Origin of the sequence: Prevotella sp. OH937_COT-195 (genome assembly GCF_003932845.1) — a bacterium.
Classification (GTDB): Bacteria; Bacteroidota; Bacteroidia; order Bacteroidales; family Bacteroidaceae; genus Prevotella.
The window spans coordinates 1-49,519 of the sequence record NZ_RQZH01000020.1; the positions used below are offsets into that span (position 1 = coordinate 1).

Annotated in this window: 47 protein-coding genes, 4 tRNA genes and 3 pseudogenes; 43 read left to right on the plus strand and 11 right to left on the minus strand. The window is 38.0% G+C overall.

The window, feature by feature from the left end:
* Positions 1-94 (plus strand): annotated as a pseudogene (locus EII32_RS08145) (IS982 family transposase); the annotation flags it as partial.
* 24 nt (positions 95-118) lie between these two features.
* Positions 119-517 (plus strand): annotated as a pseudogene (locus EII32_RS08150) (transposase); the annotation flags it as partial.
* A 211-nt stretch (positions 518-728) separates the two neighbouring features.
* Here EII32_RS08150 and EII32_RS08155 read toward each other — a convergent pair.
* Together EII32_RS08155 and EII32_RS08160 are read right to left on the minus strand one after the other, a co-directional pair.
* A complete protein-coding gene (locus EII32_RS08155) occupies positions 729-1,256 on the minus strand; it encodes an FHA domain-containing protein (RefSeq protein ID WP_125234940.1) in 528 nt (175 codons plus the stop codon).
* 14 nt (positions 1,257-1,270) lie between these two features.
* On the minus strand, positions 1,271-2,335 hold the full coding sequence (locus EII32_RS08160) for an SPOR domain-containing protein (RefSeq protein WP_158611154.1): 1,065 nt from the start codon (positions 2,333-2,335) through the stop codon (positions 1,271-1,273).
* A gap of 140 nt (positions 2,336-2,475) precedes the next feature.
* Here EII32_RS08160 and rfbC point away from each other — a divergent pair, with 140 nt between their 5' ends.
* The 8 genes and pseudogenes from rfbC to EII32_RS08200 form a co-directional block, all read left to right on the plus strand.
* Positions 2,476-3,024 carry a dTDP-4-dehydrorhamnose 3,5-epimerase gene (gene rfbC / locus EII32_RS08165; RefSeq protein ID WP_125234942.1) on the plus strand — a complete coding sequence of 183 codons (549 nt, stop codon included), beginning with the start codon at positions 2,476-2,478 and terminating at the stop codon, positions 3,022-3,024.
* Between the two features lie 116 nt (positions 3,025-3,140).
* A complete protein-coding gene (locus EII32_RS08170; RefSeq protein WP_158611155.1) occupies positions 3,141-3,851 on the plus strand; it encodes a DUF4738 domain-containing protein in 711 nt (236 codons plus the stop codon).
* A gap of 132 nt (positions 3,852-3,983) precedes the next feature.
* Positions 3,984-4,766 (plus strand): polysaccharide biosynthesis/export family protein, encoded by a 783-nt coding sequence (locus tag EII32_RS08175; protein WP_125234944.1) that lies wholly within the window; start codon positions 3,984-3,986, stop codon positions 4,764-4,766.
* Positions 4,767-4,902: 136 nt separating this feature from the next.
* Positions 4,903-6,441: a YifB family Mg chelatase-like AAA ATPase gene (locus tag EII32_RS08180; RefSeq protein ID WP_125234945.1), complete on the plus strand. Its 1,539-nt coding sequence runs from the start codon at positions 4,903-4,905 to the stop codon at positions 6,439-6,441.
* A gap of 51 nt (positions 6,442-6,492) precedes the next feature.
* Positions 6,493-7,626, plus strand: coding sequence for a hypothetical protein (locus EII32_RS08185; RefSeq protein ID WP_125234946.1), 1,134 nt, complete (start codon positions 6,493-6,495; stop codon positions 7,624-7,626).
* Between the two features lie 30 nt (positions 7,627-7,656).
* Positions 7,657-8,724 carry a hypothetical protein gene (locus EII32_RS08190; RefSeq protein WP_125234947.1) on the plus strand — a complete coding sequence of 356 codons (1,068 nt, stop codon included), beginning with the start codon at positions 7,657-7,659 and terminating at the stop codon, positions 8,722-8,724.
* 2 nt (positions 8,725-8,726) lie between these two features.
* Entirely contained in the window at positions 8,727-9,020 is a 294-nt protein-coding gene (locus EII32_RS08195) for a hypothetical protein (protein ID WP_125234948.1), read from the plus strand.
* A 36-nt stretch (positions 9,021-9,056) separates the two neighbouring features.
* Positions 9,057-9,482 (plus strand): annotated as a pseudogene (locus tag EII32_RS08200) (magnesium chelatase); the annotation flags it as partial.
* Between the two features lie 272 nt (positions 9,483-9,754).
* On the opposite strand, the gene EII32_RS08205 reads toward EII32_RS08200, so the two are convergent.
* Positions 9,755-10,114 carry a YraN family protein gene (locus EII32_RS08205; protein ID WP_125234950.1) on the minus strand — a complete coding sequence of 120 codons (360 nt, stop codon included), beginning with the start codon at positions 10,112-10,114 and terminating at the stop codon, positions 9,755-9,757.
* A gap of 67 nt (positions 10,115-10,181) precedes the next feature.
* A complete protein-coding gene (locus tag EII32_RS08210) occupies positions 10,182-11,093 on the minus strand; it encodes a TIGR01212 family radical SAM protein (RefSeq protein WP_125234951.1) in 912 nt (303 codons plus the stop codon).
* Between the two features lie 78 nt (positions 11,094-11,171).
* Between EII32_RS08210 and EII32_RS08215 the strand changes: the two genes are divergently transcribed.
* Entirely contained in the window at positions 11,172-13,376 is a 2,205-nt protein-coding gene (locus EII32_RS08215) for a S9 family peptidase (RefSeq protein WP_125234952.1), read from the plus strand.
* A 71-nt stretch (positions 13,377-13,447) separates the two neighbouring features.
* Here EII32_RS08215 and rlmH read toward each other — a convergent pair whose 3' ends face one another.
* Together rlmH and EII32_RS08225 are read right to left on the minus strand one after the other, a co-directional pair.
* Positions 13,448-13,918 carry a 23S rRNA (pseudouridine(1915)-N(3))-methyltransferase RlmH gene (gene rlmH, locus EII32_RS08220; protein ID WP_125234953.1) on the minus strand — a complete coding sequence of 157 codons (471 nt, stop codon included), beginning with the start codon at positions 13,916-13,918 and terminating at the stop codon, positions 13,448-13,450.
* A complete protein-coding gene (locus tag EII32_RS08225) occupies positions 13,915-14,271 on the minus strand; it encodes a DUF4491 family protein (protein WP_125234985.1) in 357 nt (118 codons plus the stop codon). Before EII32_RS08225 ends, rlmH begins: the two co-directional genes overlap by 4 nt.
* 185 nt (positions 14,272-14,456) lie before the next feature.
* Here EII32_RS08225 and EII32_RS08230 point away from each other — a divergent pair, with 185 nt between their 5' ends.
* Positions 14,457-16,205 (plus strand): phospho-sugar mutase, encoded by a 1,749-nt coding sequence (locus EII32_RS08230; protein ID WP_125234954.1) that lies wholly within the window; start codon positions 14,457-14,459, stop codon positions 16,203-16,205.
* Positions 16,206-16,489: 284 nt separating this feature from the next.
* On the opposite strand, the gene EII32_RS08235 is transcribed toward EII32_RS08230, so the two are convergent.
* From EII32_RS08235 to EII32_RS08245, 3 genes are read right to left on the minus strand one after another with little or no spacing between them, the layout of a single operon-like run.
* Positions 16,490-17,068 (minus strand): TlpA family protein disulfide reductase, encoded by a 579-nt coding sequence (locus EII32_RS08235; protein WP_125234955.1) that lies wholly within the window; start codon positions 17,066-17,068, stop codon positions 16,490-16,492.
* A 31-nt stretch (positions 17,069-17,099) separates the two neighbouring features.
* Entirely contained in the window at positions 17,100-18,038 is a 939-nt protein-coding gene (locus EII32_RS08240; protein ID WP_125234956.1) for a ribose-phosphate pyrophosphokinase, read from the minus strand.
* Between the two features lie 43 nt (positions 18,039-18,081).
* Positions 18,082-18,690, minus strand: coding sequence for a thiamine phosphate synthase (locus EII32_RS08245; protein ID WP_125234957.1), 609 nt, complete (start codon positions 18,688-18,690; stop codon positions 18,082-18,084).
* 200 nt (positions 18,691-18,890) lie between these two features.
* On the opposite strand from EII32_RS08245, the gene nspC reads away from it, so the two are divergent.
* The 26 genes from nspC (at position 18,891) to EII32_RS08375 (ending at position 38,932) form a co-directional block, all read left to right on the plus strand.
* Positions 18,891-20,039 (plus strand): carboxynorspermidine decarboxylase, encoded by a 1,149-nt coding sequence (gene nspC, locus EII32_RS08250; RefSeq protein WP_125234986.1) that lies wholly within the window; start codon positions 18,891-18,893, stop codon positions 20,037-20,039.
* Positions 20,040-20,430: 391 nt separating this feature from the next.
* Positions 20,431-20,506 (plus strand) — tRNA-Gly (locus EII32_RS08255).
* A gap of 26 nt (positions 20,507-20,532) precedes the next feature.
* A tRNA-Leu gene (locus tag EII32_RS08260) sits at positions 20,533-20,614 on the plus strand.
* 29 nt (positions 20,615-20,643) lie between these two features.
* A tRNA-Leu gene (locus tag EII32_RS08265) sits at positions 20,644-20,727 on the plus strand.
* A 16-nt stretch (positions 20,728-20,743) separates the two neighbouring features.
* A tRNA-Gly gene (locus EII32_RS08270) sits at positions 20,744-20,816 on the plus strand.
* 84 nt (positions 20,817-20,900) lie between these two features.
* Entirely contained in the window at positions 20,901-21,449 is a 549-nt protein-coding gene (locus EII32_RS08275) for a hypothetical protein (protein ID WP_125234958.1), read from the plus strand.
* A 35-nt stretch (positions 21,450-21,484) separates the two neighbouring features.
* Positions 21,485-21,883: a single-stranded DNA-binding protein gene (locus EII32_RS08280; protein ID WP_125234959.1), complete on the plus strand. Its 399-nt coding sequence runs from the start codon at positions 21,485-21,487 to the stop codon at positions 21,881-21,883.
* A 78-nt stretch (positions 21,884-21,961) separates the two neighbouring features.
* Positions 21,962-23,248: a gliding motility-associated protein GldE gene (gldE, locus tag EII32_RS08285; RefSeq protein ID WP_125234987.1), complete on the plus strand. Its 1,287-nt coding sequence runs from the start codon at positions 21,962-21,964 to the stop codon at positions 23,246-23,248.
* Between the two features lie 76 nt (positions 23,249-23,324).
* Complete coding sequence (locus tag EII32_RS08290) at positions 23,325-23,846, plus strand: 4'-phosphopantetheinyl transferase family protein (protein WP_158611156.1); 522 nt, start codon at positions 23,325-23,327, stop codon at positions 23,844-23,846.
* Positions 23,847-23,903: 57 nt separating this feature from the next.
* Positions 23,904-24,695 carry a 16S rRNA (adenine(1518)-N(6)/adenine(1519)-N(6))-dimethyltransferase RsmA gene (gene rsmA, locus EII32_RS08295; RefSeq protein WP_125234961.1) on the plus strand — a complete coding sequence of 264 codons (792 nt, stop codon included), beginning with the start codon at positions 23,904-23,906 and terminating at the stop codon, positions 24,693-24,695.
* 83 nt (positions 24,696-24,778) lie between these two features.
* On the plus strand, positions 24,779-25,339 hold the full coding sequence (gene frr / locus EII32_RS08300; protein WP_125234962.1) for a ribosome recycling factor: 561 nt from the start codon (positions 24,779-24,781) through the stop codon (positions 25,337-25,339).
* Positions 25,340-25,362: 23 nt separating this feature from the next.
* On the plus strand, positions 25,363-26,298 hold the full coding sequence (gene rsgA / locus EII32_RS08305) for a ribosome small subunit-dependent GTPase A (RefSeq protein ID WP_125234963.1): 936 nt from the start codon (positions 25,363-25,365) through the stop codon (positions 26,296-26,298).
* A gap of 37 nt (positions 26,299-26,335) precedes the next feature.
* Complete coding sequence (locus EII32_RS08310; protein WP_125234964.1) at positions 26,336-27,688, plus strand: TMEM43 family protein; 1,353 nt, start codon at positions 26,336-26,338, stop codon at positions 27,686-27,688.
* Between the two features lie 300 nt (positions 27,689-27,988).
* Positions 27,989-28,636: a gliding motility protein GldB gene (locus EII32_RS08315; RefSeq protein WP_317125330.1), complete on the plus strand. Its 648-nt coding sequence runs from the start codon at positions 27,989-27,991 to the stop codon at positions 28,634-28,636.
* Positions 28,637-28,806: 170 nt separating this feature from the next.
* Entirely contained in the window at positions 28,807-29,670 is an 864-nt protein-coding gene (locus EII32_RS08320) for an RNA polymerase sigma factor RpoD/SigA (RefSeq protein WP_125234966.1), read from the plus strand.
* 14 nt (positions 29,671-29,684) lie between these two features.
* Positions 29,685-30,110, plus strand: coding sequence for a hypothetical protein (locus EII32_RS08325; RefSeq protein ID WP_125234967.1), 426 nt, complete (start codon positions 29,685-29,687; stop codon positions 30,108-30,110).
* A 20-nt stretch (positions 30,111-30,130) separates the two neighbouring features.
* Positions 30,131-31,024 (plus strand): hypothetical protein, encoded by an 894-nt coding sequence (locus EII32_RS08330; protein ID WP_125234968.1) that lies wholly within the window; start codon positions 30,131-30,133, stop codon positions 31,022-31,024.
* Positions 31,000-31,503 carry a S24/S26 family peptidase gene (locus EII32_RS08335; protein WP_125234969.1) on the plus strand — a complete coding sequence of 168 codons (504 nt, stop codon included), beginning with the start codon at positions 31,000-31,002 and terminating at the stop codon, positions 31,501-31,503. The genes EII32_RS08330 and EII32_RS08335 overlap by 25 nt, the downstream gene beginning before the upstream one ends.
* Positions 31,504-31,545: 42 nt before the next feature.
* Entirely contained in the window at positions 31,546-31,818 is a 273-nt protein-coding gene (locus EII32_RS08340; RefSeq protein WP_125234970.1) for a PqqD family protein, read from the plus strand.
* 181 nt (positions 31,819-31,999) lie between these two features.
* Positions 32,000-32,467 (plus strand): helix-turn-helix domain-containing protein, encoded by a 468-nt coding sequence (locus EII32_RS08345; protein WP_125234971.1) that lies wholly within the window; start codon positions 32,000-32,002, stop codon positions 32,465-32,467.
* A 9-nt stretch (positions 32,468-32,476) separates the two neighbouring features.
* Positions 32,477-34,435: a dipeptidyl-peptidase 3 family protein gene (locus EII32_RS08350; protein ID WP_125234972.1), complete on the plus strand. Its 1,959-nt coding sequence runs from the start codon at positions 32,477-32,479 to the stop codon at positions 34,433-34,435.
* A 14-nt stretch (positions 34,436-34,449) separates the two neighbouring features.
* The gene (locus EII32_RS08355; RefSeq protein WP_125234973.1) at positions 34,450-35,061 is read left to right on the plus strand and encodes a DNA alkylation repair protein; all 612 of its coding nucleotides are present in this window, start codon (positions 34,450-34,452) and stop codon (positions 35,059-35,061) included.
* 144 nt (positions 35,062-35,205) lie between these two features.
* Positions 35,206-35,631 carry a Fur family transcriptional regulator gene (locus EII32_RS08360; RefSeq protein ID WP_233582351.1) on the plus strand — a complete coding sequence of 142 codons (426 nt, stop codon included), beginning with the start codon at positions 35,206-35,208 and terminating at the stop codon, positions 35,629-35,631.
* A gap of 22 nt (positions 35,632-35,653) precedes the next feature.
* Positions 35,654-36,928, plus strand: a complete 1,275-nt coding sequence (locus EII32_RS08365; protein ID WP_125234975.1) for an adenylosuccinate synthase — start codon at positions 35,654-35,656, stop codon at positions 36,926-36,928.
* A complete protein-coding gene (gene hisS / locus EII32_RS08370; protein ID WP_125234976.1) occupies positions 36,928-38,301 on the plus strand; it encodes a histidine--tRNA ligase in 1,374 nt (457 codons plus the stop codon). The genes EII32_RS08365 and hisS overlap by 1 nt, the downstream gene beginning before the upstream one ends.
* Before the next feature lie 76 nt (positions 38,302-38,377).
* Complete coding sequence (locus EII32_RS08375; RefSeq protein WP_125234977.1) at positions 38,378-38,932, plus strand: NADH peroxidase; 555 nt, start codon at positions 38,378-38,380, stop codon at positions 38,930-38,932.
* 208 nt (positions 38,933-39,140) lie between these two features.
* On the opposite strand, the gene uvrA is transcribed toward EII32_RS08375, so the two are convergent.
* Both uvrA and EII32_RS08385 read right to left on the minus strand, forming a co-directional pair.
* Complete coding sequence (gene uvrA / locus EII32_RS08380) at positions 39,141-42,008, minus strand: excinuclease ABC subunit UvrA (protein ID WP_125234978.1); 2,868 nt, start codon at positions 42,006-42,008, stop codon at positions 39,141-39,143.
* 8 nt (positions 42,009-42,016) lie between these two features.
* The gene (locus tag EII32_RS08385; RefSeq protein ID WP_125234979.1) at positions 42,017-42,736 is read right to left on the minus strand and encodes a gliding motility-associated C-terminal domain-containing protein; all 720 of its coding nucleotides are present in this window, start codon (positions 42,734-42,736) and stop codon (positions 42,017-42,019) included.
* A gap of 108 nt (positions 42,737-42,844) precedes the next feature.
* Between EII32_RS08385 and EII32_RS08390 the strand changes: the two genes are divergently transcribed.
* The 5 genes from EII32_RS08390 to EII32_RS08410 all read left to right on the plus strand — a co-directional run bounded on the left by EII32_RS08390 (position 42,845) and on the right by EII32_RS08410 (position 49,269).
* On the plus strand, positions 42,845-44,200 hold the full coding sequence (locus EII32_RS08390) for a LysM peptidoglycan-binding domain-containing protein (protein ID WP_125234980.1): 1,356 nt from the start codon (positions 42,845-42,847) through the stop codon (positions 44,198-44,200).
* 8 nt (positions 44,201-44,208) lie between these two features.
* Positions 44,209-44,961 carry a porin family protein gene (locus EII32_RS08395; RefSeq protein ID WP_125234981.1) on the plus strand — a complete coding sequence of 251 codons (753 nt, stop codon included), beginning with the start codon at positions 44,209-44,211 and terminating at the stop codon, positions 44,959-44,961.
* A 40-nt stretch (positions 44,962-45,001) separates the two neighbouring features.
* Complete coding sequence (locus EII32_RS08400) at positions 45,002-46,561, plus strand: peptide MFS transporter (RefSeq protein WP_125234982.1); 1,560 nt, start codon at positions 45,002-45,004, stop codon at positions 46,559-46,561.
* 224 nt (positions 46,562-46,785) lie between these two features.
* Positions 46,786-47,229 carry a hypothetical protein gene (locus EII32_RS08405; protein ID WP_125234983.1) on the plus strand — a complete coding sequence of 148 codons (444 nt, stop codon included), beginning with the start codon at positions 46,786-46,788 and terminating at the stop codon, positions 47,227-47,229.
* A gap of 105 nt (positions 47,230-47,334) precedes the next feature.
* Positions 47,335-49,269, plus strand: a complete 1,935-nt coding sequence (locus EII32_RS08410; RefSeq protein WP_125234984.1) for a leucine-rich repeat domain-containing protein — start codon at positions 47,335-47,337, stop codon at positions 49,267-49,269.
* Positions 49,270-49,519 lie beyond the last annotated feature (250 nt).

The window sequence follows — 49,519 nt, forward strand, 5'->3', positions numbered from 1 at the left end:
TGCAGCACTGGCGGCATACTGCTTCTTCGACAACAAGCCGAAAGCACTTGATGGATATTATATTGAGGACACCAAACAACTTATGATGTTTTGAGAAAGTTTATCCCGAACTGGGGTATACGATGGTCATACCATACAAAAGACGTTGGAACAAACCCAAAGGATGACCGGGAAACATATTAATAGTCCGGCGGCAGACAGAGGGTATAGAGGTGTGAGACAGATCGGGTATACAAAGATACTCATCCCGGACGTTCCTAAAGCAAAAGATACCTGCTACCAAAAGAGAAAGAAACACCAACTATTTTGCAAGCGTGCAGGAATAGAACCGACGATAGGACATCTTAAAAGTGATTACAGACTATCTCGCAACTTTTATAAAGGAGATGCTGTCAATGTCTTATTAGCTGCGGCGGCGTATAACTTCAAAAGAACTATGAGAGTTCTTTTGTGGTTTATAAAAAAAATCAGCGTGAACTTCGATTTTACAAACTTCACGCTGAAATATAGTTTTTAAGGGACGACTATGCTATATTTTTCTTTCATTTGTCTTTATGTCCGAATACGAACTTTGGGTGGAAAAAGGAACTTAACATCACGATTTCAGATTTTGAGACATACATTTAGTTCGTTCATTCAATTATGTCGTCTTTGAAAATACTTTGCACAGTATCATTTTATCTTCAGGAACAAACCTTTCAATCTAACCTAATCAGTAACTCGTTAAATTAAATTCTATTTTTTCCTCGTAAGAGAATACTTGTCGCACCAATGGTGAATAATGCGCCATCATCAATAACCCGTTTTTCCTTGTCTCCGAGCAATTCATTGTCAACAAACGTTCCGGTATTGCTCGGACCGTCCCTCAATACATATTTAAGTCTGCCTGATGTATCTCGGCTGACGTTTAATACACAATGATTGTTGTCAACACTTGGGTCGACAGTCTCTATGGGAGTATTTATTTTATTCCCTTTCTGATAACGCCCGATAACATTATCACCAAGTTTTAAAGGTATTATTTGTTTGTAATGGAATACGTTTTCAATTACTATAATAGCCCCATAATCTTCATTATCAACAAGTTCTTCGGGATTCTCTTCTTTCTGTCTGTTGCGGAGTTTACTTGTACCAATTTTTATACCGAATTGTTTGTTGCACTCCGGACAAACAAAAATCAGCGATTGTCCGTTTTCATAACGTGTCTCATCAAAAACAATAAAATTATCACATTTGGGGCATCTTACACGTTTCATATATAAAAACACAATTATTTTATTTCGTAAACCCAAGCCTGTGTAAAATATTTATTGGCGTGAAGTTTGTTCAATTCTTTATAGGCTTCTGTTTCCGATGCGAAATCTCCATATACTATTTTACGTTTATTGCCATCACCGATCATTTTTGCCGATACAAGTCCTTGTTTATGTACTACGGCAAGGAATGTATCTCCATTTGCTTTGGATACTTGACTTGCCATGACGATGCAATATTTTTTTTCGGAATTTACTTTATTGATATCTTGCTTATTATTTTTCTTTACCTTAAATGTTGTTTCTTCTTTTTCTGAAGGTTTTGTCATATAAGGTTTTTCTCTTTTCAAAACAATGGGAATTATATTTTCTCCTCCATCTGTAACCATTGCTTTAGGCATGATTTCATATAACATATCGGTATTGATTTTTCCCACACCCATTTCCAAATTACTTGTTGACAATGGAGAGGTGAACAAGAAAAAACCAACCAAGGCAATAATTATTGCTGCAAGATTTCTTATCGCGCTCAATTTTATGTTTATATAATCTCCTTTATGAGCATTGACCGGTAAATTGCAGTTTTCTCCAATGTTTACATCAATGATGTTTTCATTTTCATTAGATATTTTTGCCTTGCTGTTATTTTTTACTTTTACAAGTTGCAATTCGTACAGTTTCTTTATTTGAACCGTGTCAAAGGCATAAAGGTTTGGAGTTAACAGACCAGACTTTATTGGCACGAAATCAAAATTTCCATCCTTGTTAACCGACAAAGTTCCAATTCCGTTAAAAATGTAATCGCCATGATTTGTTAGGTAATTGTTTATTTTGCCAACTTCGTCTTCAATTTTTTGTACTGCCTCCGGAAAACTAATATCAAATGCTTCCATGTATGACTGTACGAGTAGATTGTCATTTGCTTTCAACTTGGGATTAAACCCCAAAGTGCGTAATGGCGGTAATATTTGACAATCATCTTCGCTGTATTTGGCACATTGATGATAAGCCATAAAGCCTCCTAATCCAGGCACCATGACACAATCATTACTTAATAGCAATATCTCAATATGCTTTTCCAAACGGTTCATGTTTGCAAAATTAATGACTTTTTTCGAGATTTCAAAAAAAAAAAGTAAGTAATGAGAAAAAATATCGAAATACTTTCGCCAATAGGAATTTTATTCTTAATTTTGCATCAATAAAAATCTCACTTGTAATAATGAACTATTTAAGAACGGACATTGATGGTGTTTTTATAATCGAACCAAGGGTTTTTGAAGACTCACGCGGTTATTTTTTCGAATCTTTCAAGCAGGAAGAATTTGATAAAAATATCGGCAGAGTAAATTTTATACAAGATAATGAGTCAAAGTCTTCGCGAGGAGTTCTTAGAGGGCTGCATTATCAGAAAGGTGATTTCTCACAAGCAAAACTTGTACGAGTAATAAAAGGAACTGTTATTGACGTTGCCGTAGATATAAGAAAAAGTTCACCCACATTCGGCAAGCATGTCATAGTTGAACTTAGTGAAGATAACAAGCGGCAGTTTTTTATACCTCGTGGATTTGCCCATGGTTTCCTTGTAATGAGCGATGAAGCGATATTCACATATAAAGTTGACAATGTATATTCGCCCAATTCGGAAGCGTCTATAAGATTTGATGATCCGGAACTCGGTATTGATTGGCCCATAAGTGCGAAAGATATTTTGTTAAGTCCCAAGGACGAAACCGGCAGAAAATTTTCCGAGGCAGAACTTTTTGATTGACAATTTTGACATAGATGACTCTCTATAAAAATATTCCTTTCATATTATTGTCACTTGCTTTTATTTTAGTATCTTGCAAATACGAAAATAAAGAAAAGGATTTTTGCAAAGAAGATTTGAAAGCAAAGAAGATGATGCAAGGTGTGTGGTATGACGAATTGGAAGATAACGTTGTTTTCAGTGTTAATGGGGACACTATTTTTTATCCGGACTCGATTAGTTTGCCTGTTGCATTTACTGTTATTAATGACTCTTTATGTCTTAATGGTGCCATAATGACAAAATATCCCATAAAGAATCTTACAGAGCATCTTCTAATATTCAAAAATCAAAATGGAGATGAAATAAAGCTTTTTAAGGATGAGAATGCAAGTTCAAAAAAGGTAGATTTAGTTAAATATAACAGACATGTTGCGATAAACCAACATCGGATTATAAAGAAAGATACTGTTGTTATGTTGGAAGGTGTGAAAAATCATATATATATACAAGTTAATCCTACTACATATAAAGTGTCGAAAAGCAATTATGACAATGAAGGGGTAAGGGTTGACAATATATATTATGACAATACCGTAAGTATTTGTATAGTAAAAAACAGTGTGAAAACTTTCATACACGACTTTCACAAGAAAGAATTTCTCGGAACAATCCCTTCCGGTATTATCCAACAATCAATACTTAATGATATAATTTATGAAGGTCACGACAGCGATGGCTTTCATTTCTATGCCACAATGGGCATTCCGGACACTCCAAGTAATTATATAGCAGAAATAATTGTATCATATAATAATAAACATACCATTTCAAAAATAATGAATTGATAATTTTGAAATGATGTGTTTAAGTGGATTTGTTTTTGCCAAAAATTTTAATAAACAATAATAAAACTTTGTCTTTTTGTTGCTATTTTAAATAAAAAAGATTAATTTTGCAAACAAATAAAATATAAGATTATGAAAAAGTTGATAATCCCTGTAATCGTGATTGCACTTATAGTTCTTTTCGGCAGTTGCGGAAGTACTAAAAAGATTGTTTATTTCCAAGGAGCAGACACCATTGATTTATCGCAATCACGTGGTTTGTACGATGCCCGTATAATGCCCAAAGATCTCATAAACATACATATAAGCACATCAGACCCGAATGCGGCCAAACCATTCAATAAGGATATTAATAACAACAATTATGGAATGTCAACGGAATCCAATATTTATGGATATTTGGTTGACAACAAAGGAAATATTAATTTTCCGATGGTTGGAACCATACATTTGGAAGGACTTACTACAAGAGAATGCGAGGCACTCATACTCAGTCTGATTAAACCATATATGGCAGAATCTGAAAAGCCTGTTGTTACAGTAAGGATGACAAGTTATCATGTAACAATAATCGGCGAAGCGGGATCGCGTATTATTCCTGTGACAAGAGAGAAAATGAGCATAGTTGAGGCAATTGCTTCTGCGGGTGACCTTACTATGTATGGTAAACGTGATAATATTTTGCTTGTAAGAGAGGATAAGAACGGACAAAAGAGTACTCACCGTCTTGACATCAGTAAAGCAGACATTTTCAATTCTCCTTATTATTATCTACAACAGAATGATATTATCTACATAGAACCAAACAGATCGAAAATTAATCGTCAGGTAATAAACGATAATAGCATTTGGCTTACTACTGCGACAGTTATTGTTTCTTTGGGTTCTGTAATTCTAACATTAATAAAAAAATAAGAGTTTTGAATTTGAGGTGGGTACTATAAATTTGTACGATGGAAAAATTTGAAAACCTATCATAAAATACAAAGCAACATTCGGGGGCATGTATATGTTTACATGTCCTTTTTTTTAATAATAAGATTGACATAATATGCTTGCAAAGACATTCTCTGCCGAATTAATGGGAATGGGGGTTGTAACGGTTACAATAGAGACAAATATCGTTCCCGGTGTTTTGTTACATGTTTCCGGACTTGCAGATGCCGCAGTGAAAGAGAGTTTCGACCGCATAAAGGCTGCCTTGTCAAATATAGGGTATAAGATGCCTGTAGCAGAAATTACCGTTAATCTTTCTCCTGCCGACATAAAGAAAGAGGGTAGTGGGTATGACCTTCCCATGGCAATTGGAATTTTGGCCGCCAATGGAAAAGTTAATACTGATATGCTTGGTAACTATATGATGATTGGCGAATTGGGGCTTGACGGTATTTTGCGTCCGGTAAGGGGAATATTGCCGTTAGCCATAAAAGCACGCGCTGAAAAATTCAAAGGACTTATAGTTCCGAGAGGGAATGTACGTGAAGCTGCCGTTGTCAATAATCTTGATGTTTTTGGCATGGAAACACTTGACGAAGTTATAAGTTTTTTAAATGGAAGACATTTTGAACCTTTTGTCGTAAATACACGCACAGAATTTTATGCCAATCAGTCTCGTTTCGACCTTGACTTCGCAGATGTACGCGGACAAGAGAATGTAAAGCGTGCTATAGAAGTTGCTGCAGCCGGTGGTCATAACCTTATAATGATAGGTCCTCCCGGCTCTGGAAAATCAATGATGGCAAAGCGTATTCCGTCTATATTGCCACCTTTGACATTGGCTGAAAGTTTAGAAACCACGCAAGTATATTCTGTTGCAGGAAAAATGCAAAATGATTCTTCGCTGATATGCCAACGTCCATTTCGCAGTCCTCACCATAGTATTTCACATGTTGCACTTGTCGGAGGTGGAACGACTCCCCAACCCGGTGAGATTTCGCTTGCGCATAACGGTGTATTATTTTGTGATGAACTTCCGGAATTTTCCAGAACGGTTCTTGAAGTGATGCGTCAGCCTCTCGAAGATAGGAGAATAAACATCAGCCGCGCAAAATACACGATCGAATTTCCATGCTCATTTATGTTTGTTGCATCAATGAATCCATGCCCATGTGGCTATTATGGAGATCCTACACATCATTGTGTCTGCACACCTGGGCAGATACAAAGATATATGAACAAGATTTCCGGTCCTTTGCTTGATCGTATAGACATACAATGCGAGATTGCCCCTCTTCCGTTTACCGATATAAGTCAGGTGTCGCCCGGTGAACCAAGTGAGGCTATACGAAATCGTGTTATGGCAGCACGTAGGATACAGGAAGAACGCTACAAAGAATACAAAGGTATACACTGCAACGCTCAGATGACAGAGAGACTTATGCATCGTTTTGCCGAACCCGACCAAACATCGCTTGACATACTGCGCATGGCGATGGAGCGTCTTAAACTTTCGGCACGTGCATATAGCCGTATATTGAAGGTGGCACGTACAATTGCCGACCTCGAAGGCAAAGAAAACATCGAGATGCATAACGTAGCAGAAGCCGTAGGCTACAGAAGTCTGGATAGAGGTGACTGGGCAGAAAGGTAACAGAGAGAACTAAGCAAGTGACTCATTAACAAATTTAACAACACTTATATAATGAGATATATAATAATTGTATTAATGGTAATATATACTCAGATTGCCGAAGCACAGCAATCAAGTATAGTAATGAGTATGCCAATTCGTGAACAGATAATCAAAGACAATGTTAAGACATATGAATCAACAGATGTGATACCATTTGATACTGTGCCACAGATGTATTATGACGATTATTTCTATGATGCGTACGATGAATTGTCCAATATGTTAGAAGGTAATATACAATATAACCTTAAACGAGCAGAATTTCTTGTAGAGTGGGCTTATTTCTCAGGCAACGTGGATTACAAAGCATTTTGTGACAGTATATCTCTTGCAGTTAATGTTATGAACAGATTCATTCGTCTAATGGATATTCAGCACTATAAGACTGCTGCAAATGCTGCACTTTTCAATTACTTTACAAAACCAGGTTGGATGAACGGGAACAAGGCTTTTTCTTATGACGTTGAAGATTGTGGTGGTGAGAAAGACATAACAAAACTTTTTGTATCAAAAGTAATTAAGACACATTCTGGTCAATGTTCGTCATTGCCTATTTACTACAAAATATTATGCAATGAGTTGGGAGGAAAAGCGTATTTAGCAACTGCTCCAAGACACATGTATATAAAACATATAGGAGAAGATGGCAGATGGGTTAACGTAGAACTGACCACCGGTAGCTTTGCCAGAGATGAATGGTACATACAATCAATGGGGGTATCAACAGAAGCCATCAAAAATGGCGTATTTCTCACTGCGATGTCTGATAATGAAGAAGTGGCTTATATGATATACATGTTAGGTATTGCTTACCAGAGGAAATACCGAGACAATGATTATTTCGCATTATTGTGTGCCAATCGGATATTAGACACGCTTCCACATAACTATCTTGCACTCCACCTGTTAATCGAGACTCTACACCAGTGTGGATACGACTATGTTCATACCATTGGCGAGGTGCCTTCCCATTATATCATAAACAACAATCAAAAATACCAGTCCGCTATAGCTATTTTAGAATCTATCGGATATACGGAACTTACAGAAAAAGAATATATCAAAAAAGTAGAGAAAGGCTATAATTATATTGGCAAAAATACGTCATCATCATGGGATGAATTCAAAAGTAGAAACAGATAAAACATAAATCACATAAAAATTTTAGTTATCATGAATTTAAGACATATTACGATTCTTCTTTTGGGACTGCTCTGTGTCGCTGTAAAAGCACAGAACACAAACAATAATACGAGTCCTTATACTTTTATAGGAGATCAGACAAAAATATTGGAAGCGACATATGATACAACAACATCTAAACACTTTGATGTAATTGGTGTACTAAGTAGTGGCAAGATGGTTAAAGCAAAGTTCAATTTTAGAAACCGAACTGTCTCGTTGGAGGATTACAATGGCAATATAATTTCCATAGATACTCTTTCTGTTGATAGCAAGGCATTTACAACAATAGACCCGCACGCAGAGAACTACTATCACTTGAGCCCATATAACTATTGTGGAGGAAGTCCTGTTAATGCAATAGATCCTAATGGAATGGACATATATATGCTTTTCTATACAACAGGAAATGGACGTGGTGATGAGATGTTCAAATCTGCAGCAGAAACAAGGAAATATGATATAGAACATAGTGATTTTTATGATGCCGCAAATGATATAGTTTTAATGTGTGGTATTCAAGATATCAGCATTATTGGATCATTGGTTAGCAGTGCTGTTGAGTCGTATGGGGATATTTTTGGCAAAACTGCAGAGTTTAGTATTTGGTCACATGCAGGTAAAGATGGACCAACAGGAACTATAAGAACAAGTCATAATGCTCTTGATGGTAAGCAAATGACATTAGAAGGTTGGGGCAATATTGATTTCAATTGGGCTTCTGGTGCCACTGCTAATTTTTATGGATGCAAGACAGGTGTTGGCGATTATAGCAATCCTTCATTTTCCACGAGAATATCATCTTTAAATAATTATAGAGATGTAAGTGTGCATGGTCAGACTTCATCTGCTTACCCCTCAAATTATACAAATATTAGACAAAATAATCAAGAAATGATAAACGGGGTATTTTCATACCCGACTTATATGGTTGGCGGGGCATCTCTTGGAATTGTTGGGCACTTTTTTCCTACTTCTACTCGGGCAAATCCCATGCGGACAAGCAGGAATGGAAAAGGAGTTGTAGATAGATATTATCAACCAGGCATACGTCGTTAGATATGAGAAAAAAAAATAAGAGTATTGTTTCTGTGGCAGTTATCTTTTCCGTTATTCTCATATGCATATTTACGGTAAGGAATAACGTTATAAGGGAGTATGATTGGAAGGTTATTAGTGGTGCTGAACTAAAAAATGATTTTATCTACTTCTCTGAAGGCTCTGTGTATAGTTATAGTTGTCCATTAATCAGAGAAAAGGGTAATATAATAGCCATTGCCTTATTCCAATTTGAAGGCAGACTAATCGTTTTTTCAACAGAAGATATGTCTTTTTCTTTCCTAATGAAAATATAAGGTAACGTGATATATACTCTATAAAGCAATGCAAAAGTTGGTAAAATCAGGAACCCTCTTTTCTTAGACAGAATCGACATACAGTGTGAAATTACTCCCGTACCATTCAAGGATATTTCAACAGCACATCAAGGAGAATCAAGTGAAAAAATACGTGAAAGGGTTATAGAAGCAAGAGCAGTGCAGGAAGCAAGATATAAAGATGTCAAAGGGGTGTATTGTAATGCACAGATGAACGAAAAAATGATCCATACCTATGCGAAGCCCGACACTGACGGACTAAACATGTTGAGATATGCAATGGAACGACTAAATCTGTCGGCACGTTCATATAGCAGAATACTCAAAGTCGCACGAACAATTGCCGATCTTGATGCTTCTGACAATATTACAACAACACACCTTGCGGAAGCCATTTCGTATTGTAACCTTGACCGTGGTGATTGGGCAGGACGAGGATGAACAAATCTTTATATCAATACAGGCATGAAATCATTTGTCAAATGATAGGTGAAATTTTTGAGTATTGCGAGTAATTTATTACAAATATTTATATGTGTAGGCACACAAAAGTTTTTTATCAAAAAATAATAAGAAATAATTTTGTCTGTTAAATTAAAATAATTACCTTTGCAAATGTTATCCTGAAAACAATCTTTTTACCTTAAAAAACTAATACCTATTGGAGATATAGAGCGATCAGCTGTGAAGCCAATCGCTTTTTATTTTAAATATTACATTATTGCCACATCCTTGACATGTACTATTTCCGGCTTTTTGCCAATGCTACCCACAACCGTTACTATGTCAAATCTTATGTCATTGTTTAATCTGCGATATTTTATATAATTGCTTATTGCATGTCGAAGGTTTTGCATTTTCAAATAACCAACTGCCTCAATTGGGTCTCCATACATCTTATTTTGACGCGTCTTTACTTCTACAAATACATATACGTCTTTTTCTATTGCAATGATGTCAATGTCTCTTTTTCCTGATTTCCAGTCACGTTCTATTATCACATAACCCTTATCTTGCAAATATCTGCTTGCAATTTCCTCGCCCCATTTCCCCAATTCGTTATGTTCAGCCATAAATTATTTATATTATTATTGTTGCAAAGTTATAAAATAAAGTTATAAAGAGATATATTTGGTTTTTTTATATTAATTGTCCTTGAAAGATATTATTTTTCATTAAATAACAATCCAATTTGTCTGTGAACTCATGACTCTTAATTCCCCATTTGGGTGCGACAATCATTTCGCCGGGCATTTGTGAAGCAAATCTGTCAAAAATAATATCCTTTCTGGAATGTTGAATAAATGATGCCACCAATTCGATATATTCATCTACATCATACAATTTAAAATTCTTTTTTGAATATTCTTCTGAAAGTCGAGTTCCTTTTACAATCTGAAGTTGATGTAGTTTGATTATGTCGAGTCTTGTTCCATTTAATATTTCTGCTTCTTTTATATTATCATCGAATGACTCTCCCGGCAGTCCGAGAATAACATGTCCGCCCACAAATATTCCTCTATCTTTGGTTCTTACTATTGTTTCTCGTGAACATTCAAATGAATGTCCCCTGTTTATATACTCTAATGTTTTATTATTTGTACTCTCAATACCATATTCAATAATCATGAACGTCTGTTTGTTAAGTTGTTCAAGGTAATAAAGTAAGTCATCTGGCACACAGTCCGGACGTGTTCCTATTACTATACCTACTACATTATCAATGTCAAGTACTTCTTCATACATTTGCTTAAGTCTTTCAAGAGATGCGTGAGTGTTGGTAAATGTTTGAAAATACGCCAAATAGCGCATGTCATTATATTTTCTTTTGAAGAAATTTATTCCATCCATCATTTGTGCTTTTATGCCCTTGTCACCTTTGCAATAAGCCGGTGAAAATGTTGTGTTATCACAAAAGATACATCCCCCCGTACCTTTTGTGCCATCACGGTTTGGGCATGACAATCCGGCATCAATGCTTATCTTTTGTACTTTGAAGCCAACTTTTTTCTTTATCCAACTGCCGAAGTCATTGTAATGCTTTTCTTTCATAAATGATTTTATGAGATAAACTTTGCAAATATAGCAAATAATTCTTAACTTTGCCACAAATTAATAATTAAATCTATAATGAAAAAACTTGTAATTTTATTTGCGGCGGCACTTTTTTTTTCCATAAGTACCAACGCACAGTCAAAACTTGAATTGAGGGACATTACTTCAAATAAGTTCTCTCCACAATACTTAAGCGCAATAACACCTATGCCTGATGGTGAGAGTTATGCACAAATAAGTGATGACATGAAGCAAATTATTCAATATTCTTTCAAAAATGGAAAAAAAATATCGGTGTTGTTCGATATAAACAATACGGACAACTTAAGCATAAAGAAATTCGATGGGTACCTACTAAGTCCGGACGGAAAAAAAATATTGATACAGACTAATACAAAACGAATATATCGCCATTCTTTTACAGCAGATTATTACATATATAACATATTGAACAAGAGACTGGAAAAATTATCAGAAAACGGTTCGCAACAATCGCCGATTTGGTCAAAAGACGGCACACAGGTTGCATTTGTAAGGAACAATAATATTTTTCTCGTTAAATTAATTTACGACAACTCGGAAAGTCAAGTTACAAAAGACGGAAAGTTCAATGAGGTCATAAACGGTATTCCGGACTGGGTGAATGAAGAGGAGTTTGGTTTCTCGACAGCAATGACATTCAATGCCGATGGTACGGTATTGTCATGGATAAGATACGATGAGAGCAAAGTTAAAACATACTCTCTACAGATGTTTAAAGGTACATTCCCGGAACACAAAGAAAATGGAACTTATCCCGGAAATTATTCCTATAAATATCCAAAGGCCGGAGAGACAAATTCAAGTGTCAGTGTTTTGAGTTACGACATAAAATCGCATAAAACAAGAACGCTTGACATACCGCTACCCAACGAAGGATATATACCGAGAATAAAATCTACGAACAATGCAAGCAGAATTATTGTATATACAATGAACCGTCATCAAGACGAACTTTCCTTGTATGCCGTTAATCCTTATTCTACTGTAAGTCGATTAATTGTAAAGGAAAAAGTGGAAAAATATGTGAAGGAAGATGCCATGAACAATATCCTTATCACAGATAACCACATTGTAATTCCGAGTGACAGAAGCGGCTACATGCAACTTTATCTATATACACAAAATGGAAATTTTGAGAGGCAATTAACTTCCGGCAACCATGATGTCACTAAGTTATACGGATATGATGATGATTCGGGTACTGTTTATTATCAATCTGCCGGTAATGATGCCATGAATCGCGAGATATATTCTTCCGACAAAAAAGGCCGTATAAACAAACTTGCATGCGACAGAGGCTGGAACGATGCCGTTTTCAGTAGTAATTTCAAATATTTCGTTAACACTTGGAGCGATTGCAATACACCTTATCGCTTTACAATTTGCACAAATGCCGGCAAGGTTATTTCTACATTGATAGACAATTCGAAACTCAGGAGTTTATTAAAGGAAATGCCACTTGGCAAAAAAGAGTTTTTCACATTTAAGACATCGGAAAATGTAGAACTTAACGGCATAATGATAAAACCGAGCAATTTTGACCCTTCAAGAAAATATCCGGTCATAATGTGGCAATATAGTGGTCCGGGCAGTCAGCAGGTCGTCAATTCATGGAGGATTGGTTCAATGGGACAGGGTGCACTATATGATCACTATTTGGCAGAATGTGGATTTATTCTCGTTTGTGTAGATGGTCGTGGTACCGGTGCAAAAGGGGCTGAGTTTGAGAAATGTACCTACTTGAGGTTGGGGTTATTTGAATCCAAGGATCAGGCGGAGACAGCCATCTACCTTAAGTCTCTACCTTATGTGGATGAAAACAACATAGGTATATGGGGCTGGAGTTTCGGAGGATTCAATACACTAATGAGCATGAGTGAGGGCAGAGGAGTTTTTGCATCCGGAGTGGCAGTTGCTCCTCCAACAGATTGGAGATTCTATGACACCGTATATACGGAGAGGTATATGCGTACACCTAAGGAAAATCCGTCAGGGTACGACATAAACCCGATGAACCGTGTTGACAACATGAGTGGCAAACTTCTAATTTGTCAAGGTCTTGCCGATGATAATGTTCATCCGCAGAATACATACGAATACACGGAAAGTCTTGTACAAGCAGACAAAGATTTCAAAATGAATGTATATACCAACCGTAACCACAGCATATATGGAGGAAACACTCGTAATCACTTATTACGACAGATTGCCAACCATTTCATTGAAACACTGAAATAAAACCCGATAGTAGATAGAAAATCTTGCTTGATAAAACAAGGTTTTCTATCTACTATTTTTTTACCAAGTGATTACTCGTGATGATAAGGTTCTCCTTTGATAATGGTACAAGCACGATAAACTTGCTCGACAAAAAACAACCTTACCATTTGATGTGAGAAAGTCATTTGCGATAGAGATAATTTCTCATTTGCATGTTCATAAACAATATTTGAAAAACCATACGGTCCTCCGATTACAAAAATAAGACGCTTGGCAGTTATCTGCTTATTTTGCAACCATTTTGCAAAATCAATGCTGCGTAACTCTTTTCCATGTTCGTCAAGCAGAACAATATAATCCGATGGTTGAGTATGTTGTAATATTAGTTTTCCCTCTGCCTCTTTCTGCTGTTCTTCAGTAAGTTTCTTTGTGTTTTTCAGGTTCGGTAACAGTACTATTTCAAATGGTATGTAATGTCCTATTCGTTCAACGTAGTCACTGATACATGCACTAATATGTTTATTGTCTGTTTTTCCGACAACAACTAAAACAGTTTTCATTCGGTGGTTTGTTTTGACTTATCTACACATGATTGACATTTGTCTTTTTCAAGATTATACTCATGTTTGCGTTTAGGATTAAGAGGGAACCAACCTTTTTCCACTCGTTTCTTTTGTGAGAACAATTCACCGATAGCCCAAAGCAGGGATGCTCCGGTAACACCGAGTATTGAAGAGACAATAATATTTTCCGTAAAAAGAGCAGCAAAGAGGAATGCAAGTCCTGCCAGAAGATAAGTCCACCAATATTTTGTACCCCAATAATATTCCATTTTGATTACCATGGGGTGGAATAGTCCGATAATTAGAAATGTGCAAACTGCAATAATAATTCCTGTATAGTTTATTTCTATCATATATTTTATGAAAATCAATATTTTCCGGCAAAGATAACATTTTATGTCCTTTTTACCAACTTTACAATAAGGAAATAACTGTAAAAGTTAAATATTAATCATACTACATCATTATATGAAAAAATATCATTATCTTTGTAGCATCAAAAAGAGTATTTAAACTATTATATTTATTAATGTATATGGAAAAAAACATGGAACTTATTGCTCAATGTGAAAATGAAGCAAAGAAATGGCTGTCTCCTTCTTTCGATGAGAAGACACGCAAAGAAGTTCAGGCAATGCTTGATAACACAGATAAAACAGAACTCATTGATAGTTTTTATCGTTCATTGGAATTTGGTACCGGCGGACTTCGAGGAATAATGGGCGCAGGAAGCAATCGTATGAACAAATATATAGTTGGTATGGCTACTCAGGGTTTTGCCAATTACATAATAAAGGCTTTCCCTAATCGCAAAGACTTATCGGTTGTTGTTGGACATGACAGTCGCAATAATGGTCGTCTTTTTGCGGAGACTGTGGCAAACATATTTTCTGCAAACGGGATAAAAGTTTTCCTTTTTGAAAGTCTTCGTCCCACACCTGAGATTTCATTTGCAATCAGGCACTTGGGAGCACAAGCAGGAGTAAATGTTACGGCATCTCACAATCCAAAAGAATATAACGGATACAAGGCTTATTGGGAGGATGGCTCACAAGTACTCTCACCACATGACAAAGGCATTATCGATGAGGTAAACAAGGTTGATATAGACGATGTCAAGTTTGAACCAAACAAAAAACTCATCGAAATAATAGGTGGAGAGATGGACTGGGATTATTTGCAGGCCGTCAAAGAAGCCATGGTAGATCAAGAGGTTATATTAAGAAATAAAGATCTGAAAATTGTTTATTCTCCAATGCATGGAGCCGGACGTGTCATAATACCCGAGGCTTTACGTTCGTGGGGATTCCAAAATATACATGTGGTACCGGAACAGATGGTCATAGACGGAAATTTCTCAACAGTTGTTTCTCCCAACCCCGAGAATCCCGAAGCCATGACTTTGGGAATGAAACTTGGTTCAGAGCTCAATGCCGACCTCGTAATAGCAAGCGATCCTGACGCAGACAGACTTGCCATAGTGTGCCGCAATGACAAAGGCGAATGGGAAATACTTAACGGCAACCAGACATGTATGATGTTTTTCTGGTATATTATTGCCAATAAGAAGAAAATGGGGCAACTGAAAGGAAACGAGTTCATGGTAAAGACCATCGTTACTACAGAAGTCATAAGGAGAATCGCTGACAAGAATGAAGTAGAATTAAAGGACTGCTACACCGGTTTCAAATGGATTGCCAACGAAATACGTACCAATGAAAGTTCGAAGAAATATATCGGAGGCGGAGAGGAAAGTTTCGGTTTCCTACCATTCGACAAGGTACGTGACAAGGATGCACCTGCAAGTATTTGTCTTATCTGTGAGATTGCAGCGTGGGCAAAAGATAACGGCATGACACTATACGACCTGCTGATGAAGATATACCTCGAATACGGCTTCTCGAAAGAAGTGACGATAAATGTGGTTAAGACAGGAAAGAGCGGTGCCGATGAGATTAAAGCTATGATGGAAAATTTCCGCAACAATCCACCCAAGCAGCTTGGTGGTTCCAATGTTCTCATAACAAAAGATTACAAATTGCTTGAGCAGACAAATGCCGATGGTTCCAAGTCGAAACTTGAGATGCCTGATTCGAGCAACGTCCTACAATGGTTCTGCGAAGATGGGACTAAGGTAAGTGTACGTCCCTCCGGTACAGAACCGAAAATAAAATTCTATACAGAGGTTACAGACAACAGCATGAAGTGTGCCGCTTGTTACGAACGTTGCTCAAAAGATGCTGATGTAAAGATTGAAGCACTTAAGAAAGACCTTGGTCTGTAGTTTCGATTTAGTACAAATGACGGCATGTCAATAACCGGCATGCTGTCATAAATAAAAACATTCGAATTATAAAATGTTTTCCATAACAAAACAAAGGCTGAACTTCTCTTTTTAGTTCAGCCTTTATTTTTGTTAATTTGCTTTTGTAATCCCCCCAATAGTCATTATTAAAAATAACGAACTTTCTTTCCGACTACTTTACTTGTGTATTGTTTTCTCTGTCACAAATTTTAAGATATTTATTGTGAGGCAATATCACCTCACAATAAATATTTCTTCCACAATCATTCGATATTTGTTGCCACAAACTCCTCCAATTCTGTTCCTCGGATATCTTCTGCAATAATGTTTCCTTTTTGGTCGATTACAAGAATGTAAGGTATTGACTGCACATTGTATTTTTGGGCAACCGGACTTTCCCAGCCTTTCAAATCAGATAATTGAGTCCATTTCAAACCTTTTGATTTTACCGTGCCTTTCCAATCCTGTTCGCTATCATCAAGTGACACACCTACGATTCCAAGTCCCTTATTTCCATATTTATCGTAGATATTTATCATATTTGGCATTTCTTCCATACAAGGTCTGCACCAACTTGCCCAAAAATCAAGAATGGTCAATTTGTTTTTTGACACTTCGCTCATTAAACTGACATTCTTGCCTTCAATGTCATTTAATTTAAAATCAATTGCAACCTTTTTATCTACTTCGTTATTATTGTCCTCTGTCAATACGGAATCCTCTTTACTGCCGGTTTGTGATTCTTTTTCCGACTTGTTGGTAGAAGTATTGCATGAACCTATTGCAAACACCAATGAGATGAATGCCATAAATATCAAAAGAGTCTTAGAATTTTTCATCATAAGTGTTTATATGATATTGAATACTAAAATGTTATATAATATATTGGTCACTTATACTCTTATTCTCGAGAACTCGACGTATTGTTTCTGCAAACATATCTGCCACGCACAACTGTTTAATCTTATTGCAATTTTGTGTGTATGGTATTGAATTCGTCATGACGATTTCTTCAATAGAACTATTTTGTACACGTTCGCTTGCCGGTCCGCTCATAACGCAGTGGCTTGCACATGCACGCACGCTCTTTGCTCCTGCCTCAATCATTACATCGGCGGCCTTTGTAATAGTACCGGCCGTATCAACCATGTCATCTACAAGAACCACGTTTTTGTCTTTTACGTCTCCAATAATCTGCATGGTATCAACAACATTAGCTTTGGATCTTGTTTTGTTGCAAAGTACTAACGGACAACTGAGATATTTTGCAAAAGTATTTGCACGCTTACTGCCACCAACATCCGGAGATGCAATTACAAGATTGTCGAGATTGAGATTTTGCAGATAGGGCAGAAGTACGCCTGAAGCATACAAGTGGTCAACAGGGACATCAAAGAAGCCTTGAATTTGGTCGGCATGGAGATCCATTGTTATGAGTCGGTCTATACCTGCGGCATTTAACAAGTCTGCCACAAGTTTTGCCCCGATACTAACACGCGGTTTGTCCTTCCTATCCTGACGTGCCCATCCGAAATACGGAATTACGGCATTGATGCTTTTTGCAGATGCCCTTTTTGCGGCATCAATCATAAGCAGTAACTCCATGAGGTTGTCCGAGGGTGGGAATGTACTCTGCACGAGAAAGACGTCGCGACCTCTTATCGATTGCTCGTAAGAAACGGCAAACTCACCATCAGAGAACTTTGTCATGACAAGGTTTCCCAGTTGGCAACCTAAACTTCTACAAATCTTTTCTGCCAGATATTTCGTGTTTGTACCAGAGAATATCATGAAAGAATTTTGGTCAATCATTGATTATTTATTTTGAAGTTAAGTAATGTATTATTATGTTTCTTTAATCCACTATTTTTCTTATCTTGCAAAAGTGATTTAGCAAATCCTTATAGTCTTGTTGCTGATGTATGTCGAAACGTCTCCATATATCTCCGCAGATGACCACGCCGCCGAACCCCATTTGTTTAATTTCTTTCAAATTGTCAATATTTACCCCTCCGAGAGCATATACATGTCTGTCTATCAGTCCTTGTTTACGTGCATCGGCTATTTGTTCAGTCGTGAAACCTTGTATTTTTTCTTGTTCCGAACTATTACCGAACATATTTTTCAAGAAAACATATTCAGTCCCTTTCTTTGCATCTCTTAATTGTTCAATGGTATTACAAGTTCTTGAAAATTTGCCTTTATAGCCAAGCGGCGGTTTCGCTTCGGGATTGTCTATGTGAATGCCACGCAGCCCATATTCGTCTTTTAAGTAGTAATGACCGTGTACCACTATCTTTTTATAATACTCCTCCGGTATAAGTGACAAAAGCCTTTCTGTAAACATGGGCGATGAGTCAGGCTTGTATATATGAAGAAAATCCATACCTTCTTCGAGAAGATTGGATAATATTTTGTCTTCTTCCACAAAGAATGTGGGCTTGGTCATTAAAATAAGTTTCATTACAACTTTTAGATTACGCTCTGCAAAGGTATGAAAAAAAAAGCATACAACTACAATTTTCATTGGATTTTATTTTCGCCGATTAAAAAATAGATACAAATCATATTGCAGATTAAACAATGGGCATTTATTTTATTGTCGAGAAATGATTTTCAATGAAAAAACGCTACCTTTGCAAACAATTAAGTTTTATTGAAGTGATGAAGATTGACAAAATGACATTTGATAACCTTTGCCGTCCTTGCTTCGTCCTCGAGGAAGACAAACTGAGGCGAAATCTGCAACTGATATCCATGGTGGCAAATGAGGCCGACGTGGAGATAATTCTTGCTTTTAAGGCTTATGCCTTGTGGAAAACTTTCCCGATATTCAAGGAATACATTTCCGCCACAACTGCAAGTTCTCTTTATGAAGCGCGCCTCGCCTGCGAAGAGTTCGGCAGTCCGGCTCACGCCTTCTCTCCGGCATATACCGAATATGAAATTGATGAGATGGCAAGATATTCAAGCCATCTTACATTCAACTCACTGTCACAACACGAAAGATTATGCGACAGAGCTTTGGCCGCAAACCGGCATATAAGCATCGGCCTGCGGATAAATCCTGAATATTCGGAAGTGGGTACACACATATACAACCCCTGTGCTCCGGGAACTCGTTTCGGTGTCACCGCAGAAAAATTGCCCGAAAATCTTCCAAGCACCATCAAAGGCTTTCACTGTCACTGTCATTGCGAGAGCGGTGCGGATGTGCTCGAACGCACGTTGTGTCACATAGAGGAGAAATTTTCACGATGGTTCAATCGGTTGAAATGGCTTAATCTCGGCGGAGGACATCTTATGACACGAAGCGATTACGACATACCACACCTTATTGATATATTAAAAGGTCTGCACAACCGGTACCCAAACCTAAAGGTTATACTCGAACCGGGCAGTGCGTTTGCATGGCAAACGGGATCACTCGTGTCACAAGTGGTGGATATAGTAGAGGATAAAGGCATACGCACGGCAATACTGAATGTCAGTTTCACATGTCACATGCCGGACTGTCTCGAAATGCCATATATGCCTGAGGTGCGCGGTGCGGAAATATCCCAATCGAAAACAGCCTACCGTCTCGGCGGAAATAGTTGCTTGAGCGGTGATTTTATGGGTACATGGAGTTTTGGGCACGAGTTAAAAATTGGTGAGAACGTGATTTTCGAGGACATGCTTCACTATACTACGGTAAAGACGTGTATGTTCAACGGAGTTACACATCCGTCAATAGCAATGCTAACCTCGAAAGGTGAACTTGTAACATTGAGAGATTTCTCATACGAAGACTATAGGGATAGGATGGACTGACGGTTGTCCAAGGCACTATTGTCACCTCTTGCTTATACGAGAATTTAAAAACCGACAGGCATTTAATGAAAATGCAAATTGGGCAGGATTATAAATCAAATTCGCCCAATTTGCAAACCAATATCGCCCATATTACCTTTCAAAACCGCCTGTTTTGCTTTGCGTATATTTGCCGGCAACATTCATTTGTCTGTTATATGAAATAGAAAGTTTACGTTAATGTTAATACTCTGAATAAAAAATTGCCGTTCTCTTTAATTTAATTGACTATGCAGAATCTTTAATTGATTGTAGTTTTTAAAAAAACGGCAAAAAAAATTTGCAGTATTAAAAAAAAGCATTACCTTTGCACCGCATTTAGAGAAGTGCACTTCCACAAGGGAGTATAAAGGCGGAAATAGCTCAGTTGGTAGAGCACAACCTTGCCAAGGTTGGGGTCGCGGGTCCGAGTCCCGTTTTCCGCTCCACATTCTGAATGAGAACACCATCAAATGCCCAGGTGGCGGAATTGGTAGACGCGTACGTTTCAGGTGCGTGTGCCGAAAGGTGTGCAGGTTCGAGTCCTGTTCTGGGCACAGCATTTTCTTCGGAATGCAAATATGTTGGAGAGGTGGCGGAATTGGTAGACGCGCTACTTTGAGGGGGTAGTGTCAATCGCGACGTGGGAGTTCGAGTCTCCTCCTCTTCACACATTTATTCAGGTTGCGGAAATAGCTCAGTTGGTAGAGCACAACCTTGCCAAGGTTGGGGTCGCGGGTCCGAGTCCCGTTTTCCGCTCTTTTCACAGATTCGATTCTTCTATTATTGTTTTTGAGATTAAGGAAAGTCGAGTCAAATGTTATTTTAAGAAAAACAAAACACATGAATCTCTATTTAAGATATTTCGACAAGGAAACATTGGTATCGAATGTTGACGAGGCATTGATTTTTTTGGCCTCAATTCCGGAAATAGGACTGAACGCCGAGTTGGAAGCAGACTTACGTGATTATGCCGGAAGCGATGTATATTATCCCAAACGTTACAAGGTTCGCCCAAGGGTATATTTCATAGTAATAAAGACTGAGGCAGCCACCATGCTTGATTTCAAGCAGAAGAAAGCTTTGCGTTCAAACCCTACAAGCGAGAGAGCTCACCGAGACGTTATCACTCCTTCCATGGCTCGTCTGAGTGAGATACATGACGGATGGTATGAAAGCAGCATAGATTTCAAGCGTGTTGTACTCGTGCCAACCACGGGTAAGCATGAGTACCGCGATACACATTTCGTTGTGTTCTGTAAGGCAAATTCTGGTCTTGATTGTTACAACCGTATAATAGACCATCTGCAATCGCGTGTTGACGGTCGCAGTCAATTCCCGTCTGCGAAAGGTAAGAATTTCAAGTTCCGCTATCTTGGCAGGTGGAAATAATCTTTGTCTGAATAAATAAAAGGAGGAAAAAGGACATGAACAAAGTTATGCTGATAGGGAATGTGGGCAAAGAACCCGAAGTGAGATATTACGACCGCGACCAAGCGTATGCCACTTTGCGCCTTGCTACAAAGGAACGTGGATACACTCTCCAAAACGGCACGCAAGTTCCGGATCGTACCGATTGGCATACCGTCAGATTGTGGAACAATTTGGCAAAGATTGTCGAAAGATATGTTCACACCGGCGACAAGTTGTATATCGAGGGAAGGATAAGATACCTAAGTTATGATGACAAAAAAGGTCAACGCCATTATGTTACAGAAATATATGCAGAAAACCTTGAATTGTTGTCGCCCAAGCCAACTCCGACATCTTCCGATCGGAATCCCAAAGAAGAAGCAAGCGGGGAAAAAGAACAACAAGAGGAATGAATACCTTTCTGAAACTTATAAGTACTTGAAATCTTGGACTTGTCATTCGTTACAAATGCTTTAGGCGAGGTCTCTTTCATGGAGCCTTCTGCGGGTGTCATTACGGCAACCTTATTGGCTGTCATATTGCTTGCCATGTCTGGTTTTGCGAGTGGATCGGAGATTGCTTTCTTTAGTCTCAGCCCGACAGATATAAGCGAACTTGATCCGGAGAGAATCCATGCCGACGAAAAAATAGAGATACTTCTGGAGAAAAGCGAACGAACCCTTGCAACAATACTTATCACGAACAATCTTGTAAACGTGACAATAATCATGTTGTGCAATTATGTATTTGCCAATATTGTCGATTTTCATGATGTATATTGGCTGCAATTTTTGTGCATAACAATAATCCTCACTTTTTTGTTGCTATTGTTCGGAGAAATAATGCCTAAAATATATGCAAGGCAAAGACCGCTTGCTTTTTGTCGTATGTCTGCAGGAGGAATAAGTATGCTTATGAAATTTTTCTGGCCTCTTGAAACTATATTGATGAGGACAGGCATTCTTGCAGAGAAAGTGGTACAGTCGGAACCTCATGTGTTGAGTGTCGATGACCTTGAACAGGCTCTCGAACTTACTGATAAAGATGACATTAAGGATGAACAAAGCATTTTGCAAGGTATAATCCGATTTGGTGATGAAACAGCAAAAGAGGTTATGACATGCAGGAAAGACGTAGTCGATCTTGACATAAAATGTACTTATGCGGAAGTCCTTGATTGTATCGTAGAAAACAATTATAGCCGGATACCGATTTATCAGGATAACAGTGACAACGTAAGAGGGATTCTTTACATTAAAGATCTTCTTCCGCATATCGGCAAGCCAAGCTCTTTCAGGTGGCAGAGTTTGATACGTCCGCCATATTTTGTTCCCGAAACAAAAAAAATAGATGACTTGTTGCGCGAATTTCAAGAAAACAAGGTACATATAGCCATTGTTGTTGACGAGTATGGCGGTACGAGTGGAATTATTACACTCGAAGATATTCTTGAAGAGATTGTCGGAGAGATAAATGACGAGTACGACGAGGAAGAGGAATTTTATACACGCATTAATCGCAACACATATATATTTGAAGGAAAGGTTCTCATTTCTGATTTCTGTAAAACTTTGGAAATAGAAGACGATGTTTTTACGGACGTAGAAGGGGAGGCGGACACACTTGCCGGTCTTATGCTCGAACTAAAAGGAGATTTTCCGACCGTACATGAAAGACTTGAATATAACAAATATACCTTTGAGATTCTTGAGATAGAAGAAAGACGTATATCAAAGGTAAAAGTCATAATAAGAGATAAGGACACATTGCCTGCCTGATTTTTACATGCCACTTTTGCGAAAACATATACAGAATGATGTTATTGTCGGACTATGGAAAATATCCGATTACGACATGGTTTCGCAAAACGATCCTTATGTTCTTTGGGTAACACTTGAGGCTGAGTCTATGTTTCGTAGTGCAATCCGCAGAAAGGAATATGTGGCGGAAAGAATCCTGCTTCGCGAAATATTTAACGGAAAAGAACTGAATATAGAACACAATGCCGATGGAAAACCGTTTATTGCGAATGGTTATAATATAAGTATAAGTCACACGCGAGGCTATGTGGCAATTATCGTATCAGATAAACATGAAGTTGGTATAGATATTGAGTATATAAATGATAGGGTATGTAAAATTGCAAATCGTTTCATGCGCGAAGACGAACATGCCGATAATATTATTTCTCTTATTGTACATTGGTGTGCTAAAGAGACTGTTTATAAACTTTTCTCAGCAGACCATCTTGAACTATGTGAAATAAAGGTAGATTCTGATACGCTTGCCAATGTTACAAATATGCGTAGCGGAGCAGTGGCAAGACTTATCGTAGAGACAACCTCCGAATATGTACTTACATATTCTTTTATTTAATGGTAATACCGCATATTTCGAAAAAAAGTATTAAGTTTGCAATCGAAAAAATAAAATATGAAACAAGTAAGACCCAAAAAAAAACTCGGACAGCATTTCCTCATAGATTTAAATATAGCAAAAAGAATTGCAGACACAGTAGATTCATATCCTGACATTCCGGTTCTTGAAGTTGGTCCGGGAATGGGGGTAATGACACAATTTCTCGTGGATAAACCGCGTGAGTTGAAAGTTGTTGAAATAGACCGTGAAAGTGTGGTATACCTAAACGAGCATTTTCCCCGACTTCGTGAGAATATTATTGGTGCGGATTTCCTAAGAATGCCCTTGGACGAAGTTTTCAACGGGAAATCTTTTGTCTTGACAGGTAATTATCCGTACGACATATCTTCACAGATATTTTTCAAAATGATAGACAATAAAGATCTCATACCTTGTTGTACTGGCATGATACAGCATGAAATGGCACAGAGGATTGCTTCCAAACCGTGCAACAAGGCTTACGGAATATTGAGTGTCCTTATACAGGCTTGGTACGATGTGGAATATCTTTTTATGGTAGATGAAAACGTATTTAATCCGCCACCCAAGGTGAAAAGTGCCGTGATCAGAATGACTCGTAACAATGTAACGGAACTTGGCTGTGATGAAAAATTGTTTAAAAGAATCGTGAAAACTGTGTTTAATCAACGTCGTAAGATGCTGCGCGTCACACTAAAACAGATATTTACAACACAGGCTTCGGAGGACTTCTATCAGATGGAGATTATGACTAAACGACCGGAGCATTTGAGTGTGGCAGATTTCGTTAAACTTACAAATTTGGTATCAAAACAATTATATGAATAATTTTTTTTGTTATTTTTGTTGGTCAGTTGAAAAAAAAACTTTAATTTTGTGACATAAAAACATAATATTACGGAAATTCAATTATGATAGACGTTAAAGCAACATTAAAAGAAAGTGAAGAGAGAATGGAAATGGCATCAATGTATCTTGACGACCAACTTTCAAAGATACGTGCAGGACGTGCAAATACAGCCATACTTTCAGGTATCAAAGTAGAGAGTTATGGTGAGATAGTTCCACTTAACCAAGTGGCAAGCGTAACAGTACCGGATGCTCGCACAATAGCAATAAAACCATGGGATCGCAAGGCGATACGTGACATAGAAAAGGCAATTATGGGTAGTGATGTCGGTATTACGCCCGAGAATAACGGAGAAATAATACGCTTGTCGATACCGCAGCCTACGGAAGAACGTCGCAAGGAACTTGTAAAACAATGTAACAAGGTTGGCGAGAAAACAAAAGTGGAAGTTCGTAATGTGCGTTCAGATATAAAAGAAAAACTAAAGAAAGCAATCAAGGACGGATTGGGAGAAGATAATGAAAAAGATGCTGAAGCCGAACTTCAAAAAATACATGATAAATATATCAAGAAGATTGACGAATTGCTTGCTGCAAAGACAAAGGAAATAATGACTGTATAATAAAGAAGCATCTGCCCTCACTCATGAAGAACGGACTTGTCATAAAGAACACAGGCTCGTGGTACACTGTATTGACAGATGAAGGAACGGTCATAGATTCAAAGATAAAAGGGAATTTCCGCCTTAAGGATATAAGGAGTACAAATCCTGTTGCCGTAGGAGACCGTGTTGTAATAACACCAAACAAAGAAGGTATGGCATTTATTTCCGAGATTCTTGATCGTAGAAACTATATAGTCCGAAAGTCGCCCAACCTAAGCAAACAAAGCCACATAATAGCAGCAAACGTGGATCAGGTGTTCTTAATCGTTACAGTGAATTATCCTGAAACAAGTACTACGTTTATTGACCGTTTTCTTGCTTCTGCTGAAGCATACCGAGTGCCGGTGGTAATAGTATTCAACAAGACAGACATTCTTTCGGAGGAAGAAAAACACTATCAGAAAATGATGGCGGAACTATATAAGACAATAGGCTACGAATGTATGGAAATATCTGCATATATGTTTGCCGAACGTCCGTCAGTGGAGAACTTGCTAAAAGACAAGATTACTTTATTCAGTGGTAATAGCGGGGTAGGGAAGAGTACACTGTTAAACCAACTCATCCCCGGTTTAAAACTTAAAACGGCAGAGATAAGTGAAGCACACAATACCGGTATGCACACAACTACATTTAGTGAGATGTTGCATTTGCCTTTCGGAGGCTGGGCTATTGATACACCGGGCATAAAAGGTTTCGGAACATTCGACATGGAACCTGAAGAGATTTGTGGATATTTCAAAGAGATATTCTACTTTTCCAAGGATTGCCGATTTAACAATTGTACTCATACCCATGAACCCGGATGCGCTGTGAGGAAAGCCGTTGAGGAATGTTATATAAGTCGAAGCAGATATAATAGTTACCTTAGTATGCTTGAAGATAAAGATGAGGGTAAATATAGAGAAGCGTTCTGAATTATGGAGAAAAATGTTTAATTTTAAATTATAAATTATGGCTTACACAACAACTACAACGACGAGTTACGGCTCTCGTGTAAAAAACGCATGTGGCGGTATCTTTGGTGGTATTGCCTTGTTTTTGGCAGGTACTGCTTTACTTTGGTGGAACGAAGGAGAGGCTGTTGCCAATGCAAAACTTCTTGACGAAGTGAGTGAGAACGCAGTTGATATGGAGAATATCAACAATGTTAATTCGGATTTTAATGGACTGTTGGTACATGCGACAGGCGATGCAAAAACCAAAGACATTCTCCGAGAATCCACATTCGGTTTTCAAGTAAATGCAATCAACCTTAAACGTACAGTGGAATTTTACCAATGGGTTGAACAAAAGCATGAGGAGAAACGAGACAAGTTAGGTGGCGGCGAAGAAACCGTGACTACCTATACTTATGAAAAAGAATGGGTTTCGAGTCCGGTAAATTCTTCTTCATTTGAAGACCCAGAGTATAAAGGTATTTACAACAAACCATTGGTAACTCTGGAGAATAAACAGATTTATGCAAAGAATGTAACTTTCGGTGCTTACAAACTGCCAGATTTTATAATACATGCCATATCCGGTTCGGAAGATGCCCCCATTTCTATCAATGACGAAACTCTACAAAAACTTGATAACCAAATAGAAAATGTAGTGAGAGGGTTGGGGAATAACTATAAAGGAGGAGCTGATGTGGAAAGTAATCAAACGAACCAACGGTCTGCTGTTTGTAAGGATGTTGCTACCAATGATACAACCGAAAGTAATTCCACGGACACATCTGTTCCTGTCAACACGAAAAATAATTATCAAGCAAAATATATACATCATGGTGATGGAGAGATTTACATCGGTTTGTCTCCTTCGTCCTCGCAAATCGGAGATGTAAGAGTTAAGTTCACCGTAGTGAAACCGCATAAGATTTCAATTATATCGAAAGTCAAGGGTAACACTTTCCAAAAGTATATCGGTAAAAACAAGAAAGAATTTTCCCGCGTTGAGAGTGGAGATGTGTCTAAAGAAGAGATGTTTGCTCATCAAGAAAGTGAAAATAATCTTCTTAAATGGGGACTTCGACTATTGGGCATAGTTATGGTTTTCATAGGTATAAAAGGTATCTTCGGCTTCATTGTCACACTTGCAAAAGTTATTCCATTCGTATCCAACATTCTCAATTTCGGTGTAAATCTGATTTGTGGAATATTCGCATTTGTATGGAGTTTGTTTATAATTGCAATTGCATGGTTATTCTATCGTCCTTTAATAGGAATCCCACTACTACTGATTATTGTCGGAGCAATAGTATTCTTTGCAATTAAGGGAAAGAAAAAAGGAACCTCGGTTCCACCCGTTCCCGGTACATAATATCAAATAATTGATTAAAATAAAACAGCGGATTGAAAAAAACACAATCCGCTGTTTTACTTTTTTAAGCAAATATTTGGAAAAGTGAAATAAATTTTGTACTTTTGCAACAGTTTTTAATAGTAAATTGTCGTGCGTAAGGCTTTCTTTATTATATTCTCTGTCATTATTATATGCTCTGGATGTGATTATAAATTACGTCCGAATGAGGATTCTGTTAATAAAAAAATAGAAATAAAACGTTACGACCGTCTGCAATGTCAATATCTTACCACCGGAGATTTTGCAGCATTGCAGCAGATGAATACGGAATTTCCAATAGAAACACGTACACTGATTGAAGACATACTACATATAGGAGAAGTAGATGACCCGAACATAAGCAAAACTTTCTTGAAATATTATCAAGATAGTACGTTACAAGTACTTATGACTGACGTAGAGGTGGAATATGCCAATATTGACGACATAAACAAAAGTCTTGACGAGGCTTTCAATAAACTGAAGACATATATTCCTAACATTCCAATTCCTGAATTTTATGCACAAGTGGGCGACCTTGAACATAGTATTATTATTGGTGATGGTATTATCGGAATTTCACTTGATAAATATATGGGATCAAACTATCCTATATATCGTAAATACTACAATCACTGTCAACGTGAAAGTATGAATAGGGAAAACATAACCCCTGATTGTGTATGTTTTTATTTACTCAGTCTTTATCCTATGAAAAATATCGAAAATCGTTCACAGGTAGAGCGAGACTTGCATTTCGGAAAGATTATGTGGGTATCAAATCTCATAGTTGGCAAGTCGATATTCCAGACAAAGTATGTTGACTGCATAGATTCTTACATGCGAAAGAATTCAAATTTGACAGTACAACAACTACTTATTGAAAATGACTATGAAGAAATAATAAAAAATACAGGAATAAAATAACTTGTTAATTTACTTTTAATTAAAATGATTTTGATTGACAATCATCAACAAACGGACAGAGACTATAAATAGATATAAAAGTCTAATGAAAATCTAAAATTAACTTTTAATCTTTTGTTTTTCTCCGGAAAGTATGTATTTTTGCAGATACTTTAAAAAATTTAATACTAATGAGACAACTTAAAATCTCCAAGTCAATAACAAATCGCGAAAGTGCTGCGTTGGAAAAATATCTACAAGAAATAAGTCATGAGGAGCTTATTTCCGTAGAAGAAGAAGTAATATTGGCTCAGCGGATTAAAAAAGGAGACCGTGAAGCTCTTGAAAAACTCACGAAAGCCAATCTGAGGTTTGTAGTTTCTGTTGCCAAGCAATACCAAAATCAAGGATTGGCACTGCAAGACTTGATAAACGAGGGCAATCTTGGTTTGATAAAAGCTGTCGAGAAATTTGATGAAACACGTGGTTTCAAATTTATATCATATGCCGTATGGTGGATTAGACAAAGCATACTACAAGCTATTGCTGAACATAGCCGTATAGTAAGAATGCCACTGAATCAGGTAGGCTCTGTCAACAAAATAAATAGAATGCAGAGCAAATTCGAGCAAGAGAATGAACGACGTCCAAGTATAGATGAGATTGCAGAAGGTACAGACTTGCCTGAAGACAAGATTGAAGATGCCATGAAAGTTAATACACGTCATGTTTCTGTTGATGCCCCTTTTGCAGAGGGAGACGACAATAGTCTGCTTGACATTTTGCCTAATGAAGATGCGGCAATGGCAGACAAATGGCTTCTCTTGGAATCTCTTCGAGATGAGATAAAGCGAGCATTGCAGATACTTAATGACCGCGAGCGTAAGATAATTGAGGCTTTCTTTGGTATAGAACAGCCGGAAATGACACTTGAAGAAATTGGAGAGAAATACAATCTTACGCGTGAAAGGGTTAGACAGATAAAGGAAAAAGCAATAAGACGATTGCGCAATAATACTAAGAGCAGACTTCTAAGATCTTACCTCGGTAGTTAGATAATTATATGAATATGAAAAAGATAATATATACAATCATTGCTATTTTGTGTTTCGTTTTTACCATAGATACAATGGCAAAAGACGGCAATAAGGTTATGCCTTCAATTTATGTTTTTGGAGTCTCAACTTCTTTCAATGATAGCCTGGTATTTTTCACAGACATAATTACACTCGACAATGCATTGAAAGAGGGTAAAACAGATTTCATCTTAAGCAGAGGGAATTATAGTATTCAACTTAGAGAGTATTTGGAAAGTAAAGGATATTTGAAAAGGACTTGTGTTTTTGTTTATGGCAAAGACCTTAAGAAAGTGAAAAAAAAATATGAGAAAATGAAGTCTCGATATACAAAGAAAAACGGATGTGATATAATTTTAATAGAGAAATCGGAGTTCGTGTTTACTCCGATCACACCATCGTTTTCATCTGGTCAATAAGACAACATTTATAAAAAAGAATGAGATACAACAAATCACATTTCTTCAATATAGCAGAACTTGACATTAAAATTACGTTCAAAGATTCCGAATACAATAGTATTAAACTGTTGTCTTCATTTGCTCCGTTTGAAATAGTAGAAGAAAGTAGAAAAATATTCTTTCACCTTATTGTAGATGATGACTTGCAGCCAATCAAAGAAGGTGTAGAACGTATTGATTGTTTTGATACAGGTAACGGAGATACCATAGTGGATAAACTTCCGGAGGGAGGATACCAATATATAATTAAGGATATAAAAAAGAAAGAATGTTGCTTGTTGCAAACAAACAAAGATTTTACTTCATGCCATTGTGCATTAAACGGAACTTACAACATGCGTTGTTTCGGATTGAATAATGCTTTGATGCTTATTTTTGCTTTTGCAGGAAGTCATGTCAATACCATACTTATACATGCTTCACTTGTTAGAAATGCAGGGAAAGGGTATGCGTTCATTGCAAAAAGCGGTACCGGAAAAAGTACGCAGGTAAGTAATTGGTTACGATATATCCCACATTGTGACTTGATGAACGATGACAATCCGATAATAAGGATACTTGATGACGGTAAACCTTATATATATGGTAGTCCATGGAGTGGAAAGACACCATGTTACAGAAATGTAAAAGCCCCATTGGGAGCAATAGCCAGAATTGACAGAGCGAAAATAAATAGTATCGAAAGAGAACGTCCTGTACAAGCATTCGCCTCTTTGTTGCCATCATGTTCATCAATGAAATGGGACAAAGAAATATTTAACAATGTATGTAATATCATTACTCGGATTATCGAAACAACGAAAATTTATATACTCCATTGCCTTCCGGATAAAGAGTCTGCTATCTTATGTCACAAAGAAATATCAAAGTAATTGAGAAACAATTCTGCAACTCCGTAATCATCCCGGAAGTAATAAAGATTATAAATGAAGGACATACTGTAACGTTACCATTAAAAGGTTATAGCATGAGACCATTTCTTGAGGATGGACGTGACAAGGTTTTATTAACCATTCCCGAAAATCTAAAAGTAGGCGATCCTGTACTTGCCGAGATTGAACCGCAGCATTATGTTTTACATAGAATAATAGATATTAATGGTAATGACATAGTATTAAGAGGAGATGGCAACTTGTCAAATGAATATTGTAAAAAAAGTGACATAAGATGTGCTGTAATTGGTTTCTATCGTAAAGGCAGGACTACACTTGATCGTATAGATGGAAAAAAATGGAGATTTTATTCTTTCTTATGGATGCGCCTTTCTCCAATCAGGAAATATCTGCTTGCCTTTCATCGCAGAATATGGTTACGCATTTTTCCGGTTAAAGCAAAAAATAAAAACATGTAATAAACATCATAATGATATCAATTATAAAAAAGTAATAACAAAATGAAGATAAAACCAGGTTTCACTCTTCGCGATGTATGCGGAGAATATGTAATTGTTGCCGAAGGAAGAGAGAACATTGATTTCTGTAATATAATAAGCCTTAACGAATCATCTGCTTATCTTTGGAAAAAAGTTCAGCAAAAGCCTTCTTTCACAGTAGAAGACCTTGCCATATTTCTTACGGAAGAATACGATGTTGATATGGAAACGGCCGTTGCCGATTCCCAAAAACTTACAGAGCAATGGTTATCTGTTGGTATTGTGGATGATTAGTCCAAGAAAATAATTCCGATTTATTTCTGCATAAATCCCGTATTTGTGTTTAAATACGCATAAATAGCCATAAAAACAAGTACTTTTGTATAAAGTTTATTAAAACCTTGATAATTGTTTCTTCATTTTTTTAGAATATAATTAAATTTGCGAATAAAAAATGGGATAATAATTATTTAATATGGCTAAATATAATATTATAGAAAAAGAGGATAGAAAAGCAGTTTATCGTACTTTAATAAGTCCTATTGTCATGGACGAACTTGAGAAAAATATCTTTGATATTATACATACGAAAAGGAAATATCGTGACAAAGAATATTCGGCAAAAAAACTTGCCATGGACTTAGGAACAAATACGAGGTACATTTCGGCTGTGGTAAATGTGAGGTTCGGTATGAACTATACTTCATTCGTAAATAAATATAGGATTGAAGAAGCAATGGTAATACTCGCTGATCTTAAATATCGTAAGACCAATATGGAAGTTATTAGTTCTATGGTTGGTTTTTCAAACAGACAATCTTTTTATGCCTCTTTTTATAAAATAACGGGTATTACGCCACGTGAATATAAAATGGAGAAAATAAAGAATGGTGAAACGACATCTTACTTGAAGCATTGCAAAACTAAGAAAAAAACAGTTTAATGATATAAAATGGATAAAGACAACTTCTGTTACGTTAATGAACGTTTTGCTGATTTGCAACTACTCCGTTATCGTTTAAATGGTTTTGAAGAACTATCTTTGCAACAAAAAAAAATAGTTTATTACCTTTCAGAAGCAACCTTGTACGGACGTGATATAACTTTCGACCAATTCGGTAAATTTAATCTTAAAATCCGCAAGACGCTTGAAGCAATTTATCTTACATACAATGGCAACAGAGAGTGTGAAGATTTTAAATCTCTTGTTGTTTATCTGAAAAGGGTATGGTTTTCAAATGGTATATATCATCATTATGGTTGTGAAAAAATAATTCCTGACTTTCCCCTTGATTTTTTCAAAAATGTTCTTTACAGCATTGATGAAAAAATATTGCCATTGGCAAATGATGAAAATATAGAAGATTTATTCTTTTTGCTAAAAGACGTTATGTTCAACCCAAATTTCTTGCCCAAAAGAGTCAACAAGGCAGAGGGAGAAGATGTAATAGTGTCTTCTGCTTGTAATTTCTACGAAAATGTAACTCAGCAGGAAGTTGAAGATTTCTATAATGACAGAAAAAAGAATGATCTTGGAGACAAACAACCGATTTCTTATGGACTAAATTCGAAACTGATAAAAGAAAAAGGTATAATAAAAGAGATTGTTTGGAAAGAAAAAGGAATGTACGGAAGTGCAATTTCTCATATAATTAGCTATCTCGAAAAAGCATTGGAAATCGCAGAGAACGACAAGCAAAAAAAGTATATCAAGACACTTGTAAGTTATTATAAGAGTGGTGATTTGAGAACTTTTAATAAATATTGTATTGAATGGGTGGACGAGAAAGAAGCACAGATTGATTTTGTAAATGGTTTCATAGAAGTATATGGCGATCCGCTTGGTCTTAAAGGTTCTTGGGAAAGTATTGTAGAATATAAGGATATTGAAGCCACGGTACGTACGCAGAAAATAAGTAATAATGCACAATGGTTTGAGAATAACAGCCCTGTATCCCCATGCTTCCGTAAGAAAAAAGTCAAAGGTGTAACGGCAAATGTCGTTTGTGCTGCCATGCTTGGGGGAGACGAATATCCGTCAACAGCGATAGGAATAAATCTTCCTAATGCAGATTGGATAAGGGCAGAATATGGAAGTAAGAGTGTGACGATAGGAAACCTTACGGAAGCATACAATAAAGCTGCACGAGGAAATGGTTTCATGGAAGAATTTGTCATTGATAAAGAAACATTATCCTTAATTGAAAAATACGGGGACATTTGCGAAGATTTACACACCGACCTTCACGAATGTTTGGGACACGGTAGCGGACAGCTTTTGAAAGGAGTTGATCCGGATGCCTTGAAATCTTACGGAAACACGATAGAAGAAGCCCGTGCCGACCTTTTCGCTTTGTACTATATAGCAGATTATAAACTTGTAGAACTCGGACTTACTCCGGACGAACATGCATATAAGAGTCAATATTATACATATATTATGAATGGGCTATTGACACAACTTACGAGGATAAAGCCGGGAAATGATATTGAGGAGACACACATGCGCAATCGTGCTCTTATTGCGTATTGGTGTTATGAAAACGGCAATGCGATAAGGCTTGTTAAACAAGATGGTAAAACATTCGTTGCTATTGATGATTATTCTGCCCTGCGTTCACTTTTTGCAAAATTATTGGCGGAGATACAGCGCATAAAGAGTGAGGGAGATTATTCGGTAGCAAAAAGATTGGTTGAAAAATATTCAGTTAAAGTTGATAAAAAACTACACTTTGAAATAATTGAAAGATACAAAAAACTTAATCTTGCTCCATATAAAGGCTTCTTGAATCCTGTTATGAAACCTGTATTTAATGATCAAGGAGATATTATGGACATAAAAATAGATTATACTGAGAACTACACAGATCAGATGCTGAGATATAGCCGTCAGTATGCAACACTTATTTAAAGCATTTAATACGCATGGATATTTCTGATAAGTTGAAACAGATAAAGCAATCTTTCAGGTTAAGAATGAATGGCGAAACATCTCGTTCAATGAGGGAGAAAGGAGTCGTTTACCATATAAATTGGGGAGTCTCTTTGCCTGATCTAAAAATAAAGGCAAAAGAATATGGAAAGGATTATGACCTCGCAATAGCCCTATGGAAAGAAGATATTAGAGAATGTAAAATCCTTGCAACAATGATTATGCCTGCTGAGAGAATGTTGCCGGAAATTACGGATATTTGGATGGAGCAGACTTTTTCTTTGGAAATAGCAGAGCAAGCAGCATTTAATCTTTACCAATACTTGCCTTATGCCTCACAAAAAGCATTTGAATGGATTTCTTCAGACAAGGAACTTTATGAAGTATGCGGTTATCATGTCCTTGCACGCTTATTAGTAAAGTTTAGAGGAATCAACAGCCGATCGGAAGAAGAATTCCTTGACCAAGTACAAGTGGCACTACATGACAAGAGCATTTCAGTAAGACATGCCGCAATGGCATGTTTACAAAAATATGCCACGCTTGGTGACAAAGAGGAAAAACAGGCAATGTCCATTTTCAAGAAAAATGGCATAGAGTTCTAACCTTAAGTATAAAAGATTAAAAAATGTTTTGTCATCTCTGATAATTGTTGTATTTTTGCACATATAAAGTTTCTCTGTGTAAAAATGGGCAATGTGAAAAAAGAGGTGAAAGATATTCTATCTAAATATCTTGAACAAAACAAAATGCGGAAGACTGTGGAGCGATTCGCTGTGCTTGACGCAGCATATAGTTTCGACACATGCTTTACCATGGAGGAATTAAAAACTCTTCTTGAGTACAGGAGTTTTCCAATCAGTCGTGCAACACTTTATAATTCATTAAAATTGTTCAAGAGACTAAAGTTGATCATTTGCCACAAATTACAACAAGGTACTAAATATGAAGCAGCATTGTCAATAAACAGCAATTGTCATCAGATATGCACTTTGTGCGGAAAGGTATCCAAGATAGATTCCAAGGAAATCTCTTCTATTGTATGGAATACAAGACTTAAACGTTTCCACATGGACAGTTTTTCACTTTATGTATATGGAATGTGCAGTAATTGTGTTGCAAAACAAACGAGGAAACGAAACAGAAATAATAAAAGAAGAGTACAGACAAACTAATAAAAACAAAACCGAATAAATAATGAGATGTGGAAAAGTAGATGTCTTGCTGGGACTACAGTGGGGCGATGAGGGAAAAGGAAAGGTCGTTGATGTACTCACACCTAATTATGATGTCATTGCTCGTTTTCAGGGCGGACCTAATGCAGGACACACTCTTGAGTTTGAGGGCGAAAAATATGTGTTGAGAAGTATTCCATCAGGAATATTTCAAGGGGGGAAAACAAACATCATTGGCAATGGCGTGGTGGTTGCCCCGGATTTTTTCATGAATGAGGCAAAAGAACTTGAGAAGAGCGGACACAATCTTAAAGACCGGCTTCTCATATCAAAAAAAGCACACCTGATAATGCCTACCCACAGATTACTTGATGCCGCAAACGAGGTAGTAAAGGGAAAAAACAAGGTGGGAACAACAGGTAAGGGTATCGGACCGGCATACACAGATAAAATAAGTCGTAACGGGCTCCGCGTTGGTGATATATTCGATAATTTTGAAGAAAAATATGCGATTTGCAAGTTGCGCCACGAGAAAATGCTAATGTCCCTAAACTACACCGATTACGATATAAGCGAGACCGAAAAAGTTTGGAGGGAAGGTATCGAATATATGAAACAGTTCCGTATAATTGACTCGGAATACGAAATAAATAAAATGCTTAAAGAAGGAAAAAGCATTTTATGTGAAGGAGCGCAAGGAACGATGTTAGATGTTGATTTTGGCAGTTATCCATTTGTAACCTCTTCAAATACAGTATGTGCAGGTGCATGTACCGGACTTGGAATAGGACCGAATAAGATCGGAGAGGTATATGGAATAATGAAAGCGTATTGCACCCGTGTAGGTGCCGGACCATTTCCAACGGAACTTTTTGACGAAACAGGCAATCGACTTCGTGATTTAGGTCATGAGTATGGAGCGGTTACCGGACGCGAGCGACGTTGCGGATGGATAGATCTTGTAGCATTGCGTTATGCAATAACTGTTAACGGAGTGACACAATTGATAATGATGAAAAGTGATGTTTTTGACGATTTTGATACAATAAAGGCATGTGTGGCATACAGACAGGAAGGAAAGAAAATTGATCATTTCCCATACAATATCGAGGAGGGCATAGAGCCGATATACAAAGAATTTCCCGGCTGGAAGACAAACATGACGAAATTCACTTCAGAAGAACAATTCCCCAAAGAGTTCATAGATTATATTAATTTCCTCGAAATTGAACTTGATACACCAATAAAAATAATATCAATCGGTCCGGATCGCGACCAGACAATAGTTAGAAAATAATGGCAAACAAACCAAATATTCCAAAAGGCACGCGTGATTTCTCTCCAACCGAAATGTCAAAGCGCAACTATATATTCAATACAATAAAGAATGTATATGCACTATATGGCTTCCAACAGATAGAGACACCTGCAATGGAGACACTTCAGACGCTCATGGGAAAATACGGAGAAGAAGGGGATAAACTTCTTTTCAAAATTCTTAATAGCGGAGATTTTTTAAATAAGGTGTCAGATGACGAGTTGAATGAGAAAAATATTCTACATCTTGCATCTAAAATATGCGAAAAGGGCTTGCGTTATGACCTTACAGTACCATTTGCACGCTATGTCGTTATGCACCGAGATGAGTTACAAATGCCGTTCAAAAGATACCAGATACAGCCGGTATGGCGTGCAGACCGACCACAGAAAGGCAGGTATCGTGAGTTTTATCAGTGTGATGCAGACATTGTTGGCTCCGATTCTTTGCTTAACGAAGTTGAACTCATGCAGATTATCGACAATGTTTTCTCACGTTTTGGTATAAGAGTTCAGATTAAGATAAACAACCGAAAAATACTTTCTGGTATTGCGGAAATCATAGGAGAACCGACAAAGATTGTTGACATAACAGTGGCAATCGATAAACTCGATAAAATAGGAATTGAGGCAGTTAACAAGGAACTTGCATATGCCAGATTAAGTGATGATGCAATAGCTAAACTACAGCCCATAATATCTTTGAATGGTACAAACGAAGAGAAAATTAATATAATATGTGATGTATTGTCCGGTTCTGAGATTGGAATGAAAGGAGTGGAGGAGACACGTTTTATTCTTGACATAATAAATGAATGCGGCCTGCAAAACGAGATACAACTGGATCTTACCCTTGCCCGAGGACTTAACTATTACACAGGAGCAATATTCGAGGCAAAGGCCATAGATGTAGAGATTGGAAGCATAACCGGTGGCGGACGATATGATAATCTTACTGGCATTTTCGGAATGTCGGGACTTAGTGGAGTTGGCATTTCTTTCGGTGCCGACCGTATATTTGATATACTCAACCAACTTGATCTATATCCAAAAGATACGGAAGATACTACAAAACTCCTATTCATAAATTTCGGTGAAAAAGAAATACGTTACTGCATGCCAATAGCGACAAAGGCTCGTAATGCAGGTATAACCACCGAGATATACCCTGATGCAGTAAAGATGAAAAAACAGATGGGATATGCCAATGCCAAACAGATTCCATTTGTTGCCATTACGGGGGAGAATGAAATGACAGATGGAAAAGTGATGCTCAAAAACATGCTTACGGGAGAACAACAACTTTTAACGTCAGAGCAATTATTGAAAGTACTTTCTACTAACGAGAAATAGAAGATTTTGCTGACAAAGGCAATACATATTAGAATACCATTTTTGTGGTTAAAACTTATTTAATTTACTAAACATTATGAAGAAAAAATTTATTTGCACTGTTTGTGGATATATCCATGAAGGTGAAGATGCACCAGAGAAGTGCCCTATATGCAAGGCTCCGGCAAGCAAATTTAAGGAGATGATTGAGAACGATGACAATTCGTTTGCAACCGTACACGAGATTGGTGCAAGCCGTAAGGAAGGCGCCAACGAGGAAATGATTAAAGATCTGAACAACCATTTCAATGCAGAATGTGGTGAGGTGGGAATGTATCTGGCAATGAGCCGTCAGGCTGACCGCGAAGGCTATCCCGAAATTGCAGAAGCATTCAAGAGGTATGCGTTTGAAGAAGCAGAACATGCGAGCAAATTCGCAGAGTTATTGGGCGACGTTCTAAAAGACACAAAGAGCAACCTTGAAGCGCGTATTGCAGCAGAACGTGGGGCATGTGAGGACAAGTTCCGCATAGCACGCAATGCAAAGGCAGCCGGAATGGATGCAACCCACGACACGGTACACGAAATGGCTAAAGACGAAGCACGTCACGGTGCCGGTTTCCAAGGATTGTACAAACGCTATTTCAAGTAAGTTTTTTGAAAGACCAATGAGAGGACATGTTCATTTTATAACATGTCCTCTTTTTTTATAAATCCGTCTCATTCAATCACAAAGTTAGTTTGTCTTTTCTTAAAAAAGGTTTATTACATTGATTTATAATAAGTCATTTTTAAGGGATAACTAACTTACTTGATTTATAGTTTCCTTTTTGGGAGTGACAATATGTTGTTGGGAAATTTTATTTGTCTCCCATTTTGAGTTCCTCTTTTATGAATTTTGAGGTGTATCCCTTTCCACTTTCTGCAACATTCTCCGGTGTTCCGCATACTACGAGTTCTCCTCCTCGTCTTCCTCCTTCAGGTCCAATGTCAATAATATGGTCGGCAAGTTTTATGACATCAAGGTTATGTTCTATTATTATAACGGTATTGCCACGGTCAACGAGTTTTTGCAATACTCCGGTCAAAATCCTAATATCCTCAAAATGCAGTCCGGTTGTAGGTTCGTCAAGTATGTACATCGTTCTGCCAGTATCTTTTTTGCTGAGTTCCGTTGCCAGTTTAACACGTTGGCTCTCTCCTCCGCTAAGTGTTGTAGATGGCTGTCCGAGTTTTATATATCCGAGTCCGACATCTTGTATTGTTTTTATTTTTCTCAATATATCCGGTACATTCTCAAAGAAATCAACTGCCTGATTTATAGTCATGTCAAGAACATCCGCAATAGATTTCCCCTTATATCTTACTTCAAGTGTTTCACGGTTGTATCTCTTTCCGTGGCATACCTCGCAGGGTACCATAACATCCGGCATGAAATTCATCTCAATGTTCTTATATCCGTTGCCTCCACATGCCTCGCATCTGCCTCCTTTAACGTTGAATGAGAATCTTCCCGGCTTATATCCTCGTATTTTTGCCTCGGGAAGGTTGACGAAAAGGGAGCGTATGTCACCAAACACTCCCGTATATGTTGCCGGGTTGCTGCGTGGGGTGCGTCCCAATGGTGTCTGATTGACACTTACTACTTTGTCAAGGTGTTCCGTTCCCTCGATACCATCATATTCCATCGGTTTTTTCAACGATCGGTAAAATTTGCGACTTAATATCGGTTGTAATGTCTCATTAACAAGAGTTGATTTACCGGAGCCCGACACTCCGGTAACAACAATGAGTGTTCCAAGCGGAAAATCCACTGTGACCTTTTTAAGGTTATTACCTCTTGCACCTGTTATGCGCAATGTCTTGCCATTCCCCTTGCGCCTTTCTGCAGGCACTTCGATGCACATCTCTCCCTCAAGATATTTTGCTGTAATGGTTTGTTTATCAGAAAGCATTTTGGCAGGAGTACCTTGAAATACGACCTCTCCTCCTTTTCTTCCGGCTTTAGGACCAATGTCAATAATGTAGTCTGCGGCAAGCATCATATCTTTGTCATGTTCGACAACGATTACAGTATTACCGATGTCGCGTAATTCTTTGAGAGACTTTATAAGCCGTTCATTGTCGCGTTGATGCAAACCTATACTTGGTTCGTCGAGAATATATAGCACATTAACGAGTTGAGAGCCAATCTGCGTTGCAAGTCTTATACGTTGAGTTTCTCCGCCTGACAGTGATGCCGACTGTCGATCAAGTGAAAGATAGTCTAGTCCCACCTCAAGCATGAAACTCAATCGTGTTTGTATCTCTTTTATTATTTCTGCTGCAATTTTATGTTGATTATTGTCAAGATGCAGTTTCGCTTCTTCAAGCCATTCTCGCAGTTCTCCGATGTCCATTTTTGCGAGTTGACTGATGTTCTTATTCCATATTCTGTATGACAGACTTTCTCTGTTAAGCCGTTGCCCGTGGCACTCCGGACATTCGCATGTTGCAAGAAACTGGTCTGCCCATTTCTGTGCGCTTGCACTCTCGTCGTTCTCCATTACGTTGCGCAGGTATTTTATCACACCGTTATACTCCACAAAATAGTCACTTGTGGTATGTACCACCTCCTTATCTATGCGTACGTTCTCAAGCGAGCCGTACATTACCTCGCTCATTGCCTCCTTGGGAATATCTTTTACAGGTGTTTTTATGTCACATTCGTATCTCTTAAGGATTGCATCTATTTGCCAGAAAATCATCTGTGACTTGAATTTGCCAAGTGGGACTATTGCACCTTGATGGATAGAAATATTGTTGTCCGGTATTACTTTTGCGAGATCAATTCGGTTTATCATTCCAAGTCCTTTGCATACACTGCAAGCCCCTTCGGGAGAATTGAATGAAAATTTGTTTGGTGCGGGGTCTCCGTAACTTATACCCGATGTCGGACACATAAGTCTGCGACTGAAATATTTTATTTCCCCGTTTTCCTTGTCCAATATCATTATCAATCCATCACCTTGCTTCATTGCAATGGCAACGCTTTTCTTTAACCTTTCATCGCTAACAGTATGACCTTCAGAATCTTTTGTGGTTTTCTTGACCACCATTTTATCAATTACCGCTTCAATGTTATGATTCTTGTATCGATCAACTTTCATTCCTCTTTCCACCTCGCATATCTCACCATCAACCCTTACATGCAGGTATCCTTTCTTTCGCAGACTCTCAAACAATTCACGGTAATGTCCCTTTCGATTCCTCACAAGCGGCGCAAGAATATATATTCGTTTCCCGGAATAATCACTATTTATCATTTCGAGAACTTTTTCTTCTGTATATCTTACCATTTTTTCGCCCGTCATATAACTATAAGCCGTACCGGCACGGGCAAACAACAACCGCAGGAAATCATATACTTCGGTAGTTGTTCCTACTGTGGAACGCGGGTTCTTGTTGGTGGTCTTTTGCTCAATGCTTATTACCGGACTCAACCCTGTAATTTTGTCAACATCGGGTCGTTCCATCCCCCCGAGAAAATTACGTGCATATGCCGAGAAAGTCTCTATATATCGTCTCTGTCCTTCTGCAAACAATGTATCAAAAGCAAGCGAAGACTTTCCAGATCCACTAAGTCCGGTAATAACAGTAAGGCTGTCCCGAGGAATTTCCACATTTATATTTTTGAGGTTATGCACACGGGCTCCCCATACATTTATCTTTTCCGATTCGTTGTTCATCTATGTAATCAGTTTTCCGTTATGCCGGAGTTCTCAACAAATCCTCTCAAAAGGTTTACGTCACGCCTTATGTTGTACTTCCTTCCATCAGAGCCGGTAGCCTTTACGAGTACAAAATAAGTACCTTGTTTAACATCTTTTCCGTTAAAAGTTCCATCCCATCCACCTTCTGGTGTGTCCCACTCGTATAGTTTCTGTCCCCATCGATTAAAAATATAAGCATGGAACTCAATGATGCTCTTGTATGTCTTGGCCTTGTAAATGTCGTTATATCCGTCTCCGTTCGGTGAGAATGCATTAGGCATGTCAAGCGAACTCTCGCTTATTGTTACCTTTATAGGTTCTGTTTCGTTCCAATACTCGTCGGTATATTCAATTCTGTCATTGCCCTTGGTGAATATTACATGGCAGACAACAGAGTGTGTTCCCGCATGATTGAAAGTATATTCTGTGTTTTCCTCATACCTTGTAAGAAACGGTTCTTTCTCACCTTCGCGTACGAAACGCCATTCATAGTGTGCTGAGTATTCCCCTTGATTTTTCGGGTTTGCCATGAAATGTGCCACGAGGGGTGCATCACCGGAGTAGTTATTGCTCTCCTCGTATTCACCATTACTATTGGTGAACCTCGCCGTAGGTTCAATTGTCGGTGTTTCATTTTGCGAGAAAGCAAGGATGTTTGCGCATAATATTATGCCGCAAAATGCCATTAAACGATATATTTTCATTATCTTTTGTTTTAATAGATGCAAAATTACAAAAAAACAGCGGTTAACTCAACTTTATTGCTTATTTTTGCAGAAAATTTAAGTAAGTAAATAAGAATTAAACAGATTATGATACATTTTTTCCGTTGCTCGTTAATGTTGGCATTCTTTATGGTATTTTACTCGGCAGATGCTCAAGTGACAAAGTGGAAAGATATGCACAAAGTTGTCAAAGGAGAAACGATATACGGTATATCCCGTAAGTATGGTATAACAGAGGAACAACTTCGTACCGCCAATCCGGAGATGAATACTCCCGGCTACAAATTAAAAAAAGGTAATTTTATTTTTATTCCATACGCTACCGAAGCAGAGGCTGTTGCCGCGGCAGACAAGGTCGTGACTCGTGGCAACGAAAAGGCAGACGTACGTAAGCGTGCCATAAGAATGGGCGTTATGCTTCCGTTGCATAATGTTGATGGAGACGGGCGACGCATGGTAGAGTACTATCGAGGTTTGCTATTGGCCTGCGATCAGATGAAGCGTGAGGGAATATCGGTTGATGTATATGCTTGGAATGTTGACATTAATGCAGACATACGCATGACACTGCTCAACAAGGGGGCAGAAAAGTGTGACATAATCTTCGGTCCGTTATATACGAAACAAGTAAAACCGCTTGTAGATTTTGCTAGTAAATATGGAATAAAGGTAGTAATACCTTTCTCAATAGAGAGCGATGCCGTAAAAAATTATCCTAATGTATTCCAAATATATCAAAATCCGTCGTTTCTAAACCAAGAGATAACGACACAGTTTGTCAAGCGTTTCGAATCATCTCACCCAATATTCATCGATTGTAACGACCCTGCGAGTACCAAAGGTAATTTCACTACTCTTTTGCGCAAGGAACTTGATACTCGTAAAATTGCCTATAACATTACGAACATAAATTCCGAGTGGAAGAATTTTGCACGCTCTTTCTTGTCGAACAAACATAATGTGGTAGTACTCAATTCGGAAAAATCGCCATGTCTTAATCGTGTTATTATGCGCATTGATTCGCTTCGGGCAGCCAATCCGCAACTTCAGATTACGTTATTCGGTTACACAGAGTGGCTTATGTATGCAAAATATAATATTGATAAGTATTGCATGTTTGATACATACATCCCTGCCCATTTTTACTACAACTCTGTTTCGCAAGCAACAAATGCCCTCGAAAGAACATATAAACAATGGTTTCGTACCGATATGCAGGACTATCTGCCGCGTTTTGCCATTACAGGCTATGACCATGGGACGTTCTTCCTTCGCGGACTGCATCGTGAAGGCAGTAAGTTTGCAGGTGTAACCGCAGATAAAACGGCATTACAAACTCGGCTTCATTTCCGGCGGGTAGGGAAGATAGGTGGATATCAAAACACAAGTTTTCTTTTCATTCACTACAACAAGAATCATTCTGTTTCCACAATTAATTTTTGATCCTTTTGATGATTGGAAAATTAAGATTACTCGTAATCATCTGCTGTCTGTCTGTGACAAAACTTGTTTTTTCACAGGTTGGCGAGTATCGTAATGACCTCAGCATTGGCATTAATGCCGGATATGTATTCAGCAATGTCTATTTCCAGCCAAAGGTTGGACAGAGTTTGCATGGCGGCATTACCGGCGGAGTAACGTTAAAATATGTCTGCGAGAAATATTTCAAGACTATTTGTGCCATTCAGGCAGAATTGAACTATGCCGGCATTGGCTGGAAAGAGAATATCCTTAATGCCAATAATTCTCCGGTAATAAATACCGTTACGGGTAAGGCAGAAGAATATGAACGAACTATGAATTACATACAACTGCCTATATTAGCCCATCTCGGCTGGGGACGCGAACATAACGGATTGCAGTTTTTCTTCCAAGCGGGATCTCAATTGGGCTATTGCATAAGCGAAAGTACAAAGACCAATTTCAACGTAAACGAAAGAAACGAAAAAGAAAGAGTGAACAATACTGTCGCACAGGATACTATGGCTATCGAACATAAGTTCGACTACGGAATTGCCGCAGGCATCGGAATGGAATATTCACACTCAAAGATTGGACGAATGATGCTTGAGGCACGTTACTATTATGGATTGGGGAATATCTATGGTGACTCGAAACGTGACTATTTCGGACGCAGTAATTTTGGCAACATCGTTTTGAAGTTCACCTATCTGTTTGATATAATAAAAACAAAACGTAAATAAATAACAGAATAAATCTTTTAACTAATTTTAAAAACGTACTATGTTTAAAAATCATCCCAAAGGTCTGCTTCAAGCAGCATTAAGTAACATGGGAGAGCGTTTCGGCTATTACATAATGAATGCCGTGCTCGTGCTTTTCCTTTGTTCAAAGTTCGGTCTTTCTGATGAGACAAGTGGATTAATCGCGGCATTCTTCCTTGCTGCAATCTATGTGCTTAGCCTTGTAGGTGGTATTATTGCCGACCGTACACAAAATTACAAGTCAACTATTGCGTGGGGACTTGTGGTAATGGCCGTAGGATATATTATCCTTGCCATTCCAATCCTTGCAACGCCTGATAACACCTCATGGCTTCTCAGTCTTACAATCTTCGCTCTCACGATGATTGCCTGCGGTAACGGCCTCTTCAAAGGAAACCTTCAGGCCATTGTAGGTCAGATGTATGACAACTTTGAGACTGATGCTGCTAAGGAAGGATCGGAAAAACTGAAATGGGCACAAGGACAGCGTGATGCCGGTTTCCAGATTTTTTATGTCTTCATTAACGTTGGTGCACTGATTGCTCCGTTCATGGCTCCTATGCTTAGAAGCTGGTGGCTAAAGAGTAACGGATTCTTGTATAATGCCGACCTACCCAAACTCTGTCATGAGTATATCAACACTGGTGGCAATCTTAAAACCGACCAGTTGCAGAACCTTACAGAACTTGTTGAGAAAGTAGGTGGAAGCACTGCCGACCTCGCTACATTCTGTACTCAGTATCTTGACATCTTCAACACCGGCATTCATTACTCATTCATTGCTTCTGTAGTGATGATGCTGGTATCGCTTATGATATTCATTGTTTCAAAGAAGAAGTTCCCGACTCCGAGTAAGAAGGAAGCAGTTGTGAGCGTAGAATACACAGAAGAAGAGAAGATACAGCAGGCTACTGAAATCCGTCAGCGCATGTATGCACTATTTGCTGTGCTCGGTATTGCCGTGTTCTTCTGGTTCTCTTTCCATCAGAATGGCCAGTCACTCTCGTTCTTTGCTCGCGACTTTGTGCGCACTGACACTCTTGCTCCTGAGGTATGGCAGTCTGTAAACCCATTCTTCGTGATTTCACTCACACCTATTATTATGTGGATTTTCAGTACTCTGACAGCACATGGACGTGCCATAAGTACTCCACGCAAGATTGCATACGGTATGGGAATTGCTGGTATCGCGTTCCTCTTCCTTATGATTTACTCAATCGTACAGGATTATCCTTCCGCAGAGACATTCACTGCTATGGGTGATACGGCAAAGGCTACATTGAAGGCAGGTCCTTGGGTACTTATCTTGACCTACTTCTTCCTTACTGTTGCCGAACTTTTCATCTCGCCACTCGGTCTCTCGTTTGTCTCTAAGGTTGCTCCTAAGCATCTACAAGGATTGTGTCAGGGATTGTGGCTCGGTGCAACGGCTGTAGGTAACCTCCTTCTTTGGCTTGGTCCGTTGATGTATAACAAATGGCCTATCTGGATATGCTGGTGCGTATTCCTTGCCGTTTGTTTGATTTCAATGGGTGTTATGTTCGGTATGGTGAAATGGCTTGAGAGAGTTACCAAATAATCATTGACATTCATCCTAAATAAGAGGCTGAATCAACATTTCTTATCGTTGGTTCAGCCCCTTTTGTTTTCCTTAACTCAACATTACTTGTTCTTTGTTAATTCGATTTAAATCTTATTTTGTTATACTCTAAAAAAACTATCTTTGTACAAAAATATAACACCTGCAATAAATACAGTAAATATATGCAAAGGTCATTTGTATTGTTTATGATACTCTCTTTTATGCTTGTTTCAAAGGCGCAGAGACATATTGTTGTAGTAGAACTTGACACGCATATTCCGATTGAAGGTGTCAGTGTGAAGGTTGATACGTGTTGCGCAGTGATTACTGACCATAAAGGAAAGGCAGATATATCGGAATTGTTTGAAACTGTTACTTTCAGTCACTTGAAATATCTTTCTGAAAAAATCAAATACGAGGAAATTACAGATACGATGTATCTTGTGGCAAAAAATATGATGTTACCGGATGTAATTGTAACGGGTAAAAATCCGGATCTTATGAAAGCAATGAAGAAGAATCATGAACGCATGATGCTTGAACCAAGAAGCACAAGTATATTAAAATTCGACTTTGCAAACATTATTGACCGTCGGGCAAGACGTGACCGCAAACATTATAAAAAGGCAAAGAAAGTATTAAGAGAATGGGATTTAAAGAATTAAATTGACTATCTTTGCAGCAACAATTTTGATAACAAGGCAGATGCAGGCAAAAGGGTTCGACCTGCCAAATGCCTTTAAACGATAAGTAGAACCCATGAAAATAATATGATAAAGAAAGTTTTATTCTTTGTGTTGTTCGTATTGTCGTTTGTGACCGTACAAGCACAAAGCAGTGGTAAAATCTATCAACCGGGAAGTGACGGACCATATTTCGAATACACAATCGAACAGGGAAAACCTAAGGAATACTATGATGCAGGCGGACCGGAAAGAGGAATGAGGGGAAACCTTGTTTATACGCTTTTGCGACTGAAACCACTTAATTCGGATTCACACATCACCATCGTTTTTGATGAAATGAATATAGACCAATTTGATGAATTGCGAATCTACGATGGTTTGATAGAACTAAACAACGAACCTAACGAAGACGGGGAATATGAATATGGATGGCCAAAAGGAATTACACCGAACACGACAATCAAAGGCAATCCGGCAACAATGCCGGTAATTGTGAAATCTGCATCTGCGGATGGAGCCGTATCTGTCGCTTTCTTTTGCGCTTCGGAAATGCCGGGTTGGAAAGGTATGATTTACTGTGTCAAGAACGGAGATCCGGAACCTGACGAAAATACTCCGACACTAACCCCAAATTTCACATTTCAGGTTGATCCCGGCATTGTATTGGACGAGGATGAAGAAGGAGAGAAAGAAGAATTGTTTGTAAACCTTGAGTTGAAAGGTATCAAGGAAAATCAGACAATACAGATTGAAGATGGTTATGGAAAGAGGGACTATACTATTGGCGCACAGGTAGCCAATACCGTAAAATTGGAAGTTGATCCGGGAGATTACATCAAAATTTATGGTGATCTTTCTATGCTCAATGCGGCTGCCAACAAGTTTACAAAAGCCGAAATAGGAAAGAATGAAAAACTGAAAGTACTGAATCTGAGTCAAAACAAGATACCGGCTGTTGACCTTACCAGACTTCCGGATTTGCGCGAACTATGGCTTACGGACAACAAAATAACGTCTATAGACATCAGCAATCTTCAAGAACTTGAAGAGTTCTATGGCAGTTATAATGAAGTTGGAGAATTACGCACTACCATGAATCCTAAACTTAGTGTCCTGTCTTGTGTTGGAATGGGGCTTAAGGAACTTAATTTGAATCTAAATTCTAATCTGGAAATTCTTACTGCCGGCAACAATGCATTTGAAACACTGCCGGATTTCAACAAACTTCCTTTACTCAGATCACTCGATCTTGAAAGTACGGGGATTTCGGATATTGACATATCAATGCTCCCAAAACTGAAGAGTCTCGACTTGTCGGACAATAATCTTACGGAGATTGACCTTACCCAAAACTCGTTCCTTAATACCATAGATTTGGATAAAAACAAATTTGATGCCTGTGCCATAAATGATGTAATGTACATGCTTCCACAAAAAACAGAAACTGATGAAGCTGTATTGAGAATGGCTAACAACGAAGGAACTGCGACTTGTGACAACACTCTTCTTGAAGGAAAGAATTGGAATGTGAATTTCAATGGAGATGCCACCGGATGCGAAACTGTACGTCTGCGTTTTGAGACAAACGAACATGGAACAATTTCCACAATGGTTGAAGGTAAACAGATACCGGAATGGACTCCTATCAAAAAAGGCAAGGAGGTAAAGGTTACGGCTTCCCCAATCAATGGATATGAGTTGAAAAAATTACTTCTGGATGGAGAAGAATTATCAAATAACACATTTAATATCAGTAAGTATGGAGTGTTGGCTGCTGTTTTCGTGTTGACAAGCGGTATGGAAAACATGGAAATTCCTACCGTAAATGTTGTAATTGAAGGTGGAAATGTCATAATAAAAGGACTTAAGGCAAATGAGAATTATCAAATATTCGACCTTTCGGGAAAACTATTGCACAATGACAAAATTGACATGAACGGATTTGCAATGGTTGCCATTCCGGCTGCAAAAACTATATTGGTACGTCAAGACAATATTGCCGTCAAGGTTATGAGATAGTTTTTTGTTTTAGTATATCTTTACGTAATCGGTCATTAAAGACTTTTTAGCAGCCTTAATAACCGATTACGTTTTTTATCTACAATGTTAGTCGTTCCTTAAAAACTATATTTCAGCGTGAAGTTTGTAAAATCGAAGTTCACGCTGATTTTTTTTTATAAGCCACAAAAGAACTCTCATTGCTCTTTTGAAGTTATACGCCGCCGCAGCCAACATTATATTTACGGCATCTCCTTTCACACCTTTATAA

Excerpts from the sequence above, each read along its gene's own strand:
- rsmA (WP_125234961.1), top strand. The coding sequence starts at position 23,904 with ATGAAACAAGTAAGACCCAAAAAAAAACTCGGACAGCATTTCCTCATA.
- EII32_RS08195 (WP_125234948.1), top strand. The coding sequence starts at position 8,727 with ATGAGAAAAAAAAATAAGAGTATTGTTTCTGTGGCAGTTATCTTTTCC.
- EII32_RS08205 (WP_125234950.1), bottom strand. The coding sequence starts at position 10,114 with ATGGCTGAACATAACGAATTGGGGAAATGGGGCGAGGAAATTGCAAGC.
- EII32_RS08310 (WP_125234964.1), top strand. The coding sequence starts at position 26,336 with ATGGCTTACACAACAACTACAACGACGAGTTACGGCTCTCGTGTAAAA.
- EII32_RS08395 (WP_125234981.1), top strand. The coding sequence starts at position 44,209 with ATGATTGGAAAATTAAGATTACTCGTAATCATCTGCTGTCTGTCTGTG.
- EII32_RS08390 (WP_125234980.1), top strand. The coding sequence starts at position 42,845 with ATGATACATTTTTTCCGTTGCTCGTTAATGTTGGCATTCTTTATGGTA.
- EII32_RS08180 (WP_125234945.1), top strand. The coding sequence starts at position 4,903 with ATGCTTGCAAAGACATTCTCTGCCGAATTAATGGGAATGGGGGTTGTA.
- EII32_RS08365 (WP_125234975.1), top strand. The coding sequence starts at position 35,654 with ATGAGATGTGGAAAAGTAGATGTCTTGCTGGGACTACAGTGGGGCGAT.
- EII32_RS08290 (WP_158611156.1), top strand. The coding sequence starts at position 23,325 with ATGGTTTCGCAAAACGATCCTTATGTTCTTTGGGTAACACTTGAGGCT.
- EII32_RS08410 (WP_125234984.1), top strand. The coding sequence starts at position 47,335 with ATGATAAAGAAAGTTTTATTCTTTGTGTTGTTCGTATTGTCGTTTGTG.
- EII32_RS08345 (WP_125234971.1), top strand. The coding sequence starts at position 32,000 with ATGGCTAAATATAATATTATAGAAAAAGAGGATAGAAAAGCAGTTTAT.
- EII32_RS08320 (WP_125234966.1), top strand. The coding sequence starts at position 28,807 with ATGAGACAACTTAAAATCTCCAAGTCAATAACAAATCGCGAAAGTGCT.
- EII32_RS08355 (WP_125234973.1), top strand. The coding sequence starts at position 34,450 with ATGGATATTTCTGATAAGTTGAAACAGATAAAGCAATCTTTCAGGTTA.
- EII32_RS08335 (WP_125234969.1), top strand. The coding sequence starts at position 31,000 with ATGTCACAAAGAAATATCAAAGTAATTGAGAAACAATTCTGCAACTCC.
- EII32_RS08155 (WP_125234940.1), bottom strand. The coding sequence starts at position 1,256 with ATGAAACGTGTAAGATGCCCCAAATGTGATAATTTTATTGTTTTTGAT.
- EII32_RS08360 (WP_233582351.1), top strand. The coding sequence starts at position 35,206 with ATGCGGAAGACTGTGGAGCGATTCGCTGTGCTTGACGCAGCATATAGT.
- EII32_RS08385 (WP_125234979.1), bottom strand. The coding sequence starts at position 42,736 with ATGAAAATATATCGTTTAATGGCATTTTGCGGCATAATATTATGCGCA.
- rfbC (WP_125234942.1), top strand. The coding sequence starts at position 2,476 with ATGAACTATTTAAGAACGGACATTGATGGTGTTTTTATAATCGAACCA.
- EII32_RS08400 (WP_125234982.1), top strand. The coding sequence starts at position 45,002 with ATGTTTAAAAATCATCCCAAAGGTCTGCTTCAAGCAGCATTAAGTAAC.
- uvrA (WP_125234978.1), bottom strand. The coding sequence starts at position 42,008 with ATGAACAACGAATCGGAAAAGATAAATGTATGGGGAGCCCGTGTGCAT.
- EII32_RS08325 (WP_125234967.1), top strand. The coding sequence starts at position 29,685 with ATGAAAAAGATAATATATACAATCATTGCTATTTTGTGTTTCGTTTTT.
- EII32_RS08190 (WP_125234947.1), top strand. The coding sequence starts at position 7,657 with ATGAATTTAAGACATATTACGATTCTTCTTTTGGGACTGCTCTGTGTC.
- rsgA (WP_125234963.1), top strand. The coding sequence starts at position 25,363 with ATGAAGAACGGACTTGTCATAAAGAACACAGGCTCGTGGTACACTGTA.
- EII32_RS08275 (WP_125234958.1), top strand. The coding sequence starts at position 20,901 with ATGAATCTCTATTTAAGATATTTCGACAAGGAAACATTGGTATCGAAT.
- nspC (WP_125234986.1), top strand. The coding sequence starts at position 18,891 with ATGAAGATTGACAAAATGACATTTGATAACCTTTGCCGTCCTTGCTTC.
- rlmH (WP_125234953.1), bottom strand. The coding sequence starts at position 13,918 with ATGAAAACTGTTTTAGTTGTTGTCGGAAAAACAGACAATAAACATATT.
- EII32_RS08215 (WP_125234952.1), top strand. The coding sequence starts at position 11,172 with ATGAAAAAACTTGTAATTTTATTTGCGGCGGCACTTTTTTTTTCCATA.
- EII32_RS08235 (WP_125234955.1), bottom strand. The coding sequence starts at position 17,068 with ATGATGAAAAATTCTAAGACTCTTTTGATATTTATGGCATTCATCTCA.
- EII32_RS08240 (WP_125234956.1), bottom strand. The coding sequence starts at position 18,038 with ATGATTGACCAAAATTCTTTCATGATATTCTCTGGTACAAACACGAAA.
- frr (WP_125234962.1), top strand. The coding sequence starts at position 24,779 with ATGATAGACGTTAAAGCAACATTAAAAGAAAGTGAAGAGAGAATGGAA.
- EII32_RS08245 (WP_125234957.1), bottom strand. The coding sequence starts at position 18,690 with ATGAAACTTATTTTAATGACCAAGCCCACATTCTTTGTGGAAGAAGAC.
- EII32_RS08350 (WP_125234972.1), top strand. The coding sequence starts at position 32,477 with ATGGATAAAGACAACTTCTGTTACGTTAATGAACGTTTTGCTGATTTG.
- EII32_RS08340 (WP_125234970.1), top strand. The coding sequence starts at position 31,546 with ATGAAGATAAAACCAGGTTTCACTCTTCGCGATGTATGCGGAGAATAT.
- hisS (WP_125234976.1), top strand. The coding sequence starts at position 36,928 with ATGGCAAACAAACCAAATATTCCAAAAGGCACGCGTGATTTCTCTCCA.
- EII32_RS08330 (WP_125234968.1), top strand. The coding sequence starts at position 30,131 with ATGAGATACAACAAATCACATTTCTTCAATATAGCAGAACTTGACATT.
- gldE (WP_125234987.1), top strand. The coding sequence starts at position 21,962 with ATGGAGCCTTCTGCGGGTGTCATTACGGCAACCTTATTGGCTGTCATA.
- EII32_RS08175 (WP_125234944.1), top strand. The coding sequence starts at position 3,984 with ATGAAAAAGTTGATAATCCCTGTAATCGTGATTGCACTTATAGTTCTT.
- EII32_RS08280 (WP_125234959.1), top strand. The coding sequence starts at position 21,485 with ATGAACAAAGTTATGCTGATAGGGAATGTGGGCAAAGAACCCGAAGTG.
- EII32_RS08315 (WP_317125330.1), top strand. The coding sequence starts at position 27,989 with ATGAATACGGAATTTCCAATAGAAACACGTACACTGATTGAAGACATA.
- EII32_RS08185 (WP_125234946.1), top strand. The coding sequence starts at position 6,493 with ATGAGATATATAATAATTGTATTAATGGTAATATATACTCAGATTGCC.
- EII32_RS08210 (WP_125234951.1), bottom strand. The coding sequence starts at position 11,093 with ATGAAAGAAAAGCATTACAATGACTTCGGCAGTTGGATAAAGAAAAAA.
- EII32_RS08375 (WP_125234977.1), top strand. The coding sequence starts at position 38,378 with ATGAAGAAAAAATTTATTTGCACTGTTTGTGGATATATCCATGAAGGT.
- EII32_RS08230 (WP_125234954.1), top strand. The coding sequence starts at position 14,457 with ATGGAAAAAAACATGGAACTTATTGCTCAATGTGAAAATGAAGCAAAG.
- EII32_RS08405 (WP_125234983.1), top strand. The coding sequence starts at position 46,786 with ATGCTTGTTTCAAAGGCGCAGAGACATATTGTTGTAGTAGAACTTGAC.